Genomic DNA, 57671 nt, shown 5'->3' on the forward strand with positions numbered 1-57671 from the left:
GATTAGATCGCAGCATCAGCGACACCTACCGTTCAGTTATTGTTAATTATATTATACAACATTAACGCGGTGTCGTCTTAAAATAATTAAACATATGAAAGGCTGTCGAGACTTTCTCGACAGCCTGAAGCCCCGCAATGCGGGACTTTCCTTTAAGAGATGTCGATTATTCGGCCGAACGATGCTCCCTCATGTGAGGGAATAGCAGAACGTCGCGGATTGACGGGGAGTCGGTAAGCAGCATGACCAGACGGTCGATGCCGATGCCGAGACCGCCGGTAGGCGGCATGCCGTATTCCAGCGCGCGGATGAAGTCTTCGTCCATCTCATGCGCTTCGTCGTTGCCCTGCTCCTTCTCTTCCAGCTGCGCTTCGAAACGCTCGCGCTGGTCGATCGGGTCGTTCAGTTCGGTGAAGGCATTCGCGTGCTCGCGGGCTACGATGAACAGCTCGAAACGGTCCGTAAAGCGCGGGTCCGCCTCGCTCTTCTTCGCAAGAGGCGAGATCGCGACCGGATGGCCGGTAACGAACGTCGGCTGAATAAGCGTCGCTTCGCAGCGCTCTTCGAAGAAAGCGTTCAGGATGTGGCCGAACGTCATATGCGGTTCAACCGGAATTTTGTGCTCCTTCGCAAGAGCATGCGCTTCTTCGTCGCTCATCTGTACGCCGAAGTCAACGCCGGTTACTTCCTTCACCAGGTCAACCATGCTTACGCGGCGCCAAGGCGGCGTCAGATCGACTTCATGGCCTTGGTATTTGATTTTGGTCGTGCCAAGCACTTCCTTCGCGATATGGGCGATCATGTTCTCGGTCAGCGCCATAATATCTTTGTAGTCAGCGTAAGCTTCGTACAGCTCGATCATTGTAAATTCAGGATTGTGGCGGGTCGAGATGCCTTCGTTCCGATAAACGCGGCCGATCTCGTACACCTTCTCCAGTCCGCCTACAATCAGGCGCTTCAGATGAAGCTCGATGGCGATCCGCATGTACAGCTGCATGTCCAGCGCGTTATGGTGCGTAATGAACGGACGAGCCGCCGCTCCGCCCGCGATCGAATGCAGGGTAGGCGTTTCAACCTCCAAATACCCGAGAGAGTCTAGGTAGCGGCGCATCGATTGGATGATTTTCGAACGGGCGATGAACGTCTGCTGAACGTCCGGATTGACGATCAGATCCACGTAGCGCTGGCGGTAGCGCAGCTCGACATCCTTCAGGCCATGATGCTTGTCCGGCAGCGGTAGCAGCGATTTGGTGAGCACCTCGACGTCAAGCGCCTTTACGGACACCTCGCCTGTGTTCGTTTTGAACACAACGCCGTGTACGCCTACGATGTCTCCGATATCCAGCATATCGAACGCCGCAAATTTATTCTCCGCTACGGAGTCTTTGCGCACGTAGATTTGAATACGGCCGGTCAGGTCTTGAATGTGAGCAAAGCCGGCTTTGCCCATGCCGCGCTTCTGCATAATACGGCCGGCGATGCTTACCTCGATTGCCTGCGACTCCAGCTCTTCCTTGCTGCTGCCCTCGTAAGCTTCCAAAATCTCTTTCGCATTATGCGTTCTGTTAAACTTCTGTCCGAACGGGTCGACGCCTAAGCCCCGTAGCTCGTCCAGCTTGTTTCTGCGGATTTGCAGAAGCTCGCTCAGCTCCTGCTCGTTGTTTTGGTTCTCATGTTCCACGTATGTTCATCTCCTTGACACTTGGCGCAATCGTTCAAATAACGCTCAAAAAGCTTCCTGCAAGGAAGCTTTCGAAAACGTTATAGCGCACCTTATTTTTTGATATCGACAATTTTATATTGAATAATGCCCGCTGGTACGTTTACTTCCACGACCGTGCCTTTCTTCTTGCCTAGAATCGCTTTGCCAACGGGGCTTTCGTTCGAAATTTTGTTCTGCAGCGGATCCGATTCCGCCGTTCCGACGATCGCGTACTCCATCGTATCGCCGAACTCCAAATCTTCTACGGTTACGATCGAACCGATGCTGACCGTATCGATATCAATCTCGTCGTTGTTAATAATACGGGCGTTGCGGAGCATTTTCTCAAGCGTGATGATCCGGCCTTCGATAAAGGCTTGTTCGTTCTTCGCATCCTCATACTCGGAGTTCTCGCTAATATCGCCATATCCGATAGCGATCTTAATACGCTCGGCTACTTCACGACGCTTGACCGACTTGAGATTCTCCAGCTCTTCTTCAAGCTTCTTCAAACCGTCCTGAGTCAGAATGATTTGCTTATCGTTCATCTTTCCGATTCTCCTGTCGTGTGACTAATTTTTCATACCGTGTATGAATTCACTGATACTTAATATATTACGCATGATGCCTATCATTACCTGCTGACAGCTGAGGAATGGAGGCTTTCATATCCATTGTTAGATTATATTGCACGATTATATTGCAAGGTATCCTGAATGTCAATCAAAGCCATCTAAGCGTTTGAAAACGTTTCACTTTCTCCGCATAAAAGGACAGACGCCGGCAAGCGGTTATTGTCATCCCTTGTCGAATAACCGCCGACTCGCGTCTTTATTTTTTTAGTGCACAACTTCCTCCAGCTCGGATGAGCTGGCGGTTAGGCTCGCCGTTGGCGCTGCATCGGCCTCTTCCTCAAGCGAGCTGATATAATTCTCGAGAATCGCAACCATACGGTCTCGTCCCGTCTCTTCCATAATAACGTCCTTCACGCGCGCGCCGCCAGGCAAGCCCTTCAAGTACCAAGCCAGATGCTTGCGCATCTCGCGGACGGCAGCAGCCTCGCTTCTGAGCGCGATGAGGCGGTCTAAATGAAGGATCGCGACCGCCATCTTCTCGCGCGGCGTCGGATCGCCGAGAAGCTCTCCCGTTTCCAGATACTGAATCGTGCGGTACAGCATCCACGGATTACCGAGCGCTCCGCGGCCGATCATGACGCCGTCAACGCCCGTGGTGTCCAGCATTCGCTTAGCATCCTCCGGCGTCACGACGTCCCCGTTGCCGATTACCGGGATGGAAACGGCGTTTTTGACTTCTTTTATAATGTCCCAGTTCGCTTTGCCCGTATAAAGCTGCTCCCGCGTGCGGCCGTGCACGCTGACAGCGCTGCCGCCCGCCCGTTCAACCGCTTGCGCGTTCTCCACGGCATAAATATGCTCGGCGTCCCAGCCGATACGCATTTTGACGGTGACCGGCTTGTCGACGGCGTCCACGACGGCGGATACCATCTCGTATATTTTGTTAGGGTCCAGCAGCCATCTGGCGCCAGCATCGCACTTGGTCACCTTCGGCACCGGGCACCCCATATTGATATCGATAATGTCGGCGTTGGTTTGCTTGTCGACGACCTTCGCCGCTTCAACCAGCGACGCACGGTCGCCTCCGAAGATCTGCAGGCTGAGCGGCTTCTCCCTCTCATCCACGAACAGCATCTCCATCGTGCGCTTATTCCCGTGCAGTATCGCTTTGTCGCTTACCATCTCCGCGCATACAAGGCCAGTGCCGAACTCTTTTGCAATCAGTCGGAATGCCGGGTTGCACACGCCTGCCATCGGCGCCAGCACGACTCTGTTTTTCATCTTGATGTCACCGATTTTCAGCATGCCTCTCCTTAGTCCTCCTTGGTCATGAGCTCCTCATAGCTGATTCCCAGCGTCTTGGCGATATGGTTCAGCAGCTTGGGGTCATTCTTTCTCGTGCCTCGCTCCAGTGATCCTAGTACAGCAACCGATACGCCAAGCTCCTTGGCCAGCTCTAGCTGTGTGTAGCCTTTCAGCTTCCGAAAAGCTCTGACGCGCTGCGCCAATTGGTTGTTTTCCATAACGTGATGCCTTCCTTTCTTCCCTGAAGCGACGCATGCGCCGCCTCCTGTACCTCCCTATGCAGCGGATGCGTCTCCGCCAGCACGTCATGTAAAGGCACAAGCACGAACGCCCGCTCCATCATACGCGGATGCGGCAGCGTCAGCTCCTCGTGATCCATTCTGACATTATCGTATAGGAGAAGATCGAGGTCAATGGTTCTTGGTCCCCAACGTTCATGTCGAATTCTCCCGAGGCGCTTCTCTAGCCCCAGCTGCACGTGAAGCAGCTGAACCGGCGTAAGAAGGGTCTGAACGGCAATCACCATATTCAGAAAAGAAGGCTGGTCGGTATATCCGACCGGATCCGTCTCGTATATGCCCGAGACGCGGGTGACGCGGATATCGGGATGATCGTCCAGCAGGCGGATCGCTTCCTGCAGCAGCTCTTCCCGGTCGCCCATGTTGGAGCCTAACGCGATGTAGGCTTCCGTCTCGGGCTGATTATGCTCGTATGATTCGGCCATTAGCATCCCGCTTTCTCGAAAGCTCGATCGTCACGCCATCGAAGTGAATATCGAAGGGCGGATGCGGCTTCGTGACCCGAACGGTCACTTCAATGACACTAGTATAAGCTTCCAGCACACGCGATGCAATGTGGCCGGCCAGCGCTTCAATCAGCTTGAAGGGCTTGCCCTCGACGATCTTTTTGGCCAGGGTATGCAGCTCCGCATAATTGACGGTATAGGTCAAGTCATCGGTATCTGCGGCTTGCGCAAGGTCCAGTGTCAAATCGATATCGACGTAAAATTGCTGGCCCAGCTTATTCTCTTCAGGGAACACGCCATGATAGCCGTAAAATTTCATTCCCCGCACGTTCATTCGATCCATGGTGTTACTCCTTCCTTGGGCGGGCTTCGGAGTTCTGTACTCGCCCTCTTGTTCGCGTTATTGCGCATGCGTATAGATTTGCGTCTGTGCGGCTGATTCGCGGCGCTCCCCGCTCTATTGGCGTGCGCGATAGAGGATGGCGTCCGCCATGAGGGCGGTCCGCTTGATAGCGCGGACGTCGTGGACGCGGACGATCTGCGCGCCGCGCGCGATGCCGAGGGCGACGGTCGCCGCCGTGCCCTCCACGACATCATCAGCCGGCGAGCCCAGCGTCTGCTGGATGAAGCGTTTGCGCGAGGTGCCGAGCAGCACCGGGTAGCCGAGCGCGGTCAGTTCATCCAGACGATCGAGAAGCTCGAGATTGTCTTCGTAGGTTTTGGCGAAGCCGATGCCGGGATCCAGCCAGACCCGGTCGTCGGCGACGCCGGCGTTGTGAGCGATGGCGACGCTGCTTCGCAGGTCGGCGAGCACGTCCGGGACGAAGTCGTTGTAGTCCCGGGCGTGGCGATTATGGCTGATGATGACGGGACAGCCATATTCCGCCGCTGCGGCGGCCATGTCGGGGTCGTGCTTGAGACCCCAGATGTCGTTGATGATATGCGCGCCCGCTTCGAGCGCCTGGCGCGCTGTTGCCGCCTTGTAGGTGTCGATGGACAGCGGCACCTGCGGCAGCGCTTCGCGTATGGCCGTAATAACGGGCAGGACGCGGCTCAGCTCTTCGTCGACGCTCACCGCCGCAAAGCCCGGCCGCGTCGACTCGCCTCCGATGTCGAGGATGTCGGCCCCCGCTTCCACCATCTGCTTCGCATGCTCGAGCGCCTTCTCGACATGCAGATAACGCCCGCCGTCCGAGAACGAATCCGGCGTCGCGTTCAAAATCCCCATCACGAGCGTACGCTTTCCCAGCTCCAGCTTCACACCGCCGCCCAAGTCGTAGGACCGCTCCCAGAAGGTCACTTTTTCTTTCATAGAATGCCGTCTCTCCTTTCTCTCTGTAGCTTACCCGGTCATAAACGGATTTCATAAAAATATGTAAATGCAAGATAGCGTGAATGTAAGACGCGTTTCCGCTACTGATGTCTGCCGCCAAACGTTGCAGCTGCCCGCTCTACTGCCGACTAACGCAACTGTAACCGTAATATTGCTGCAATGATCGTCCCGACGCCAATGTAACGGTAACATAGCCCACACTTCGGTCGCGACCCGCCAAATAAGGACAAAAGTGCACGTAATGGAGCGCCGCTGTCCGCAGTATACGAAATAGCGACAAAAGTGCACTTATTTCAAGGCATATGTAGGATAGTGGGGGAAAACGACGAAAATAGGTGTATTCTTGGCTCTATTACTCCCCAAACGCCTCATTCCGCAGAAAATAAGTGTACTTTTGTCCTTATAGCAAGCGGCGAGCAGCTGATGGCAATGTGTGCGAATTGGAGGGCAACTGCGAACCGACTTTTCGGGCTTGAGCCGCCTTATGTACTCTGTACTCTAGTTACTCCTCTACTCCGGCTATTCCGAACTGTACACACTCTCGGCGCACTTTAGACGCTTCACCCGACACTTTGTTGCTTGGAACGCGAGACGTAGCACTAGTTACTCCTCTATCCTTCCTGGCTATTCCTAACTCAACACACTCTCGGCGCACTTTAGACACTTAACCCGGCACTTTGTTGCTTGGATCGTGAGACGTAGCACTAGTTACTCCTCTACTCCGGCTATTCCGAACCGTACACACTCTCGGCGCACTTTAGACATTCTGATCTGACTTTCTGATCTGACTTAACTGCCCGGGAAGACCAATTGACGAGACCCGAGGTACTCTTGAATGGAAATGCCGACTCTCCACTCTCTCGACGCACCCTGTTGCTATTTGCGGCTTGGAGCACCACGTGATTCTCGTTCCTCCACTACCTACTCTATTTCGACCTACTAAGGCTGCGTACTCCCCGTCCACACGAAGACGAAGAGGCCTTTGAACGAAGAGCTGCCACGCAGCCACTAGCTCGTCTACGCCGGCCTCTTAAACCCTTCGCCACCTTAGCATTCCCTGCCGACCCGGCAATTAACGGGCCGTATCCTCGCGATAGAGCGCCAGCAGGCGGCGAGCGATCGGACCGGCTTGGCCTCCGCTGACCTGTGACCGTTCGCCGGCGGGGTCCGATAGCGTCGTGATCGGGATCAGCTCCTGGATCGAGTTGGTCATCCAGACTTCTTCCGCCTGCAGCAGGTCTTCCCAGCGGTAATATCCTTCCTCTGCCGGCAGACCGGCGGTCAGAGACAGCTCCAGCACGCGCTGACGCGTTACGCCGGGCAGGATGCCGGTGTCGATGGATGGCGTACGCACGACGCCGTCCTGCACAAAAAACAGATTGCTGACAATGCCCTCCGTCAGAAATCCCTGTTCGGTCAGCATCAGCCCTTCCGCATTGGGCGCCGGAGCCGAAGCCTGCCCCGCCTGCCCCAACAGCTCCCGCTTTGCGATAATATTGTTCATATAATGCAGCGACTTGAAGCGGACGGCGCCCTCGGGCGTATTCCGCCTTGTGCGAAGCAGCCGCAGCTCTCTCCCGCGCATGAGGAGCTCATCATTCGCCGGAGGCAGCTCCTTCACGAGCAGGATCACATTCGGCTGCTCATAGTCCCCCGTCGGCAGCCCGAGCGCGCCTTCCCCGGCGCTGACGGTCAGACGCACGTATCCGTCCGCAAGGCCGTTCTCCCGCAGCAGCTCGCTTGTCCACGCGAAGACCTCATCCGCGCTCATCCCGAATCGGATGCCCAGCTCCGCGCAGCCTCCGCGCAAACGGTCGAGATGCCGCTCCAGCAGGTACGGGCGGCCGCCGTATGTGCGAAACGTCTCGAACAACCCCAAACCGTACAAAAAGCCGTGATCATATACCGAGATCACAGCTTCATGGGCTTGTACGGTTTTGCCGTTCCAGCCAACCTTCATCGTCATTGCAGGACGCCGGACCGGTGCTTCAGAAAGTTGCGAAGCATCGTATGGCCGTGATCCGTTATGATCGATTCAGGATGGAATTGAACGCCTTCGATCGCATATTCCTTGTGGCGAAGCCCCATAATTTCGCCTTCCGCCGTCTCTGCGCTTATCTCAAGGCAGTCCGGCAGCGTCTCGCGGCGCACGATGAGCGAGTGGTAGCGCGTCGCCGTAAACGGAGACTCCATCCCTTCGAAAATCGATTTGCCGTCATGCAGAATTGGCGATGTCTTGCCGTGCATCAGCTTCTCCGCGCGCACAACCTCGCCGCCGAAGGCCTGTCCGATCGATTGATGGCCGAGGCATACGCCGAGGATCGGCACCTTGCCTTTGAAATGGTCAATCAACGATAAGCTGATTCCCGCCTCGTTAGGCGAGCAAGGGCCCGGCGAGATCAAGATATGATCGGGCGCCAGCTCTTCGATCCCCTTCAGGTCAATCTCGTCATTCCGCTTCACAACGATCTCTTGGCCCAGCTCTCCCAAGTACTGCACCAGGTTGTACGTGAACGAATCATAATTGTCAATTACGAGTATCATGCTCCGCATCCCCTCTTCTATTCTAAATTTTCGGCCTGCCCTGCTTCCCGCCGGCCCTGTTCTAAACTATGCTGCCTAGCTGTCTCTCCCAGAATGCCGTTCGCTGTACTCGATTGCTTTCCATAACGCCTTCGCCTTGCTAAGCGATTCAACATACTCCCGCTCCGGATCGGAATCGATGACGATACCCGCACCCGCTTGGATATGAACCTCGCCTTCCTTCAAAACCATCGTTCTAATAATAATATTAAATTCCATATCGCCATTGTAGTCAATCCATCCCAACGATCCCGTATACGGCCCTCGGCGAACCGGCTCCAGCTCTTCGATGATCTCCATCGTGCGGATCTTGGGCGCCCCTGTAATCGTCCCGCCCGGGAACGTCGCCGCGATCACGTCATAGGCGTCCTTCCCCTCGGCGAGCTCTCCTTCTACTTGCGAGACGAGATGCATGACATGGGAATAGTATTCGATGACCATCAGCTCTTTCACCTTCACCGTTCCGTACGTCGAGATTCGGCCAAGGTCATTGCGTTCCAGGTCAACGAGCATAATATGCTCCGCGCGCTCCTTCTCGTTCGTCCGCAGCTCCTCCGCGAACCGCTGCTCCTCTTCCTCCGTGCGGCCTCTGCGCCGCGTACCCGCGATGGGTCGCGTGGCAAGCGTGCGGCCCCTCAGCTCTACGAGCAGCTCCGGCGACGCCGATACAAGCTGGAAGTCCGGACAGCGCAAGAAGCCCATGTACGGGGACGGATTGACGAGGCGCAGCCATTCGTACAGCTCCTCCGGCGATTTCTCCGTGCGGCGCGTCTGCCTCTGCGAGAGATTCACCTGAAAGACGTCCCCCTGCCCGATGTACCGCTGGATCGCCCGCACCGCATCCATATAGCTCTCTTTTGAAGTTGGAGACGTAATCCCGCCAAAAGCTTCAATATCGATATGGAGAGACTCTCTCTCCATCACGGCCAGACGCTCGGCCCTTGCTTTCTCCGCCCGCACACGAGCTTTGTCTTCCTCGAACCAGGTGAGCCAGTAATCGGCCATGCCTTCGGCGCGCTGCACCGCCCGGTCATAGACAGCCCTCAGCTCTTCCTCCGAGCAGCCGAACGCGACGGGACTATGGACCACGCAATAGACAACGCTTTTCTTATAGTCGATAATCCATATCTCGTTCATGCGAAGGAACAAATAGTCCGGCAGCGCCAGATCATCCGCCGCGATCTCCGGCAGCCTCTCGATGCTCCGCACAATGTCGTAGCTCCAATAGCCGACGCAGCCGCCCAGCCATTTCGGCGCGTCTTCGCCCTCCAGCCGCGGCCCGCAGCCGTCGCTCATCCAAGCGCGCACAACCTCGAGCGGCTTGCCCTTCCAAGCCTTACGCTCCGGCGTCTGCTCGTCCAGACCGCGGAACGCGACCGATTCCGCCTGGTTGCCTTTGCCGCGGATAACGCTGTCCGGATGAAGACCCAAGTAGGTGTACCGCCCGTCCTTGCCGCTCTCCAGCACGAACGCGTACGGCGAGGCGTCCTGCCATGCTTCCTCCCAGGACAAAATGCCGCTTGCTTCCTCCCGCAGCGAAAGCTCCATCACGACCGGAAGCGTCGTATATTTCTGCTCGGCCCGCCACCGAAGCCATTCATCCCAAGCGGTGACCATGGTCTAATATCCCCCGTTCTCGAAGCTTATTTCGCTCAGTATACAGAATCGCAGAGTAAAAGAAAAGCGTCCTCCATCCTTAAGAATGGAAGACGCTTCCTATCCGTTCGAAGCGGTAATTAGTTATCGAAGTTGAACAATGGCGTGCTCAGGTAACGTTCGCCGTTGCTTGGCACGATAGCGACTACGCGCTTGCCTTTGCCCAGTTCCTTCGCTACTTTCAGAGCCGCAAAAATAGCGGCGCCGGAAGAAATACCGCACAGAATGCCTTCTTCTTTCGCCGCGCGGCGCGCGTATTCGAAAGCATCTTCATTCTCGACGGTAATAACGCCGTCGTAGATTTCACGGTTCAGGATATCCGGGATAAAGTTAGCGCCGATACCTTGGATTTTATGAGGACCTGGGTTGCCGCCCGACAGCAGCGGGGAAGCAGCCGGCTCAACCGCATAGACTTTAACGTCCGGGAAGTTCTTTTTGAGCACTTCGCCTGCGCCGGAGATTGTCCCGCCAGTACCGATACCCGCAACGAAAGCATCCAGCTTGCCGTCCAGCGAGTTGATCGCCTCTACGATCTCCGGGCCAGTCGTTTCGCGGTGGATTTTCACGTTCGCTTGGTTTTTAAATTGCTGCGGCATGAAATAGGACGGGTTCTCCTTCACAAGCTCTTCCGCTTTGCGAACCGCGCCGTTCATTCCTTCAGAGCCCGGTGTCAGCACCAGCTCAGCGCCGTAAGCGCGAAGCAGGTTGCGGCGCTCGATGCTCATCGTCTCCGGCATTACCAGAATCGCTTTGTAGCCCTTTGCGGCAGCTACCATCGCAAGGCCGATACCCGTGTTGCCGCTTGTCGGCTCAACGATTGTCGTTTCGCCCGCTTTAATTTTGCCTTCTTGCTCTGCTACTTCGATCATGCTGATTGCAATACGATCTTTAACGCTGGCGCCTGGGTTTTGGTACTCCAGCTTTACATAAATCTCTGCGCTGTCTTCAGGCACAAGACGGTTCAAACGTACGAGGGGTGTATCTCCGATCAATTCTGTAACGCTCTGCACAATTTTCGCCATGGGAAGAAAGGCCTCCTTATTCCGACTAAAATAGTTGGTTTTGACTAATTCCATCTTATCAATGTCATGCTTCCGTTGTCAATAGCCTCTTTCCTTTTGATTGGAAAACGTTATCATACCCGTCCTTACTTCATAATGGCCGCTCCATAGCGAGTCAGGAGCTCGTCCTCCAGCTCCCGTATCGGCCTAGCCCTCTCAAGCGCCAGCTGCCTGCGTACCGCTTGGTACAGCTGATCGCCTGTCAGCCCGGAGGTCGACTTTTTGCCGGCCAGCTCGATCACCGCATACCCTTCCTCCAGCTCAATCGGACCGGCGATTTCGGCTACCGCCAACCCCGCCGCAGCGTTTAACACCGCTTCGTCGTAAAAGGGGTCGTCCGCTTCGATCAAGCCGAGATCGCCGCCATTCTCCGCGGAGTAAGCATCGATCGAATAATTCGAAGCCAGCTCGGCGAAATCTCCGCCGTCCTCCAGCATAGACAGGACCGACTCCGCCTGCTCGCGCGTTGAAGTCACGATCCACTTCAGATGGTATTGCTCCCTGGAGCCGAACTGCTCCGGATGCTCATCAATGTAACGTTCTATTTCATCGTCGGTCACGGGATAATCGCGAACCGTTATTTTCTCCATCAACAGCCGGTACTTGATTTCGTCCATTATTTGCGTTTCCGACATGCCCAGCTGTTCCTTCATGACTTTGAAGTATTCTTCCTCACTTCCATAGCCTTCAGCCGATCTTGCAAGCTCCAGCTCAATCTCATCCGGCGTCAGCGTGAGACCGGAAGCTTCCGCTTCCTTGTCAATCGCAATCCGCACCATCATGACTCGAAGCACTGCGTCTCCGTACTGCTCCAACAGCTCATCCGTCAACTCGTTCATCGTAATGGTCTTTCCGCCAACTGAGGCTACGACAGCTTGACTATTCGTCCCGCTTCCTTCCTGCACAGGAATATCCGGCGTGCCCGAATTTTCCTGGTCCCCGCTCTTTAGTCCCGGCAAAGGCCATACCTTCACCATCACCATGCCCGTGAGAGCAATCATGCAGACGGCTTGAAGGATGACAACGGCCTTCAAAACCTCATTTCTTTTCATCGGCCTACGACTGCCCTTCCATTATTGAATCGGCCGCGGCTTCGCCTGCTCCAGAATCTGCTCCAGCTGCTCTCTTCCAAAATGATAAGCCTCATTGCAGAAAGGACAGACGACTTCCGCTTGACCGTCTTCTTCAATAATGCTCCGCAGCTCGTGCTCGCCGAGACTGATAAGCGTCCGTTCTACCTTTTCTACCGAGCAATGGCATTTGAATACGAGCGGCATGGTGTCATGAATGATCAGATCATCGCCCCCGACAACCTCACGCAGCAGATCCTCCGGCGTCGCGCCTTGCGACATTAGCGTCGTGACCGGCGGCAATTTCGCTATCGCCTCTTCCAGCCGCGTAATTTCCGCGTCGGTCAAGCCCGGCATCAATTGGACGATGAACCCGCCGGCGTGCAGCACGCTGTTGTCATTCTCGACAAGAACGCCGACGCCTACCGCAGACGGGGTCTGCTCGGACACAGCGAAGTAGTAGGTGAAGTCCTCGCCCAGCTCGCCGGAAATGATCGGAACGCTGCCGCGGTACGGCTCTTTCAGTCCCAAGTCCTTCGTTACATAAATATTGCCGGATCTGCCGACTGCGCCCGCCACGTCCAGCTTGCCTTGCGCGTTGCTGCCGTGATGCGCTTGCGGATGATCCACATAGCCGCGAAGCTCGCCTTCGGCGTTCGCGTCGACGACGATTTGGCCGATCGGCCCGTCGCCCCTCACTTGAATGGTCAGCCGCTCCTTGCCCTTCAGCATCGCGCCCATCATCGCGCCGACGGACAGCGTCCGGCCCAGCGCCGCCGTTGCGGTCGGGAACGTATCATGCCTGCGGCGAAGCTCCTCCACGATGTTTGTTGTACGAACGGCAAACACGCGGATTTTACCATCCCATGCTGTTCCCCTGATCAGCACGTCCTTCAACAGCTCTTCCATTCTTAACCCTCCTGATTGCGTTCATAAATGAGCCGCAGGCCTTCGAGCGTCAGCAGCGGATCGACTTCCTCTATCGTTTCCGATTCGGCAGCGATTAACTCCGCCAGTCCTCCCGTTGCGATCACGCGTGGATTTACGCCGAACTCGGCTCTAATGCGATTTACAATACCGTCAACTTGCCCCGCATAGCCAAAAATAATCCCTGCCTGCATCGAAGTCACCGGATTGCGTCCTATGACGCTTTTCGGCTTCGCCAGCTCGATGCGCGGCAGCTTCGCCGCTCTTTGATACAGGGCTTCCGTCGAGATGCCGATGCCCGGCACGATCGCCCCGCCCAAATAATTGCCCCCGGCGTCAATATAATCGAAGGTTGTCGCCGTTCCGAAGTCGACGACAATAAGCGGCATGCCGTACTTCTCGATGCCCGCTACCGAGTTGACGATACGGTCTGCTCCCACTTCTCTTGGATTTTCGTAACGAATATTAAGCCCCGTCTTTACGCCGGGACCAACAACGATTGGGCTTTTGCGCACATACTTCAAGCATAGCTGCTCGAGCGTCCGCATCAGCGGCGGCACGACGGAGGAGATAATGACGCCCTCCACCTTCTCCATCTTCAGTCCCGCGTAGCTGAACAAATTATGTATATTCATGCCGTACTCGTCTACGGTTGCGGAACGATTGGTGCTGAGGCGCCAATGGTGGAGCAGCTCCTTGCCCTTATAGATGCCGAGCACAATATTCGTATTGCCTACGTCGATTACAAGGATCATCCGCGTCCAACCTCCTTCTTCTCGTTCAAGTCCAGACTGATGTCGAGCGCTTGGAACGAGTAAGTGAGGCCGCCTACGGAGATCACGTCTACACCGCAGGATGCGATGCCGTGAATGGTCGACAGCGTAACGCCGCCCGATGCTTCCACGATTACATGAGGCGATTTCGCCTTCACCATCGCAACGGCTTCCTTCATCATGTCATGCGGCATATTGTCCAGCATAATGATGTCCGCGCCGCATACAAGCGCTTCCTCCACCTGCGAGAGCGACTCCGTCTCCACCTCTATTTTCATCGTATGCGGGATCTGCTTCCGCGCTGACGTCACCGCTTCCGCAATGCCGCCCGCGCCTTTGATATGATTGTCCTTGATCATGACCGCATCATATAGACCGAACCGATGATTGGCTCCGCCGCCCACGCGAACCGCGTATTTCTCAAGCATCCGATGTCCCGGCGTCGTCTTGCGCGTGTCCACCAGCCGTACGGGCAGCCCTTGCAGCGCGTCGACAAAAGCCTTCGTCTTCGTCGCGATGCCGGACATCCGCTGCATCAGGTTCAGCGCCAAACGCTCGCCTGTCAAAATGCTGTGCGTACTGCCCTCTACTTCTATAATAACCGTTCCTTTGGTTACGGAGTCGCCATCCTCGGCAAAAGAACGGAATTCCAGCTCCGGATCCACCACGTGAAAAACAAGCTTGGCCACTGGAATGCCCGCAATAACGCCGTTTTCTTTGACATGAATGACAGCCTTCGAACGCGAGCCGCGCTTAATAGTCGTCTCGGTCGTAATGTCGCCGCTTCCGATATCCTCCGCCAGCCAGCCTTTGATCTGGGCGCGCAGCGCCTCGTCGTAACCGCCAGTCGTCCACTCAAACATCTTCAATCCGCTCCTCGGTTATTCCTTGTGTCCGGTGCAGCACCGTATGCTTCCTCCAATTCGCGTCGTCGCGCGCAGGGAAATCCTCCCGGTAATGCGCTCCCCGGCTTTCCTCGCGCTGCAGCGCCGCTTCCGTCGTCAGCATTGCGCAGGTCAGCAAATTCGCGAATTCATATTCTTCCCGCTCCGTCAGAATAGACTGAAAAATCGGCAGCTGCCGCTTCAGCTCCTCCAGCCCCTTCTTCAGTCCCGCTTCGCTTCGCTTCAGCCCCGCGTACCGGACCATGACCTTCTGCAGCTTCAGCCTCCGCTCCACAACTGCCTGAATCGGCGCGCTGCTTCTCTCCAGCTCAATCTCAATGTGAGGCGCGGCCTCGAGCTCCGGCAGCTCTTCGATCCGTTTCACGATTCGGCGGCCGAACACGATCGCCTCGGACAAGGAATTGCTCGCCAGACGGTTCGCGCCGTGCACGCCGGTCGAAGAGACTTCGCCGCAAGCGAACAGCCTTTTAATATTCGTCTCGCCGTTCAAGTCGGTTCTCACGCCGCCCATCATATAGTGCATCGCCGGCGCAACCGGAATCCAGTCCGTGGTCAGATCGAGACCGTATCGCAAGCAGGTTTCGTAGATCGTTGGAAAACGGTGCTTCACCATCTCCGGCGACTCATGCGTAATATCGATATAGACGAAGGTCGATTTCGTCTCCTCCATCTCGCTGACGATGGCGCGGGCGACGATGTCGCGCGGCGCAAGCTCCAGCTGCTCGTGGTAACGCTCCATGAAGCGCTCGCCTTTGATGTTGCGGAGAATCGCGCCTTCGCCGCGTACGGCTTCCGAGATGAGGAATCTCGGCGCTCCCGGATAACAAAGCGCTGTCGGATGGAACTGGATAAATTCCGAGTCCCTTATGAACGCGCCCGCGCGATATGCCATCGCGACGCCGTCGCCGGTCGCCACCTCCGGATTCGTCGTATAACGATAGAGCTGCCCAGCTCCGCCGGAGCAGAGAATCGTCGCTTTGCCGCGCACGAATAAGCGCTCTCCGTTCTGCTTCTGGACGATGGCGCCGCAGCATTCTCCGTCCTGCGTCACCAAATCGATGACAAAATGATCGTCCCACACCTCAATCTTCGGATTCGCCACCGCCGTTTCGGACAACGCGCGGACGATTTCAAAGCCGGTGGCATCTCCGTTCGCATGCAGGATGCGCCGCTGGCTGTGCGCGCCTTCCTTGGTGAGAGCGAATTCGCCGTTCTCCTGATCGAACTGCGTTCCCATCTTGATCAAGCTGCGCACGCCCTTCGGTCCTTCATGGACCAGCACGTCCACCGCTTCGCGATCGCAGAGTCCGGCCCCTGCAATTAATGTGTCCTGAAGATGATATTCGAAGGAGTCCTCATCGGAAATAACGGCCGCGATGCCGCCTTGCGCGTACCTGGTATTGCTGTCGAGCAGCGATTTTTTTGTAATCATAAGGACGGAATGCTTCTCACTTGCCCGTATAGCCGTAAAAAGACCGGCAATGCCGGCCCCTATAACGATTACATCTTTATCCAGAACGGGCAGCTTATCCAGCTCCACGTCGACCAAATATCTAGGAATCATGGCGGTCCTCCAATTTGTTCACTCACGTATCCCGCGGTAAAGGAGCAGCGCATGCTACTTCACCTGCAGCATGCGCTCCAATGACATACGGGCTTTGTCCGCGACTGCAGGCGGAACATAGATCTGAGGCTGCATCGTCTCTAGCGCTTTGACGAGCTTCTTCAAATTGTTCACCTTCATATTCGGACAAACCAAATATTTCGACGCGAAATGGAACGTCTTGTTCGGGCTGTCGAGTCTCAGCTGATAGCCTGTGCCATCCTCCGTACCGACGATAAACTCCTGGCAGTCGGATTCCTTGCAATATTTTATGATAGCCGTTGTGCTTCCTACAAAATCCCCCAGCTCCACAACCTCCGGACGGCATTCCGGATGGACGACGAACTGCGCGTTCGGATACTTCGCCTTCATCTCCTCGACGTCCTTGACCGTCAGCATGTCGTGCGTGTTGCAGTAGCCTTCCCAGATGATCATTTTCTTATCGGTATGCTGCTGCACGTAGTGGCCCAGGTTTTTGTCCGGCACCCAGATCACTTCGTCTCCCTCAACGGAGTTGACGACCTTCACCGCGTTCGCGGATGTACAGCAAATATCCGTCTCCGCTTTGATCTCGGCCGACGAGTTAATGTAGGTAACAACCTTCGCGTTCGGGTGCTGCGCCTTCAGCTTGCGAAGACCGTCCACGTTCACCATGTCCGCCATTGGGCAGCCCGCGCGTTCGTCGGGGATAATAACCGTTTTGTTCGGAGCCAAAATTTTGGCGCTCTCCCCCATAAAATGAACGCCGCAAAATACGATAACCTCCGCATCCGTCTGCGCCGCTTTTTGTGCGAGCAAGAAGGAGTCGCCGCGGAAATCCGCCACTTCCTGAATTTCGTCCCGCTGATAATAATGTGCAAGTATGATGGCATTACGCTCTTTCTTCAACTGCATTAGCCGTTCACGAAGCTCACGGTTCTGCTCCGCCTTGCGTTCCAGTGCCAGTGCCTCCACAATGATCCACTCCTCTTATGAGGGATAGGTTAAGTTGCAATAAGCCCCCGAACCCATTCCGTTATGCGGCATAAAGCGACTAGATTTGACTTTGTGAAATGATGCACAAAGTCGGCAAGTCGCTTACCTATAGTTTGAACCAAAAAGGGTTAATTCATTTGATTAAGATTTAATTTACACTTGGCAGTTAGGTCTGTCAATGGATGCTTGCGCTTTTTATGAGAAAATGGTAAATGTCATTTTCGCCATGAGCACGGAGAGACTGCCGTTCACAGCTGCCCAGCGAGCTCCGCCTCGCCCTGCAAGGGTATTTTATGCCGTTACAGCTACTCCAACCGCATCCTTCCGCCCTGCAATGGTGTTTTTCGCCATTACAGCCACCCAACCACCGCCATCCCACCCTGCAACGGTCTTTTCCACCGTTACAGCTACTTCAACCGCATCCTTCCGCCTTGCAATGGTGTTTTTCGCCGTTACAGCCGCCCAACCAGCTCCATCCCAACCTGCAACGGTGTTTTTCACCACTACAGCTACTTAATCCGCATCCTTCCGCCCTGCAATGGTATTTTTCACCGTTACAGCCGCTCAACCAGCTCCATCCCAACCTGCAGCGGTGTTTTCCACCATTACAGCTACCGAAACGGTTCATGCCGCCCTGCAGTGGTGTTTTCCACCGTTACGGCCGCCCAGCCAGCTCCATCCCAACCTGCAACGGTGTTTTTCGCCATTACAGCTACCTCAATCGCATCCTTCCGCCCTGCAATGGTGTTTTTCGCCATTACAGCTACCGAAACGGCTCAATACCGCCTTGCAATGGTGCTTTTCACCGTTACAGCCGCCCAACCACCGCCATCCAACCCCTCAATGGTGTTTTCCACCATTACAGCCGGTCCAACGCGCACCATCTAAGCAGCAAACAAAAAAAACCATCGCGCCCCACCCGCTTGCCGAAGAAGGCAACGGATAAAGCTGCGATGGTTGACTTGAACCGAGCATTAAATTAAACCGCTAACGCTTTGCCGGGTCGTACGGTTCCCCGAGTGCGGAAGGCGCGCGCGATTTGCCGACAGCCGCTACAAGAACGACTAGCGTCAGCACGTATGGCAGCATGTAGAAAAACTCCGTCGGAATCTCCCGCGCCCAATCGAAATTTTGCTGAGCGAAAGTACGGAGCGCTTGGGCGAAACCGAAGAAAAAGGCCGCGCCAGTGAGACCGTAAGGATTCCATTTGCCGAAGATCAGCGCTGCCAGCGCAATAAAGCCTTGGCCGGAAATGGTGTTATGCGCGAAGCTGCTGGTTGTCGTCAGCGTAATCGTCGCGCCGCCAAGACCGGCAAGCGCGCCGCTCAGCATGACGCCGATATAACGATACTTCGCTACGTTAATGCCCACTGTATCGGCGGAGCTAGGGTGCTCGCCTACCGAACGAAGACGCAAACCGAACGGCGTCTTAAACAATACAAACGCGCTTATGATCACGAGTGCGATTACGATATAAGTTGTCGGATAGGCGTGGAAGAAACCCTCTCCAATGACCGGAATATCGGAAAGGAACGGAATCGAAATTTTTGAGAAAACCTCTTGCAATTGAGGCGTTTGAGCCGATCCTTCATATAAGCCGCGGGTAAAATAGATCGCGCCGCCAAGCGCCAAAATGTTGATAACGACGCCTACGACCGTCTGATCCGACTTAAACGTGATCGTTGCCACCGCGTGAAGGAGGGACACCAGAACGCCGCACACTAACGCCGCGAGCAATCCCATCCATGGCGATAAGCCGCCAAGGCCCGCTTGCGCCGCATAATCGGCGCCGACCGCCGCCGCAAACGCTCCGGATACCATGAGACCCTCCAGACCGATGTTCACGACGCCCGATCTCTCCGAGAACATTCCGCCAAGCGCGGCAAAGATCAGCGCGGTCGAGAAGACCAGCGTGACATTTATAAGCTGACCCAATTCTTCCATTCTACGCCGCCTCCTTCCGCTTGTCGGCACGTTTGCTCATGAACGGCTTCAAAATAAACTTAACGATGCCATGTGCCGCTACGAAGAATATAACCGAACCGATAACGATCCGCACGATTTCCGATGGAACGCCAGCGCCGAAGCTCATGCCTCCCGAGCCGTAGCTGAGTCCGCCGAACAAAATAGCGCCCAGCAGTACGCCGATTGGCGTATTGCCTCCCAGCAGAGCAACCGCGATACCGTCAAAGCCGTAGCCCGGCGAAGCCGCCATAATCGTCTGGTTGCCGAATACGCCAAGCACCTCGAACACGCCGCCAAGTCCTGCGAACAGACCGCTGATGAACATCGACTTCACAACGGTTCTATTCACGTTCATCCCCGCATACAAAGCCGCGTCCGGATTGTGGCCGACCGCGCGAAGCTCATACCCTTGCTTCGTTCGCCACAGAATGATGTAGAAGAGTACGACGCAAATCAGCGCCAGCAGCGTTCCCCAATGCATTCTTGCGTTATCGGTCAGCTTAACGAGCCAATCGATGCTCATAAAAGCCGATTCGTGAACCGGCTTCGACTTTTGCTGACCCGGCTCCGACAAGAAGGAAGACACGATATAGTTAGCCAGATACAGGGCTGTCCAGTTCAGCATAATCGAGGAGATCACCTCGTTTACGCCCCGCGCCGCCTTTAAGTAGCCGGCCAAAGCTGCCCATAAACCGCCGAAAACGGCGCCTACGATAATGGCAAGCGGGCCATGGATATACCATGGCAGATCGAACACGACGCCGACGATCGTTGCGCCGGTCATGCCCATAACGAATTGGCCTTCGACACCAATATTGAAGAGCCCCGTCCGGAATGCAAAAGCCACCGCAAGTCCGGTGAAAATCAGCGGCGTTATGGCGCGAACCGTCTCCCCCATATGGTATGGACTGCCGATGACGCGTTCGAACAGCGATTGATAAGCGAGCAGAGGGTCATATCCCCCGGAAAGCATGGCGATCGCGCCGACAATCAGACCGAGCAGGATCGAGACAATCGGCACAAGCAGCGATGTGTTAAAGATTTTTTTGAAAGTTTCCATATCGGCTAGCCCTCTCCTCCCGCTTGTCGTTGTTCGGCATTGCCGGCCATTAACAGTCCAAGCTGTTCGTCGTCGCGATGCTCCGCGTCCACTTCGCCGACCAGCTTGCCTTCGTACATAACGGCAATACGGTCGGATAACGCATAAAGCTCATCCAGCTCGAAGGAGACAAGCAATACCGCTTTGCCTTCGTTTCGCGCGTCGACAAGGCGTTTGTGCACGAATTCGATCGCGCCGATGTCGAGACCGCGAGTCGGCTGTACCGCAATGATCAAATCGGGGTCTTTGTTAATTTCCCGCGCAATGATCGCCTTCTGCTGGTTACCGCCGGACAGCCCTCTTGCATGGGTATGAATACCGGAAGCGCGAACGTCGAATTCCTTGACCAGCCTGTTTGCCAGCTCATCCATCGCCTTATAATCGATAAAGCCGGATTTCCCGTACTCCGGTTTAAAATACGTGTTCAAAATCATATTTTCGCTAAGAGAAAAGTCCAGCACCAGTCCATGCTTATGACGGTCCTCCGGAATATGGCCGACCCCGGCGGTCGAAATATTCCGCGGCGACTCGTTCGTAATATCGCGGCCGTTCAAGGTCACTTTACCGCCTTGTACTTTACGCATGCCCGTAATGGCATAGATCAGCTCGCTCTGTCCGTTCCCGTCTACTCCGGCAATGCCGAAAATTTCACCAGCCCGCACATGAAAGCTAGTGCCGTCCAGCGCCATTTTGCTTTGCTCGCCTTTCATACGCAGGTTATCGACGGACAAAACGACCTCTCCCGCTTGCTGCTTCGTCTTCTCCACCTTAAAGTTAACATCCCGGCCGACCATCAGCTCAGCCAGCTGGCGCTCGTTCGTTTCGCTCGTTTTGACCGTGCGGATGACTTTGCCGCGGCGGATAACCGTAACCGAATTGGAGATCGCCATCACTTCTCTAAGCTTATGCGTAATGATAATAATCGATTTGCCCTCAGCCGCTAAGTTTCGAATAATCTCGATCAGTTCATCGATTTCTTGAACCGTTAGCACCGCTGTCGGCTCGTCAAATATTAGAATCTCTGCGCCGCGGTATAACGTTTTCAAAATTTCAACCCGCTGCTGCATGCCTACCGTTATATCTTGAATCCGCATTTGCGGATCTACTTTCAGTCCATAACGCTCCGAGATCTCTTTTACCTTCTGATTCGCGAGCTTATAATCAATAGTCATGCCTTTTTTAGGTTCATTGCCAAGCACAATGTTTTCCGCAACCGTGAACGGCTGCACGAGCTTAAAATGCTGATGCACCATGCCGATGCCCAGCTCAATCGCTTTTGACGCGCCGTCAATTACCGTCTGTTTGCCGTTAATCCAAATTTCGCCCTCGTCCGGCTGATACAGACCGAACAAAATATTCATGAGTGTAGATTTGCCAGCGCCGTTCTCGCCGAGCAGAGCATGAATCTCGCCCTTCTTCAGCTCGAAGTTGATGGAATCGTTGGCCACCAGCCCTGGAAAACGCTTCGTAATACCCTTTAGCTGTACGACCGCCCCGCTCTGATCCATGCCTTCATCATCTCCCGGGATCAACTTTGTTGGTTACTTGTCCGAACATGAAACAGGACAAGACCGGCTCATGCCGGTCTTGCCTCTGTGACCCTTGCTGCCTTGCTTTATCGTGATTCCAATCCAACCATCTTATTCAGTCGGTACTGTAATTTCACCGTTGATGATTTTTTGCTTATACTCATCAACCTTCGCCAGCACGTCAGCCGGAACGTTCTTCGTGGACGTCTCAGGCAGACCTACCGCATTGTCCTTCAGACCCAGCACGGTTACTGTACCGCCAGGGAACTGTCCAGCGATCAGATCTTTGGAAACCTTCGTTACAGCCGCGTCTACACCCTTCATCATCGAAGTCAATGTAACTTCGTCGCCGAACTCCAGGGATTGGTCTTTGTCAACGCCGATAACCCATACGTTCTCACCGTTTTTCTTACGCTCGATCGCTTCGTTGAACACGCCGTTGCCTGTGCCGCCGGAAGCGTGGAAGATGATGTCTACGCCGGCATTGTACATCGTAGCCGCAATGCTCTTGCCGAGGTCAGGCTTACCGAAATCGCCCGCGTAATTAATCGATACGGTAGCGTCTGGATTCACAGCCTTCACGCCTGCTTCGAAGCCCTTCTCGAACCTTGTAATAACCGGAATTTCCATACCGCCTACAAAGCCGATTTTATTGGATTTCGTCATAAGACCTGCAACAACGCCAACCAGGTAGGAGCCTTCGTGTTCAGCGAATGTTACGGAAGCAACGTTAGGCGCATCTACCACTGCGTCAATAACAGCCAGCTTGGAATCTGGGTTCTCCTTCGCAACCTTAGCCATTGCGTCTTCGAACAGCATGCCGATACCCCAAGTCAGGTTATAGCCTTCTTTAACGAAGCTGTTCAGGTTCGGCTCCATGTCGGCCTCGCCTTTACTTTCGAGGAACTTGGTTTCAGCGCCTGTCTCGTCCTTCAGACGGTCCAGCGCTTCCCATGCGCTTTGGTTAAACGATTTGTCGTTAACGCCGCCAACGTCGGTAACCATGCCGATTTTGAAGCCTTCGCCGCTTCCGTCGGATTTAACCTCTTCGCCGGCGCCTTGATTCGTGTTAGCAGAACCGCCGTTGTTGGTGTTCTTGTCTTGTCCGCAAGCGGACAGAACAAGCGTAACCGCAACGATCAGCATGAGCATAAAGCTAAAAGACTTTTTCATGCTTCTTTACTCCCCTTCTTCTAATGAATTATGGTGTAGCATCGAAAAGCGTGAACAGCCTTACTCCTACAGTATTGCTGTTCCTAGCTGCTATTATTTCATTATAGTTACAAAATAGTTACAAAAAAATTTCCGTCAATGAAATTATGTGAGTTTCCATTACATTAATATGCCAATGCTGTGTCACGTTTATGTGATAAAGAACTTGTCCAACAAACACACGAAACGTCCCGCCGCTCCAAACGGAGCAGCGGGACGGTGGAATTCATTACGTCTTGTCTGGATCTTCGGGTTCTTGACCTGCGTTATCCTTCGGAGCTGTCGCGTTGCGAGCATCCTCCTCGTCGCGAGGTTGAATCCGAACCTTCACATCGCCAATCTCATCGATAATCGGCTCAGCCGTTGATTCCGCTGAAGATGAGCCTTCGCCTTCCGGCGTGCCGCCTTCTCCGGTCAACGTGCCTCCCTCGATCAGGTTCTTGATCTGCTCGAGCTCCAGCGTCTCTTCTTTCAGAAGCGTCTGGGCGATCAGATGCATCTCCCTGCTCTTCTCCGTCAGGAGCTTCTTCGCTCTGTCGTAGCAAGCATTAATAATCGACTGCATTTCTTGGTCGATCTCGTACGCGATGGCGTCAGAGTAATTCGGCTCGTGGCCCAGGTCGCGGCCAAGGAAGACTTGGCCTTGCGAGTTGCCGAACTGCATCGGTCCGAGCCTGTCGCTCATCCCGTACTCCATAATCATGCTGCGCACGATGCCTGTCGCTTGCTTAAAGTCGCTGTAAGCGCCCGTGCCGATCTCGCCGATGTAAATTTCTTCGGCTACGCGTCCGGCAAGGAGACCTGTTACTTTATCCAACAGCTCTTGCTTCGTTACGAGCATCCGGTCTTCCTTCGGAAGCATGATCACGTATCCGCCTGCGCGGCCGCGAGGAATGATCGTTACTTTATGCACTTGGTCGGCATGCTCCAAGAAGTAGCCTGCGATCGTGTGTCCAGCCTCATGATACGCGACGATTTTCTTCTCGCGATCGCTGATCACGCGGCTCTTCTTCTCGGTGCCTACGATGACGCGGTCAATCGCGTCGTCGATGTCCACCATATTGATCTCTTTCTTGTTACGGCGGGCCGCAAGGAGCGCCGCTTCGTTGAGCAAGTTCTCGAGATCCGCGCCGCTGAAGCCTGTCGTGCGTCTTGCGATGACGTCCAGCTTCACTTCGGAAGTAAGCGGCTTGTTGCGCGCATGCACCTTCAGTACCGCTTCACGGCCCTTCACGTCCGGACGGTCAACCGTAATCTGACGGTCGAAGCGGCCAGGACGGAGGAGCGCCGGGTCGAGAATGTCCGCGCGGTTGGTTGCCGCGATAATAATAATGCCCTCGTTCGAGCCGAAGCCGTCCATCTCAACCAGCATCTGGTTGAGCGTCTGCTCGCGCTCGTCGTGACCGCCGCCAAGTCCGGCGCCGCGCTGGCGGCCGACCGCGTCGATCTCGTCGATAAAGATAATACAAGGCGCGTTCTTCTTCGCGTTCTCGAACAAGTCGCGCACGCGGGATGCGCCGACGCCGACGAACATCTCGACGAAGTCGGAGCCTGAGATGCTGAAGAACGGAACGCCGGCTTCGCCTGCTACTGCGCGGGCCAAGAGCGTTTTACCGGTACCCGGAGGACCGACTAGCAATACGCCCTTCGGAATACGCGCGCCGACAAGGTTGAACTTGCGAGGATCCTTCAGGAAGTCGACGACCTCCACGAGCTCCTGCTTCTCTTCGTCCGCCCCCGCAACGTCCTCGAAGGTAACCTTCTTCTTCTCTTCGTTGTAGAGACGAGCGCGGCTCTTGCCGAAGTTCATCACTTTGCCGCCGCCGCCCTGCGCCTGATTCATTAGGAAGAAGAACAGCACGATGAGCAGCACGAACGGAATAATCGACGTCAGGAATGTGACCCAGAAGCTCGGGGTGTCCATCGGCTTAACCGTATAGTCGAAGCCGTATTGCTTCTCCCAATCTTCCAGCTGCCCGCCGGCATTGATGCTGATGCGAGATGTGAACGTATCACTCTCTGCTCCTGCCGGCTTTTCTTTATATTTACCCGTAATGTAATACGTTTGATCATCATACTTCGCTGTGATTTCCGCTACATTCCCAGACTCGACGATCTCGCGAAACTGATCGTATCTAAGAGGCTTGGCGGAGTCCCCTTGTCCGCTAATATATTGGAAAACGCCAACGGTAACCAAAAAGATGATTAAATAAAAACCAGTATTTCGGATGATCCGATTCATCCCCTACCTCCTCTCAGACGCTTTAAACATTTTACCATAGCATGACTTTCCATCACAATAGAGGCTAAAGGAGGGTGGACATGTACGGCTCTGGCGTCATTACTTCTCGTAAACCTGCGGCTTCAAAATACCGATATAAGGAAGATTGCGGTATTTCTCCGCATAGTCCAAACCATAGCCGACGACGAACTCGTCGGGCAGAGTAAAGCCTTTATAATGCGGCTGCAGATCGACCGTGCGGCGAGCCGGCTTGTCGAACAGCGTAACGACTGTCACCGACTTCGTGCCGCGATGCTCCAGCACGTCAATCAAATAACTCAGGGTAAGACCGCTGTCGATAATATCCTCGACAATAAGTACATCTCGTCCTTCGACCGACACGTCCAAATCTTTGATGATCTTGACGACGCCGGAGGATTTGGTGGACGCTCCGTAGCTCGAAACCGCCATAAAATCGATCTCAAGCGGCACGGTAATGGCTTTTACCAAATCGGACATAAAAATAAACGCGCCTTTGAGGACGCAAATAACGAGCGGATTGCGCCCCTCGAAGTCGACGCTAAGCTGCGCGCCTAGCTCCTTCACCTTTGCACCAATCTGCTCTTCGCTGTATAAAACTTCTTTAATGTCGTTCTGCAAAGTAAAAATCCTCCCACGCTATACCTATGTTTATGTGTAAACCGTTGTTACTTATTCGTTATGCGCCGTTACGCGAAGCACTCTCCTGCTGCCCCCGCCGGTCAGCGCATGCGAGGAACGGCGCAGCCCCGGAATCCAGAGCAGCCTGCCTGCCGCGTCGCATAGCAGCGGATACGATTCCCGAATGGAGGGAGGTATCTTCTCGTCAACGAACATATCTTGCACTTTTTTCGAGCCATTTAATCCTAAAATTTGAATCCGGTCTCCCGGCAGCCGATTTCGCACATGCAAAGGGAATTGCAGCTCGTCGGCATCGAAATACGCTTCCATTCGCGAATTCGGCCTGCCGCGCGCGCCTTCATCCTCGAGCCATTCCAGCTCGAAGCGCCAGCCGCTCGGCTCAACAGCGATCCGCTTCGTTCCCGCTTCCACAACATAATCGTATCCGTGGCCGGATGATTGCTCCGCAAGAACCGGACTGGAAGCACCCTTCACCCAGCGCAGCACATCGTATTCGCGCACGAAGCGCACGCCGCCTCCGGCATCCATCCGCCAAGTGGCGGGAGCATCCTCGGAAGCCGCAAGCCGCATCGTCTCGATGCCGCTAAAGCCTAAGTTTTCCGTTTCCTCCGAAAGATAACTTAATATTAGTTTAATCAATCTCCTTTGTAAAGCGACGTGGAGGTCCCTCAGCTCCCGGCAGCCGATGGCGTATTCCCCGTCCTTCCGGATGACAAATCGGCCGAACAGCTCTGACGTTTGCCGTTCCATATAGTCGTCCTCCGCGCCCGCGACTTCGGCCAGTCTTTGCAAAGACTGTGAAAGCTGCGGGTTGTACTGCGACAAATAAGGAAGGACGTCGAGGCGTATCGTATTACGGAAGTAGTACCGCTCAAGGTTGCTGCTGTCCGTACAATAAGGTATCGCGTGTTCTTCGCAGTAGCGAAGAAGGTCCGATTTGTTCATACGAAGCAGGGGCCGAATAAGTTCCACATTTTTTTCGCGGCGGATGCTGCCCATACCCGAAAGCCCGGTTAGCCCTGATCCGCGCAGGAGCCTCATCAGCACCGTCTCCGCCTGATCGCCGGCATGATGCGCCAAAGCGATCTTCGCTGCCCCGTATCGCTCCGCTATTTCATGGAGGAAAGCATATCTTCGCTCCCGCGCCGCAGCCTGAAGATTCAATCGGTTCTCTTCTATATATGTAGGGAGATCGAGCGTAACGGTCTCGCACGGCACCTCGAGACTTGCGGCATAGGCCTTCACCGTCTCCAGCTCGCGGGCGGATTCCTCGCCGCGGAAGCCGTGGTTCACATGAGCCGCTGTCAGCTTCAGCGACTGCTCTTGCGACAGCGCGCGCAGCATATGCAGCAGCGCCATCGAATCCGGACCGCCGGATACGGCTATGACGATGGCGTCTCCTGGCCGCCATAGCCCCCGAGCCGCAGCTTCCTTCGCAAGCTCCACCTGGAGCGGATCTCTGCTCATTCGTGATGCCTCCTTCTTCTTTCCTCGCCATATCGCCATATCGCCCTATAGATAGACGCTATAGGAACAAGTCAAGCAGCAGCCAGCCCATCGACGCCGCAAGCAGCAGTCCGGACGTGGCGGCAAGTCCCTTCAGCCATCCCGGCATCCCGGGGCTATTCCTGGTCACGCGCCGATGCATGAGCGCACGCCATGCTTCCGCCCCCTCCGCCGCATCCGCGAACTCGCCCATAAGCGCTCTCTTCAACCAGCCGGACACGGGCTTCAGCCCCGGACAATTGTCGGCAATCTCCATGAGCTCGGACGTCGAGCGGTTCTGCGGCAGAAGCTCCTTCGTCAGCGCGTGCAGCCTTTTGGGCTCGTGAAGCTGAATGCATAGGACGGCAAAGGAGAACAGATCATAGCCGGGATCCGCGCTTCGCGATCCCCCGTTCCAGTAGCCCCGGTCATAAATCTCCGTGAACTGCCGAACGCTCTTGCCCTTAGCCGTTACCCCGCCGTAGTCGACGAGCTCGACGTGGCCGTAATCCGCCACCATAACGTTCTCCACCTTAAGGTCGCCGAACACCCAGCCTGCCTTGTGCAGCTTAGCCAGCTTGCCGAGCAGATTCAAAGCAACGAGCGGAAACCATTCCGGCCCTTGCTGCTTGAGATAACTCGCGAGCGTCGTGCCGCGCACATAGCGCATGATATAGAAGGGATATTCGCGGCCATCCGGCCCATACAAATCGTCCACATCATAAAGGAACGTCTCTAAGCTTCTCTGCTTGTCAAGCGACTTCAGCACATTAATCTCCGATTGCAGATCGACCGTGTCGGCTCCGATCTTCATGGCCAGCCAGTCCCGATCCCGCTGCACGAGATAGACCTTCCCGTTAGCGCCTTCGCCGAGCAGCCTTTCGATCCGGTATCGGCCCATTCTCCATTTCCCGACTACGACGCTGCCGCGGCGCAGTTCGAGCTTAAACGACGTAGTCACCCATCATCCCATCCGTTTCATTCCTTGCTCGCCGGCTGTAATCGCTCATATCGTTCTGGCCCTGGCGGTAATAATCGACAACCTGCATAATCGCAGGACCGGTCGGCGTCGTTCCGGCCATCTGCAGCTTCGGGAAGATGGACTGCACGCCGTTCAAATGGCTTGTCCACGCGAGGTCCATGACGCAATCATCCCCATGCCTCGAGCCGGGGAAATGGAATACCGAAATCTCGCTTTTGCCCTGTCTTGCCTGGAGGCTCAGCATCAGATCGCGGATCGCTTCCTCCACTGCGGCCAGCTTCGGCTTCATGCTGGCGCTGGCGTCGATAAGCAGCGCAACCTTGAGGCCGGACGTCTCGCCGAGCTCATCAATCACGCGCACGACCTCGCCCCGCTTCTCCGGCGGCAGCGCTTCGATCGAGCCATTGCCGAGCACTTGCTTCAGTTCCTTTTGCACCGCAAGCTGGATCGTCTGCACGACCGTCTTCCGCGTCATCATCTGCACCGTCTGCGACAGCTGCCGCATATTCACCATACGGCTGAGACCGCCGCCCGCGCGCGCAATTTCCTCAATCTCCGATGCCCCGAGCTCGCCTACATCGCCCTGGTCCAGCACGCCGACCACATTCACATTAATGCCTTCCGACTTGGCATGCGCCGCAGCCACTACCGGACTAAGCCCTACATTGGAGCAGCCGTCCGTAATCAGCAATATTTGCTTCATAATCGTTATCCCTCCGAGAAAGCTTGATGAAATGCCTTTCTATCAGCTTTTCCCTTTTGAAGAGAGATAAACGCTATATTCTAGTATTTCATCATTATAGCATAGCCCCGTGTGCCCCTCATCTAGCCTGGGAATGCCAAGATCCGCTGTTTCATCATTTTGAGTCCAATAAAAAAGGGATCTCCTTCATTCACCTTCGGACGAAGATAGATCCCTTTCTCTTAGATGAATACTAGAACTGCCGGCTCAAATAGTCCAACGAAGATTCCGAAATTCCTCCGAGCCGCCATATGGCCACCCGATGAACGCCTCTCTGCTTAGCCCCTTCGATCCATAGACGAAGCGTCTCCTGATCGGCGTACCATACCGTATGCTTATCCCCCTGTTCGTCCGTATAGGCGAAATACAACGCTCCGCTCTTCCTGTCGCGTTCCGGCTGCACACCCGCCGATTCCGCGAGCTTGGCGGCGGCAATTTCCGTCACAGCCGATGCGGCTCCTTCGGCGTTCCAGTCAAATCCGCCCGCGGCGAATGCCATTACAGGATCGCCAGGGATATGATCCATCTTGGCCGCCAGCTTTCCAATCATGGCCAAATCCGCTTTCGGCCCCGGACCGCTGTGCGTGCCGTACAAATTGTAGGCCATGATCACGTACTGGGGGCCTTCAGGAAGAAGATGCTGGGTGACCGGGGCGCCCGGCTCCACTAAGACGCGCAGCTTAAGCCCTTCCGCCGACAGGCTTTGATGCATTTCATTGTAAAGAGCGATGACATGCGGCCAATCCGCATCCGCAATGCGCTCGTAGTCGAGCTCCACCCCGTCGAATCCGTACTCCTTCGCCAAAGCCACGACTTCTTCGGCATGGTCTCTGCGGCTTTCGACCGTCGCGGCCAAATTGGAAACCAAGCCGGTATCCTTCTGCAGGGAGTTGCCGTTACCCAATAAGATATCATTCACAACGGTCAAATAACGTTCGCCGCCATTCTCCTCTAAAGCCGCTTCGTCTGCAGCATCAATGAGCCGATTGAAGCCTTCTCTTAACGTAATTTGGCGCTGCTCATCGTAATAAGCTCCGAACAGCTGCAGACTTTCAAGGGAAGCGGCTACGGCAGCCAAATCAGCCGCGCCGGCTTCCGCGTCCCAATCGACTATCCACGCGGACAACGCCGTCTCGGCTGAAGCCGCCGATTCCTGCTCAGCACCTCCCGCCATGCCGCGAAGCTCGTCGCCGTACCGCCACACCGCCGCGCCCAGAACCGCGACCGCCGCAAGCGCAAGCAGCATCCGGTTCCGCCATTTTCGTCTTTTCATTGCTTCGATCCTTTCCTGTTAAAACGTCTCAATCGCCCAATCCACCGCTCCATGATAAGCTTGAGCGATCGTTCGTCCTGCTTTTTGCAGGCCGGTAAGACGATTGCTGAACAGCTGCTTGCCTTCCCCATCCCGTTCGCTTGCAGCAGCCTCTCTAACTTCGATGCGGCGGAACACCGCGTCATAGATCGTGTCCCTTTGGTCGTATTCATTCCACCTGACCTCGCGCCAATCCGCTTCCGCCCCTAGGGCTATCGCTCCCGGACCGATCCGCTCGTCTATCGCAAACTCCTCCATTACCGCCTTGTCGTCCAACATAACGGACAGCTTGCCTTTATCCAGAACAGCATGAAGCTCCGCCCGGTTCCGTCCGTCTGCCGCCGCCTCGAATGGCAGCGACGCCAGTCTTTCCGGCTCATCGCCCGGAGCTTTCTGCTCAACGATAAACTCGCCTTTCCGCAGCACCATCCGCACATAGGAAGCGCCGTTCTCGTCATAGCGTAAATAAACGCTTTGCTCGCCGCTGAAATGACCGTTAGGTTCCAATTCGATTTCGAGGTTGTCCCAATGATCGCTGCCGCGAAGCGTCAACAGCCCTGACCCGCCGGGCGGCGAAGTAAGGGCGATCCGGTCCTCCTCGAATTCTGCCGCGCCGCGAGCCAGCTCCCACTTCGCCGCCCGCTCCTTGTCGCCGGTTTCGAACGGCAGCTGTTCCCCCGTATCATGCCTAAGCTGCATCAGAAGATGATTCGTTTCCCAGTACGCGGCCGGCTGCACTCTCGATAGATCAAAAGGACTGCTCTCCGCCGTATTCAGCGCGTCGCCCTCCCGGTTAAAGTGTAGCTGGAACATTTCCCGGATCTTCTTGTCATTTGCGGCTTCGACCAAAGGATTCATCCCGTTATATAACGTATTGGCATGCATGATCATATAAGTGCGGGGGACGTAGCCGAAGGCCTTGGTATATATGCTTTCCATCAACTCGTAATCGCCCGAGATACGCGCTTCCATCCCGCTGCGGTCCTCGACCGGAACACCGTTCGCGTCCCGGATAAAATCCATTAAATAATGCGTATAATATTGCGCCGTCCGCTGTTCCGGAAACTCGTTATGGTTGCGGACGCCGAGATAATCTCCCTTCTCGTCCACAATATTGATATAGGTTAGCCTGTAGCCGTTGCTGCCCAGCTCCCAGAAGCCTTTCCGCGTCATTTTCAGCAAATCCTTAGGCTGCAAAAATTTCCCTTCCTTGCTCCCCATCTTGTTCGCATAGGTCATCATTGTCGCTTTGAAGTTGTATGCTTCCAGCATGGGCTCCACGAACAAAGCGGAATCGTTGCGGCCATCCTCGAATGTCAGAAACAGCGCCTTCTCCGGAAGCGGTTTGCCCTCGTTATAAAAAGCGAGCACATCCTCCTGCGATATCGTCACATAGCCCCGATGATACAAGGCTCTAAGTTGCTCCTTCAGCTTGCTGCTGGCAATCAGTTCGCTCGTTCCTTTGCGTCCTACGCCAAAATAAGATACGGCAACAAAGCCGTCCCGGTTCGTCCACTCCGAGCGGTCCGGCTCTTCGTAGTCGTGGATGGCTAGTAACGCACTTGTCAGCAATACCGCCAAAATTGCCAATATGACGGTCTGCAAAACCGTCTTGACGATTTTGCGCCGGTCTTTACGCCGAACGTTCAACGCCTTGCTCCGTTGTCCCTTAAACACCGCTTTTCAACCCTTCACTCATTCATTCTGTCAGAACGGCAGCCCGAACCGTTTGCGCGCCTTGCGCTTCCTTGCCTCGTTGCGCTCTCTTGCCTCAATATCCTGCGGCGTCTCCCGGGTTCCCCATGTCGATTTCCAGAACGTTACCCAGGCAACGGGCATTTGCCACAGCAGCACCAGCTCGTAGAACAAGCAGAAGACGATGCCGAATACCCACAGCCGGCTCTTCCGGAAGAACAAGTGGGCGAAGCTCATTAATAAGGCCATTAACAGCAAGCCCATCAAAAACGTACCCGGGAATACGCCATGAGCAAGAGGGACGTAAATCAAGTTATAGAGAACGATAACGGGTGCCGCAATCGGCACGATTAAGCCGATATAAAAGAATAACGCCATAAACGGCTCCTTCTTCCATATGAAAGAACCGGCTATCAATGACTCGCGCAGCCATGAACGCTTCCACCGCATTTGCTGCTTGAGAAACACTTTCATCCTTGACGGAACGATGGTCGAGCAGACGGCGGTATCCTGATAGCCCGTCCGATGCGTGCGAAGAACGAAATTCGTCATCGCCCGGTCGTCTCCGAAGGTAGCCGGCCTGCCGAAAAACTTCTGGTTCAGCCAAGCATCCGCATGCTTCAGCACCAATTCCTTCCGATAGCACGACAAAGGACCGGATAAACAGGTTACGCTGTCGAAATAGGACTCCGCCGCTTTCATGATGCGGAACGCGATATAATAGCGGACCGTCTGCAGCTTCGTGATCCCGTTCGTAAATTTGTTCTCGACATCCGTACGTCCCGCGACACCGCCCATTTTCGGATCCTGGAACGGCTGAACGAGGTGCCGGATCGCCGTAGGCTCCAGAAAGCTGTCGGAGTCCACAAATACGACCAAATCATGCTTGGCGAGCCTCACTCCCTGTACAAGCGCTTCCCGTTTCCCCCCATTTTGAGGCATCACGACAAGACGAAGCCGCTCCTTCGTCGCAAACCGTTCCGCCTCATTATAAATACGGGCGATAACTTCCTCCATGCGGGCGACGGAACCGTCCGTCGAACGGTCGTCCACGACGATAACCTCCAGCTTATCGACCGGATAATCCTGATTGATGCAGCTTTGGATCGTCCGGTGAATCCATTCCTCTTCATTAAAACAAGGAATAATGACGGAAACGCCTGGCGTATATTCGGGATTAACCGGAACGTCGCGATGAAGCGCTCCGAATAAATACCGGGATAACAGAAAAGCCGCCGCGATCAGACTATACAGATACAGAACAAAGTTATATTTAAAATAAATAACGCTTTCCGCGCGCATCAGCACGACGATCAAAGAAGCCGCAAACAACATGCTGCTCGCCGTATAAACGGAATAGCCCCATCTTTTGCGTTTAAAATAGCTGGGCAGCGGACGCGTGAATTCGAACGCCGCCATCGTCCGGCCGTCTTCGCTTGTGAAGCTTCGGACAAGCTTGGCATCCAGCTTGACAAACGATTCAAACCCTTCCGGCATTGCGCCAGGGGGGATATCAAAGCTTAACCGGTAGACCTCCCCCGTGTTCCATTCGCCGCAGTCAGGCGGGATCTCCACCAGAATGCCTGTAGCGGATACATCCGAGGCCGTTACCGTCCACTTCGTTTTGCGGTTTCCGCGGGATGCGGGAGACAGCTCGACATCGAAGCTTGCGACATAGCGAATGCTGTATTCGCCGCTTCTGCGGTCGTCCTGAGAGCGGATATTCTCCGGATCGGGTACTTTAGAGAGCGTACGCCTGTCCGGCTTCGGTATCGCCATAATTTCTTTTTTCGATTCATTACGTTTTGCCTTGAACGGCCAAATACTGCCGATAATTCGCCTCATCACTATAAGCTCCAATAATCATATCCATGATTCCTGAACGTTTCTTTATCGAACACGCCTTTTATATCCATGACCGATTTGACCGCGCCTGGAATAAACATTTGGTCGAAATCGCTCGGTCCCAGCTTGGCGAAACAATGATGGGGGACCGTCACCGCAACTAACGACAGGTTCCGAAGCTCATGCGGTTCCGCCAGCGCAATGGCATATTCCTTGGCAACCTCTTCAGGGTCGGCCACGGGATCGCATACGACCGTTCGCACGCCATACTCGTCCAGCTCTTTAATCATATCGATGACTTTCGTATTGCGGATATCCGGACTATCCTCTTTGTAGGAAAGACCGAGAATACCTACAGCGGCGCTGGACAAATCCTGCTTATGGCGCATCAGCTTCTTCACGATCTGCTGCGCCACATATTTGCCCATTCCATCGTTAATATGCCGTCCGGCCAAAATAATTTTGGAATAATAGCCCGAATCCTCAGCCTTGTAAGTCAAATAATAAGGATCGATGCCGATGCAGTGGCCTCCAACAAGTCCCGGAGAAAACTTCAGAAAATTCCATTTTGTTCCTGCCGCGGCAAGCACCGATTTCGTTTCGATGTCCATCTGATGAAACAGCATCGAAAGCTCGTTCATAAAGGCGATATTAATATCGCGCTGCGCATTCTCAATCACTTTGGCGGCTTCCGCCACTTTGATGCTCTCGGCCCGGTATACGCCCGCTTCGATAATCAGCTCGTACACCTTCGCGATTATGTCCAGCGCCTCGTCGTCCATGCCCGATACGATCTTGACGATGTTCTCAAGACGGTGCGTCTTGTCGCCGGGATTGATGCGCTCTGGAGAATAACCGATCTTGAAATCCGTTCCGCATTTCAAGCCCGACTCTTGCTCGAGAATCGGCAAGCAAATTTCCTCCGTTACACCGGGATAAACGGTGGATTCATAAACGACAACGGCGCCTTTGCGGAGCCTCCGCCCGACCATCCGGCTCGCGCTGCGCACATGCTCAAGGTCCGGAACGTTGCCGCTGCCGATTGGGGTAGGCACGGCCACGATGAAAAAGGAAGCTTCGCCAAGCAAGCTTTCGTCATTCGTAAATTGAACCGAGCAATTGCGCAGACGCTCATGGCCCAGATCCCCCGTCAAATCGACGCCCTTCTTGTAGCTTTCGACTTTGCTTGCGCTGACGTCGAAACCGATGACTTCAGCTTTCTCCGACAGCGCCACGGCAACCGGAAGCCCGACATATCCTAATCCGATCACTGCAATTTTATCCTGACGGTTCACAATCCGATCAAATATATCCATTTTTCGTTCCTCCAGCTTCTTATGTCTGTCTGGGTTGTCCATTTACTTCATCAATTCCGACATGATCACGAAGGTATAGCCCTTAGCGCTCAATTTCTCAATAATCGTCGGCAAAGCCTCGACGGTGTGAATGTCATCCAGCATGTGCAGCAAAATGACACTGCCGCCTTTCGTTTGCTCCAGCACTCCCCGAGTCAGCGTATCGGCATCGTTACCGGCCTCCCAATCCAATACCGTTACGTCATACATCGCGATATCGCGGTAACCGGTGGCCGCTATAACGCGAGCCGTATTATCGTCAATAGCGCCGGTTGGCGGACGAAACAGCATCGCAGGCTGCTGCTGGATCGCTTCCGTAATCACTTGATGCGCTTTAACGACTTCCTCTTGCAGACTCTCCGGTGAAAGCGTTGTTGCGACAGGATGGCTGTAGGTGTGGTTCGCAATTTCATGTCCTTCCTCCAGAATGGCTCTCGCTAGACTCGGATTGTGCTCCGCTCCGTTCGCGCGCAGAAAGAACGTCGCTTTAATCTCGTATTGGTCCAAGATGTCCAATATTTTCGTTACCGTATAGTCGGTACCCCAATCGTCGAATGTCAGAGAAATCTCTTTGCCGGGAGTCAAATCCCTATAAAACAACTCGTAATCGGCATTCGCATCATCCAGATTTTTAACGGCGGCATCGTATCCTTCTATTTGCTCCAGCGGTTTTTTCTCCAGAGCAGCCTCCATCAGATTATCGATCCTGACCCATTCGTAGCCCACTTCGCTTACGGCGTCATTAAGAATCGGAAGCATCTCTATCGCCCGATTGTTTTTTTCCAAGTCTATCGAAATAATCGTTCCCCGTTTTATTTGAAGTCTAAGAAACTTTTGATCCTGCAGCTCTTTCTCCAGATGAACGTCGTTTAAAGTAACGCTTTGACCGATCACCGCTTTGAGGCCGCTGTGGGAGGCGGCAAGCATCAAATCATCCGGGACCTTATAAAAAGCGGAGCGAACATATTGAATTTCCGTTCCCAGCTTATCCTCCATGACGGAGGCTCCAAGATCGACTTCCTTGAAGATGTCCGAGTAGGACATCCCTCCAAGATTGCTTCGGCTCAACGTATTGCTTTCCACTTCGTGTCCCCGGTCGAGTATCTCCTTCGCAACGTCAGGCTCCTCCGCAACCCGAAGGCCCGGCAGAAAAAAGGTTGCCGTCATGTGCAGCCTCTCCAGCTCATCTAGCAGCAGCAGCATGCTTTCCCGGTCCGACATGCCATTAAAGGTCAGCGACAGCTTTCGCTCGGCGGTATAGACAGACGAAATAAACGAACTCGGTTCGCCCTCGTAACGTTCCGTATTCGTATAATCGGGGGCTGCTTCAGCAACGTTTTCCCATTGCTCCGTATTTTCCGCTGAGCTTCGCTTGCCGGAACAGCCGACAGCCGACAGAAGCATTGAGCCTATAAGAACCCAAATGGGCAATCGAAATAACAACTTTTTGTCCAACTTCATTCTCCCTGCCTTGAAAACGTCATAAAGATGATACTGCCGCGAACGCAGTACGTCATCTGATGCTTGAGCACTGCTTCCATTTCGACAGCATCCTGCATTTCTTACATGCGGCGAGCCGATTTTTGCTTCATCTTGTCGATAAGCCATTCTTGAACAATCATCAAAATACCATGTTGATCTCTACAAAAACTGAACATATAGGTATTTTTTAACAAAGAAGTTCAAAATCGTAGCGCAAGCTGGAGATCATCTAGGAACAATGGCCTTATGACCGCGGATTGATTTACAAGTTTTGGGGGTAATGAGATAGTGATAGCGGATACCCTAAAATGAACAGAGGAGTGAGCGTATGCCAAACAAAGTATTGATCGTCACCGGAGACGGAGCGGAAGTGCTGGAGGTCTATTATCCGTATTACCGCCTGCTGGAGGAGGGCTATGATGCCGTCATTGCTTCTCCGACCAAAAAGGTGCTGAACACCGTCGTCCATGATTTCGTGGAAGGCTGGGAGACGTATACGGAAAAGCCCGCTCATCAGCTGCCATCGCATATCGCCTTCGCCGATGTCAATCCCGCGGACTATATCGGACTTGTCATTCCGGGCGGCCGCGCTCCCGAATATATACGCACGAATGCGGAGCTTCCGCGAATCGTTCGGCATTTCCTCGAGGAAGACAAGCCGGTGGGCGCGATCTGCCACGGCGCGCAGGTATTCCTATCGCTGGAAGACACCAGCTACTTCGAAGGCCGTACCATGGCATGCTACAATGCTGTCCGGCCTGATATCGAACGGCTCGGCGCCATCTACGCGCCGGAGATGCTGCACACCGACCGCAAGCTCGTCAGCGGCCACGCCTGGCCGGATCTGCCCGGCTTCATGCGCGAGTTCCTGAAGCTCGTGCGTCAGGAAGAGGCGAGCCGCGCGGCGGACGGAACGCTGGCTGTATAAGCCTTTAGCATAGGAAAGGGGACTATTCAGGGCAGCAAATGCCCTCGAATAGTCCCCTTCGTTATTACGGCTGGACCGTCAGCCAGATCATCTTCGCAATTTCAGCGCGTGTAACCTCCGCTTGCGGATCGAAGCGGTTGCTGCCTTTGCCGCCGACAAGGCCAAGCTCGTAAGCATCCTCAATTGCACCGCGCGCCCAATCGGACGCCTCGGCGATATCGGAGAAAGACTTATCGGAAGCGGCAGTCCTGCCATTGTCACCGCTCAAATAATCGTACAGTCTCATCAGAATGACGGCCGCTTCTTCCCTGGAGATCGTCTTCTCCGGACGGAAGCTGTCGTCCTCATAGCCGGACACAAGACCAAGCTCATACGCCTTCTGAACGTAGGCCGCATAATACTGATCCGCCTCTACGTCCGTGAACGCGGAGGATTCCGCCTTCAGCTCAAGGAAGCCAAGCGCCTTCACGGCAATGACGGCGAAGTCGGCGCGGGTAACGCTGCGGTCCGGAACAAATCTCGCCGCGTCGATTCCCGTTACCGCATGCTTGGCCGCAAGCTTCTCGACGAAAGCGGAAGCCCAATGGCCGGCCATATCGGTGAACGACTTGCGGTATTCCATAACCGCGAAGCTGGAGAAATGATTCGTCTCGAACGTAACCGTCTCGCCTTCGAACACGCCGCCCATATAGCGGGCGTTCTTGCCGTCCAGATAATAGACGCCAGCGTAATCTGGGTCCAGACGATCCCTTTCTTCGTACGTCAGCGTTACAGTAACGCGAACCATGCCGCCGAATTGATGAATCGAATCCGCCGTTCCGTCGCCTTTGGCGACTAGCAGCTCAAGGCTATATCCGATGCCCGTCGACTGCAGCGCAGCATCGCTATTCTCTGCCGCTGTCAGCTCCGATTCCTTCAGTTCCGTTCCGAGCGCCAGCGTAACCTTCGTTCCGCTGCCTGCCGCTTCGGCAGGAATCGCGTCCGCGGGGTACTCAATCGTTACCGCCGGCGTTACAATCTTCATGCCTTTCCCGTTCTTAAGAAGCGCAGACCACGCTTCTCCCGGCAGCTGCAGCTCAATCTTGTCCGCCGAACCCGGTTTACCATTCAGTTTGAACTCGATAAACGCTTTAGCCCCGGCGTTTTGAATGGCCGCTTCCACTGCGCCCGCGCTTGCTTCATAACGCGAGCCATCCTTCGGCTCTAGGCTGACAACGCCATTATCTGCAGCCGGCGCTTGGCCGCCTGTCTGCGGAGGCGGGGTAAAGCCGCCGCTCTCCCGAGGACCGGTATAGAAACGCCATACGTCTGAGCGCCCGACGCCTTCATGCTCGTCCTCCGCAATCGCGTACCACCCGTAACTCGAGCTGCCCGCAAGCCCGGACCATACCGCCGAAGCGGTTGCTCCGCTCTCCACGGATTGCGTTTCGCCAATCTGCTTGTCCGTGTAGATCTGTACTCCGAAGTAGTCGGTCGCCACTCGCTTCGTCTCGGCATCCAAGTCCAGGTCGAGCGAGAACTCGTCCTTGCTCGGATATTCAGCCGGGTCGTAATAGTTGTAGTCGTTCAGCGTCGGCGAATAGGTTTTAATATGCAGCTTGTCATTCGCCATATCGAATTGCATCAGCCTGATGTAGCCGAGGCCGCCGTCTTCAGCGCCTTGGTAGTCGGCCAGCATCTGGTAAACCTTACGATCCGCGACGCCGTCGCCGTCATCGTCGATTTCGTCGGTCTTCAGCTCCGCATCGTGATAGTGGCCCGATAGTGTTGCGAACACGTTTTTGTTCGGCAGCACGACCTGCTCGTATACTTTGTCCGCGATCGGGGCGCGGTTGCCGGATACCAGCAAATATTCATGGAGCGCGATAATCGCTTTACGATTCGGATGCTCCTTCACGACTTGGTTCATCCACTCGATCTCTTCGTCCGCCAGTCCCCAGCCCATGTAGACGATAATAAAATCGTTGCCGCCCGCCGACACCAGGTCGTAGTGGCCCATGTTGTTTTTGTAGGATCCGCCGAACGTAGGCTGGTTCACGAACCGCTCCTCGCCGAACCACTTCCAGTAGTTGTCGTAAGATCCTTGCTGATGATCGACGTCATGGTTGCCGGCGAGCACACCGTACGGAATGCCGGCCTCGTCCAGCACCTTCATGTTCGCATCGGCTTCGATCCATTGGTACTCCTTGTCGGATTCGTCGACGATATCGCCGGTATGAATGACGTATTTGATTTTATGCGAGTCGAGATTGTTTTTAATCCAATTCACATTGTCGCGGAAATATTTGTGCCATTCCGCCGTTTCCGAATAGTACTGCGTATCCGACATCCAAACGAAGGAGAAGTCGTACGGGTCGTTCGATACCGCTACCTCGTCCTGTACCATCAGATTAATGGTATGGTTTTCTTTCCGGTAATCGCCCGCCGCCACTTCCGCGCCAAGCTCAAAATCCTCGCTGCCTGCCACAATCGTATCAAGCCGATCCCATTTCGATGCGGCCGGACTCCAGGCGTACAAGCTTACCTGGCGGCCTTCAAGCGACTTGCCCTGCCATTTGATCGCGACACGGTCCGTATTTTTTACGGACGGATCCAGCGTAATTTCAAACCGCTGATACGGGAACTGCTCGACGGCGTCGTCGGTCAAATATTGTCCGTCGTCCGAACGAATCGCGTCCAAATCGGATGCCGTAAATGCCGTCTCTCCGCCCGGCGCTTCCTGCTTCGGAGGCTCCGTATCGGATGCGCCGCGATAGGCCTTAAATCCAGACGACGAACTGGCGTCGAAGCTGAAGCCGCGGAAGAACGACACGCGCATCGGATCGTTCAGCGGATCCTGCGCTTTCACTTTCAGCGTCGCGCTGTCTCCAATGCGGGAAGCGCCGTCCGCAGGCGATACAAGCTCAGGCTTCGCCGGGTTCTCGTCCGGCACTTGGAACGTCACCGTCGAAGTCGCGGCATTGCCTACTTTATCGGTTGCCTTAACGACCAGCGTATGGCTGCCTGCCGACAGCTTCGCCGAAGACGTCTCGAGCGGCAGCGCGATCGCCTCGCCGTCCAGCGTCGCTTCAACCGTACCGATGCCCGCAACCGCATCGGACACCGCCGCGTCAATCGTGAACGGACCGCGGTAGGTTTCACCCTCTTCGACTGCCGGCGCTATAACCGGAGCGGTATTGTCCACCTTTACGTTCCGCGTCAGAGTACCGTACGTATCATGAGTAACCGAAATTTCATGCTGGCCGTCTTCCGCGTTCCGGGTATCCCATGCATAGGCTTTGGAAGCCAGCATGGCCGGTGTCAGCGTAAAGGTAAAGTCGATGAATTCGTTACGTCCCGCGCTGTCGCCCATTTTGAGCGACGTCAACGGACTCGCGTACTTCGGATCGTACAGCTCCGTGCCATCCGCGAGCACCAACCGGACATTCCGAATTTCGAAATCGTCCTTATTCTCCTCCGGCCGGTCATCGAACGGACCGGATTTCGATCCGGCATAGACCGAGATGACATTGCCGCCCTCCAGCAGACGGTCCGCCGGAATGGGAATGGACAGCGTCGACCAGCTGTCGATCGGATCGAGGAACGTGTGCAAAATTTCTCCGTCCGCCACAACCGCATTTTTGAAGTAATAGTTCACGCCCTGCGTCTCGAAGGCAAAATAAGCGCCGCTCTCCACAGCGGAATAAGCGCCTTCGGCGACTTCGGTGCCGTCAATGGACAAGCTCAGCTCGTTCCAAGGCACGTCCTTCCCTGTGCCGCGCAAAATTTTGGTGCCGGCAAGCACTTCATTTTCCGCGATATTGAGCCGAAGATCCGTCTGCTCTTGGCCTCCCGTAATCGCAATGCGCTTCGGCTCTGTCTCCACAACGTTCGTCCCGTCGGAGACCTCAAAATAGTATTCGATATACTGCCGCCCGATGAGCTGCGGACTGAAAATCGTCTGACGATAGAGGGAATCGTTGTAGCTCTCCGTCAAATACCTTTTGGTATACTCGGCATCCCGATCATCCTTGTAATACAGCAGAACCGTCTTCACCTGACGGTCATCCGCCGCATCCGCCACAATATCGAAATTGCCGGATTGATCCGTCTGCGTCACCGGCGTAAGATCCGTTATCTCCGGATTTGTCGTATCCGCCGTTACCGTCACCGGTACAGCCGGAACTTGTCCCGCCGCAACCGAACCAGGCGTAGCCGCCTCGAGTCCAGCGCTGTATTTGATCATAGTCGATGTGCCGTCCGCCGGATACTTATAAAAAATACCTTTGTCCGCCTTCGTCTCTTCGTCATTGTCGTAATAAGCCGCCGATATCTCGATGCCGCTGTTCGTCGCGATCACCATACCGCGCTTCCCGCCGTTGGCCATGCCGTCGCTGAACATGCGGAACAGGTTGGTGTCTTCAACAAGCGCGGTTTTGTAATTCGCGTTGAATTGCTCCGCGGTAGCCGACTGGTTCAGGGAGTTGATCACCCAAAATACGACCGTTCCCTTGGACGGTACGATGATATCCTCGCGCGAAGTCGGCCAAATGACGTCTGCCGACGGTCCGGAGTCCGTGTACCGGTAGCGGATCCGGTAGTCCTTCAAGTTCAAAGGCTGATCCGTATTGTTGTACACCTCGACAAATTCATAGCCGTCCGCCGAGCCGATATTCGTTGAATCCGGCACGATCTCCGTTATAAGGAGCGGCGGCGCGGCCTGCGGGTCAAAGCTCAGATCGATGGCCGCGGTTTGCGGTTCGGACGTCACGGCGTCCCACGCATCCATTGCCTCTATATAATAGTAGATCTCCTCTTCGACAAGCGCCGCTCTTGGGATCAGGCCTTTGTAGCGATCGCTTCCTTCTTCTTTCACCAGGGTCGCAGATGCATAGACCGTTTGCGATTTGGTACGGTAATACACCTTGGCTTCCGGGAAAGCTGTTCCGTCCGCATCGGTAATAACGGCCGACACTTCGATGCCCGTTTCCGTCTCCGAATGCGTAATCGCCCCAATAACCGGCGGAGCATTCTCTCCCGGTTCCGGCGACGCGACCGGCGTATCCGGCACTTGGCCCGCTTCTGTGGCGCCAGGCGTTGCAGGGAGCGTACCCGGATTGTCCAGCATGCGCATGGCAATGCTGCCGTCAGTTGGGTACGCGTAGAAAATCCCTTTGTCCGCTACGGTCTGCGCGTCATTCTGGTACGATGCGATTACGATTTCGTTACCCAGCCGGTCTTTAATGACAAGGTCGCGCGGCGAACCGTTCGCCATGCCGCCGGTTTCTTGCAAGCGGAATAGGTTCACGCCTTGCGTCAATGACGTTCCAAAGTTTGCGTTAAATGTATTGGCCGTCTCCGATTTGTTGGCCGCGTTCGTCACCCACAGCACGATGGAGCCGCCAACCGGGATCAGAATGCTGCCTGTCTCTTCGGTCAGCCAATCCACGTCCCCGGACGGACCTTGATCCGGGTAGCGGTAAGAAAGCTTATAATGAGAGAAATCGAGCGCCTTATCCGTATTGTTGTACACCTCAATAAACTCATAAGCATCACTTCCCCCCACGTTTGCCGTATCCGGCACAAGCTCCGTTATGAGGAGAGGCGGAACCTGCGCGCCTGCTGCTGCTCCTTCATCGGCATGGCCCGTCTGCGGCAAAGCCCCGAACAATAACGAGGCTGCCGTGACTGCAGACAGCCATCGCTTCCACTGCTTGCGTTGTATACCACTCACTTCTTATTCACGCTCCCTATTGAAGTAACTATTATGACTTCAACAGGATAAGTGATAGAGTTCAGCCGAGTGTTAAGGGGAGTTTGAGATATTGTAAAGCTTTTGTATAAATCTGGATGGCTATTCCGGCTTCAGCACCTCGAATTGCTCCAGCGTCTGCGTAAATCTTGCGCCATGACCCTCGGCCGCCTCTAGGAAGTAACGGCTGGTCAAAATAAAGCTGCCCTGCTGCTCGTTGCTGGTCACGTAAACGGTGATCACTTTGCTCAAACGGTCGCTGCCGTCAATCGCATGGATGCTGTAGCCGTTCACAGGCGACGTCACTTGCTCGATCTCGCGGACTTCGGCATATTCCTTGGCAAGCTGCTCTGCTATCTCCTGCGCGAGCTCCTCCGGTTTTTTGCTTAGGTTCTGTTCAATCGTCAGCGAGACCTGCGGATACGGCTCCGGCAGGGGATCAATCGTCGTAATGACGTCTTTGCCATCTTCCTGTACCAGCTTGTAGCGTTCCTTATCGTAATAAATCGCGTAGCGGCTTGCTTCATCGACATGCACCTGACCTTGCGTCTGTTCCTTCTGGCCTTCCACTTCAATCTCGATTTCCTTCTCCGGCGCGAACCAGTTCTGAATGCTCTTCATCATCGCCGTGCCCGGCGGCAGTGTAAGAAATACGGCGACGGCAATCGCAGCTGCGGCGACGCCTGTCCATATTTTTATTGCTTTCATTCGTGATGTCCTCCCCTTGTTGTTCATTCTAGGTTTCTCCCAAGCCTGTGTCCCTATTGTGTCTTGTGTCCGAGGCGAGCCTTCCAGCTGCAATTCAATTTGCGACCAAATCTCGTCCTTCAGCTTGTCATCATATCGGCTCTCTTCGCGCAGACGGTTTTTAAGCTTTTGTTCCATACGGCTCCCCTCCTAAGCTGTTTTTCATTTTTTCGCGTCCGGTGTGGAGACGTGACTTCAGCGTGTTCACGTTCAGCTCCAGCATATCGGCGATTTCTTTCTCGCTGTAGTCGTGCAAATATTTTAAAATGAGCGGTATTCGGTACATGTCGTTTAAGGATTGCAGCGCGTCATAAATGTCGACGGCATCATCAGGCAGATTGGGCTCGACGCCGATCTTCTCGAGCTGTTCCCCGAACGGGATCACCTTCTTCTCCCGCTCCATCACCCGGTAGCACTCCCTCAGCAGGATGCAGTAGAACCACGGCTTGAACGGCTTGCCGCTATCGTATTGCCAGATGTTCCGATAGACCCGGAGGAACGTTTCCTGCACCGCGTCCTTCGCCCATTCCGCTTGTTTCGTCACAAGAATGGCCGTGCGCATGGCGTAATCGAAATAGTCGTCGTACAGCTGGCGGAACGCTTCCCGGTCTCCTTGCACGATCCGGCTGATCGTCTCTCGCTCCACTTTCATCACCTCTTTTTGCTGTTCTATAGGTATTACCCGGCGAAATGGCGAAAAGTTTGCTCGGTTTTTAAAATAGGTATTGCTATTTTTTTCATTACATGAGTACGGTATGACCCTTTTCGAACAAAAAAAGAACTGCCTTGCGGCTTTTCAGCCTGGGGCAGTCCCTTGTTAGAGCAGTTTTAGTTCTTCTTTAATCTCGTCGATCTTCTTTAATAGCTCGTCTACAAGCATTTTGTTTTTCGGATCATCATAATACCAACGGTTTAACTTCGCGTGGTAACGTATATCTATTTTTATTATTTTTTTCTTAATAAGTGTTTCTTCCTCGGTATATGGCTTATCGAAAAAAACATTCTTTGCATCAATTTCTTCGTCATTATATAAAGACCGCTGCGGAATAACGTCTTCCATTATGCTTAATATATGTAAGGCTTCTTCTTTAAACATGTCTATCCATGCCTCCGCTTTGTTCGGCCCGGTCGGGTTCTATTGTATCCGTTGGATGAATATTCTGTCTGTTCAATACGAACAATTACTCAGGCTTAAACCAATGTTTAGGCGCTACAATTCTCCATTCGTTCTGCTCTTTTACAAGCACTATTTCCTCTTTGTTTTCTCCTCCAACAGCCATATCGACTGTAACGAGCATGGTCGCCTTCTCATCTGTTTGCTCAGTTACTTCAACATTTATTATTTTGGGCTTTGAAAGTGGATGTAGAGTGCCTTTTAACCCATCTACCATCTCCTGTTTGCTAAATCACTTCGATTCATCCGCTTGTTTTATGACAACCTAATCAGTAACGGTAAAATCCGTATAGTTTTATAGTGCGATACCGTATATTAATCGATTGGATATGTCTCGGCCTCGTCTCCTCCGTCTTGTCCGCACTTCTTAGCTAGTCCCGGCGGTACGAAGCTCGGCGGTACGACATAGTCGCATTTTTTCAATTGTCGTTCCCATTACCATCATTATCGTTGCCGTTGTAAGTCCACGATCATGGAAATACGATTATAATCCCCGTTATACGTGTAACGCGTGAGTCGCCTGTTTCATTCGTATGTTGAATGAGACGGTTCACGCCGTTCGTCACTTGCATAGAACATAATACAGTGTGCATCATGAAATGGTGGTCTCATTTTACTTTTTCAAACCGCTCGCTCTATCTTAAAATAACCTCAGTAGCGCTATTGTTTCTGCCACCTAGTTAATCGCCATGCCTGGCGCACTAAAAATAACCCAGCCAACTGACTGGGTCATTCGATAATTTTAAAAAAACCAAGTAATTCTAGCGAATAACAGGTTCAAAGCACTCCCATACTACATATCCTTGTTCATCAACCTCATAAGAAAACACCACCGTGGCTTGTGATCTAGGGACTACTTGCTTCTGATCATTATAGTGGTACCGGACCATCCGAACCCCGCCATGCATGCAATTCTTCTCTGTAAATATTTCAATGGCAGGATCGACTTCCGCTTCAGCGATGTACTTGCCTTCATTTTCAAGAAAATGAGCGACCTCATCGACACCAGCTTGCTGCCTAAATAACCATTGAAGCTCCCGGTTATTCGGCAGATCATAATCCCAGATGTTCGGATAAAGCTGAATGAATAGCGCCTCATTGGATAGCTCCTCTGTCTTCCAACCATCTTTAAATCGAAGCAGTGCTTCACGAGGGATATATTGGTAGTACTTCTTGCCGAACCACATCATCCAATGCGATCCGAACCAGATGTCCTCATAATAATGGGCATGTCCGGGCAAACATTCCGAGTCTATGATTAATTCGTTTTTGATATTTGGACTCGGAATAACACGTATATTCTCGAGAGATCGATTCCTCCGTTTATAAATCATAGGATCGATGTTATTCTGCCAAAAATAATCCTCCTGAGCATAAATTGATGCCACAACACCTATCCCATTCTCAAATAGGGAAGAAATCTTACGTGTAAATTCTTCTTGGACATCTTCAAATATTTTGCTCGATAAATGCCCGGATATAGATGAGGCAAAGATTCCTTTTTTAAAGACCAACGTATGATCTAGATCTTTAGTACTTAAAGAGAACTTAAATTGTTCCCTTCTTAATTCCTTTCCAAGATTCTCAATGAGAAATCTTTTGTTGAAAGGAATATATTTTCTACTCGTAATTAAAGATCCGTACATTTCGGAGGGTTCGAAAAAAAGTAGTTCCTCAATCCATGATAATACGTTAGATTCATTCATTTCTGATGATGGAATTCTAATCGAGAAACATACCTGATTTTTGCCCATTATTAATACTCCCTTATCCTAATAATAATTCCATCCGCCTCTTCTAACAAAGCCTCAATATTAATTTCATCAGAATAACCTTCTGGAACCACAATATCCAAAATTCTATTCTTATACTTAACAAATTCTCTATCAATATATATTTGGGTAGATTGCAATTCATCCAAATGGTCCAGGAGTTTTCTAGTTACAATATCGCTACTTTTGTATGATCGTGGATCAATTGATTTTACGCTAACTACTTGCCCATCTTTTTGAAAATCAATTGTTTCGAAATATCCGCCTCGTTCCTTTCCAATATGAAACCAGTCATCATATACATCTTCAGCAAGATACTCCTCGATAAACTCACCTCTTTGAGTTGAAGTCAAGGTTCCCCATACATAGGGGGAAGTACTTGAACGAACGCCTTGTTCTACAACTTCCTCTGCAATCATTTTAAAAAAATTTAATCTCGTTATCTTCTTCTTAACATTTGTCGCTCGTTTTTTAACTCCTTCCCAATAATCTTGGGATTCCAATTGTATAACTGTAGGACTTTCAAAAGGCGAATGCTCAAATTCAAAGTGACCGGATGGATCAGTATATCTCAAAGGATTGTTCTTTACATACTTATAAAGATTCAACGAGAGAGGATCAACTATTTCTCCTTTATACGTATCCTCACTAACAAACCGTCCAATCTCCGGTTGGTAGTACCTCGCACGCGCATAAGTAAGCCCGCTAGTATAATCATATCCCAGACCAGTGTAACCATAAAGATTATCCGGACCCGGCCAGTTCGGATCAAACTTCTTGTCGTCTAAGACGACACCAAACTCGTCGTAGTGGTAACGGGACGAGACACGGCCGTCTTGTTCGATCAGGCCAAGCGTGCTGCCTAATGCGTCTGTCAGGTACCACAGCGTCTTCGGCGCTCCCGCGTTTGTGCCGCTTACACCCGTTGTTGGTTCCCAACCATTGTTGGCATCATAGGCCGGCAGATACGTGTAGGAGACGCGTTCGCCGCCTGCTCCATAGACGAAGGTTTCCTTCCATTCCGATGCGTTATCGCCTGTAATTTGAATGGCTTCCGGTAAAGCCATGCTCACATCATTCGTGAAGTAATACTCCTGATGCTTCTTCTTGTATTGATGCTCCCATCCATCGCGAGGGCCAGACGGATGTTCGATTGGATATGTCTCGGTCTCGTCTCCCCAGTCTTGTCCGCATTTCTTAGCTAGACCCGGCGGCACGAAGCCCGGTGGCACGACATGATCACACTTATTACCATTACCGTTTCCATTACCGTTATTGCCGTTCCCATTACCATTGTTATTGCCATTTCCATTACCGTTTCCGTTGCCATTATTGCCTTTACCGTTATTTCCATTATTGCCATTGCCTTTCGGACCATGTGCCAAATCCACGATCATGGAAATACGGTTATCATCGCCGTCATACGTGTAACGCGTAATGTCGCCCGCTTCGTTTATATGTTGAATAAGGCGGTTTGCGCTGTTCCAAGCGTAAGATTCGAGCAGCTGTGGAACGCTTGGTTCGGACATTGCGGAAAGCTCTTCATCCTGTACCGCTGACAATCCTGTTTCTGTATAAACAGAGTCGGTTACAGCAGCATTCTCAGGGTTCGCAGCCTCTGGATCAGGCAGCAAATCTTCGATGGCCATAACGGGATCTGCCGCGTCGGTGACGCCCAATACTTTCAGCAGGTTACCCCTTGGATCATACGTGTAGTCCTTATAGTTCAAACCATTCTGCCAACGAGTCAACTGATCGAGCGCGTTATAGGTGTATTGCTCCACATCCGACAAGTCGCCCCATGATGTCGCCTTCGTCAGACGATTACCGACTTTGTCATAGCTATAGTTGGTCGTGATGGTAGATCCAGAGTCCCCGGCATTATATTTGCTTACAGTAATAAGCTGATTCAAAGCATCGTATGTGTACTCAGAAACAACTCTGCCGCCTTCCGCATCATCCTCATCATCTTCGCCTTCGATTCTTTCCATTCTTGTACGGTTGCCAAGAGGATCGTAAGCGTAGATAAGCTGTTCAACCGACTTACCCTGCTGATTGCGATGCGTTAGTTCTAACAACTGGCCCAGCTCGTTATAAACGTAGGTACTCATTGCTCCTGTCGGCAACGTCTTCGTGGTCAACATGCCGCGAGCATCATACTCATACGACGTACGGCGCCCCGCGCTGTCGATTACGCCTACAATACGATCCAGTAAATCCACTTCATAATTTACGACACTGCCATCTGGATATGTCATGCTTTCCCGCTGGCCGTTCTCCGTCCAGGAATAACGAATGGTCTGACCGCGTCCATCCGTTACGCTTGTTAACCTCGACAACAAATCGTACGTATAGGAAGTCGTTCCTGTTGAGTCGACCATAGATGTGCGACGGCCCAGTTTATCGTATGTGTAAGACACCGAAGCTCCGTCCTGATAATTGATGCCGACGAGACGGCTCGCGAGGTCATACTCGTAACCAGTTGTTGTTTGATCAGGATTTGTTACGCTCGTCACATTACCCATGCCATCATACAGCAAGGAAGTCACCTGACCAAGCGGGTCCATCTCCAATTTCAATCGGCTGAGCAAATCATATTCATAAACCGTCGTTCGGCCTTCCGCATCCGTTTTCGAGCGCAAGTTGCCCATAGCGTCATAGGTATAGGTTGTCGCGTCGCCGTTCGCATTTATAACCGAAACGAGACGTCCAAGCGCATCATATGCTTAATAATCACCTTACTTCTTCTCTGCCGAAATGATTAAAAACATCGGTCTCCGGACTTCATCCTTCATGCCGGGAATCGCGTTCATCATTTCCTCTGTCGGCATCGGTTCCTTGACCGCTTTGACGGATAATCCCGATTGAATGACGTCGTTGATATACGTTGAAAAGGTGCGGTGGTATTTGATGACGTTATCCGTCAAAAATGAAGTTTGACGCACACTCTCCGATTGATAATGGTCCACCGGCCAATGCAGGCGGTTCCCCTGATCATCATAATGCCAGTCTTGTTCGTGCCGGGCGGTGAAGATCGGATGCTCAACGGAGAAAATGAAGGCTCCACCGGGCTTTAGGCACGCATAGACCTTTTGGCAAATCGCCTCAAACGACTCGATATAATGGAAAGCTAGTGAGCTAATGACCACATCAAATGATGCGTCTGGAAAATCGATGTCTTCAATCGCAGCCTTCATGTATGTAATAGACGGGTCATCGGTCATTTCGCGAGCTTTTTGCAGCATGTTTTCGGATAAATCCACGCCGACGACAGAACTTGCTTGCTGCTCCCGAGCGTACCGGCAATGCCAGCCGAAGCCGCAGCCTAAATCCAGTACGCGTTTATTTCGCAAGTCAGGCAATAATGCCCTTAACACATGCCATTCTCCGGCTGCTTCGAGCCCCTCGACCGACCTTGGCATTTGTTCATAGGCAGAAAAAAATTCGTTATCGTCATATTTGTTTTGTTTCATTGTATTTTTAGCTCCCTTACTCATGGAATCTATCGGGAAAACCATAAGAATCATTGCAAAACTATAATATCCTAAATAATAAAAGGTAACTCAAGCTAACCCCTGCCATCAATAGTAACTTCATGCTGTCGGGAAATTTTTTTAACCTTGAGATAGCGGCTATCATGACAATGCAGGCTATAAACAGCAAACTGTCTCCTAGCCTCCCGAATGAGGCTAAAACAATACAAAGAAACACGGTAGTGACCAGCAAGTAAAATCCCTTCTTATAGACACCGCGCATGATGGCACACTCCCAGAATAAAATTTGCTGGCCACATCGTCTTATATCCCTTAAACGCCCTTATCATTTTATCATGCCAGCTTTCTTAAAATGTACCGCTGCCTACCATAATTTACAACCAACTCTACAACAAAAATACCCCAACCGCATAACGGCTGGGATATCTTTGTCTCACACACTATTTACATTCCCCGCTCTCTCCACCCTAGGCGCATAGAACTGCGGAAGCGGCACCGCCGCCCAGTCGATATCCGATGCGAGATAAAAGCTCGGATAACAAGGCTGGTTGTAAACGACGTTCTGCCATGCGACGCCTACGCGGTACTGCGCGTCATGCATGAGCGTATACAGCTTGCGGTCGGTAACCTCCGTGCTTACGTAGATGCGGATAGCGGAGCTGTCCGCCGTCCGCACGAGGAGCTCCTCCCGCCAATCGCCGAAAATATCCGCAACGAGGCAAGGGTTGCCCTTCGTGCCGTTATTGGAGCAGCAGCCATCGGCCGTAAGCAGCCTGCCGCGCTTCCAATCGTCGATGACGACCGGCTGATCGAATGAACCGCTAATAATTTGGGTGGTCATGTTGGCCGCCCATCTAATGTTCATGTTGGTGCCGGGAACTCTCCGGTCAATCTGCTCGCCCTTCGCCGTCATTAAACCGAACGTCTGCTGGCTGTGAATGTCCTCGCTCGACCATGTCTGCAAGCCGCGATAAGCCGGGTCCACCTGGCCGATCATGCCGCGTCCCACATCGCCGGTAGCGGGAGCGCCGCAGAGCACCTCCCCCGTCCGGGCATCCCGAAGCGTATAGCCGTAAGGCACTCCCGCACCGCCTTCGTGCACCATAAAGATCTCCAGCCCCGGACGGTCCGGATCGATATCCGCGACATGCAGCGCATCGCCGTGGCCAAGCTTTACCGTCTTGCCCGTGGCTCTGCTGCCTTCGGGCATGACCCCCGTCGAGCTGTACAGAATCGTCCCGTCATGGTCGATCGTCGCCGCGCCGTAAATGATTTCATGACAGCCGTCGCCATCGACATCCGCTATGCTTAAGGAATGCGCCCCCTGCCTCGCAAGCGTTCCGAACGCTTCGTTTCGTCCATCCTGCAGATGGAGCGTATCCTTGAACGGGTTATTCATTGTCACCCAACCGCTGTCCACAAACCACTGCTCCTGCAGATGACCGCCGTCCCAATAGTAAGCGGCGACCGTCGACCTGGTGTAGTAGCCCCGGGCGAAGACGGCGAATGGTTTCCTTCCGTCCAAGTACGCCACACCTGCAAGGAAACGATCGACCCGATTGCCTGGCTCGAGCCGGTTCCACGAATAATCGCCCCACATCAATCCGCCGTCATGCCGGCCGGGCTTGTAGCGGATCGTCTCCAGCTCCTTCCCCGTCTCGCCCTGGAACACGGTCAAATATTCAGGGCCCGACAGCACAAAACCTTCTACCGCCCGTAAATTGTTGCGGCTGCTTCGGCTCGGCGCATAGACGTCCATGAAATAATCCGCGAGCTGCTCCGCATCCCCTCGAGATAACGGGTAACGGTACCGCTTCTCGATCCCGAAGCACGCCTCCAGCGTATCCGGCCAATGTCCGGCCGCGACCTCCTCGTGCTTATGCCAGCCCAGAAACAGCTCAACAATATGCTCGTAATAATCCGAGCTGCTCATCCGGTAGTCATCCTGATGCGAATACCCTTCAGCCGCGTCTTCCGGCAGCATCGTAATGTACGTTTCCGACACCGCCCTCCCTTGATCGTCATACCGGATGACCTTCGTGCCTGGTGCCGTCTTCATCATCAGCTCCGCCTTGCCGTCGCCGTCGAAATCGTAAACCAGAAACTGTGTATAGTGAGCGCCGGCCCGAATGTTTACGCCAAGGTCAATCCGGTAGAGCAGCGTCCCGTTGAGCCTGTAACAATCGATGTAGGCAGGTCCGGTGTAGCCGGAATGAGAGTTGTCCTTGGCATTCGACGGATTCCACTTGACGAAAAATTCATATTGCCCGTCGCCATCGACATCCCCCACGCTCATGTCGTTAGCGGAGTAGCTGTAGGCTTCTCCCTTCGGCGTAATCCCATCCGCCGGCTTTCGCAGCGGAATTTCGCAATACCCGTCCTTCCAAGGGGTTACAGTGGCGCTCCGGTCCGTCTCCAATCCGTTCACAGCGGCACAAACGTAATACTCCGAGGACGCCGTCCCGCTTCTGTCCAAATAATTCGTGCTGTCCGTCACGGCCGCTATCCTGCCGCCATCCCGATAGACATGGAATTCGGTGCCGATTAGACCCCGGTCGGAATAGCCGGCCGCTTCGTTTCCAAGCAGTCTCCAGCTAAGGAACACGCCCTCGGACGTCGTAACCGCAACCAATCCCCGATCCAAATATTCCAGCTGTATCAACGTACTCTCCCTCCCCTCCCGTAGTCAATAAGCTCTTCATCATACGGACACCCTCGGTTCAATCGATTCCGGCAAGTATTCTCCGATCAACGCCAAGCAGACGATCGCATTGATCGACCATTGCGAGACGGTATTCGTCGAGATCCAAGGAATCTCGCGAATTTCCCGGACATACTCCTGACGAGGCACCTCCTGCGTCTCCAAAGGAATGTCCACGCTCCAGTTATAGGGACTCCGCAGCAGGAAATCCCACGCCTGCTTGGCAAGCTCCCCATCGTTTAGCCGGTTCGCAGCAAACGCCATCTTGGCGGTAGACAGCATCGGGATGTTCCAGTCTTTGCCCTGCAGCGCGCCGTTCGTCCGGCGGATCTTCTCCTCCTTCGGCAGATTGTAGAACTCCCCGTACTCCGTCAGCATCGCGTCCCATTCCGGATCCTGCAGCAAATCCGCCATTTCCGCCCACACCTGCGCGCCGCCCATACAGATCATTAGGTGATGCCCGTAATTTTCATGGCTCATAAAGAACAGCTCGCCTGTCTTCGGCTCGTACCCGAAGACGGGACCGGTGAGCAGCCGGTGCGGCATTTGCTTCAAGCATGCAAGGCCTCTGAGCATTTTATCCCGATAGGACGTATCCTCATAACGCTCCCATTGCACAAGCCAATTCGAGCAGAAGGCCGCCCAATCCGGTCCGCTGCGCGTATGCGTCGGGAACTCGTCTTTTGCAAAATACGCCCGCATCGGATCCAGCCGAAGCGTCGCATAGTCGGCATCCTTGACCTCGTCCATAATGTCGCCGATCCGTTCATCAGCCGTTAAGTAATAATAAAATTTATGAAGCCCCGCCATGCCGATCCGCGCTTCCTTGCAGCCGCAGCCCCAGTGCAGCACGTTGTGTCTGGAGCCGAGACCGGCATATTCGCCGATATGGTAGACATCCACCTCGCTTGTATGACGAGTCATCGCCTCTGCAAGCCGAAAAATATCGGCCCGGCCGGAACGAAGGAACATATACCAGAGCCAAATGTTCGGAGCCAGCTCGGTATTCTGCCAAGCGCACCCGCCGATATCGTAACGCCAGGTGTGGCGCACCGGATCGTAGCTGTGCATCACATCTCCGTAATCCCAGAAGCCATACCAGCGGCGCTGCTCGATCTCGTCTTGATAGAACCCGATCAAACGCTCCAGCGTATCCTCGATTTGCGACTTTACGGGCGTAGACCGGTCAGGGAGGCTCCAGAGGCCGAGCGCCCTCGTCTCGTGATAGCGGGCAGGCTCGCAGACAAGCAGCGGCGGCGACTCCTTCTCCCGCACCATGGCATCGAGCGTGTCATGATTCGGTGTGCTCACGCAGCACCATAGCGTTAATTCGCTCGTGTTCCCGACGCCATACGGCGTGCTGCGGAGCTCATCCGCGCCTTCATAGCAGGAAAGGACATGGGTCTCGGTATCATAATGACGAAGATCCATAGCCGGAGCGTCCGGTGACCAGAACCAAGCGGTTAATACGGCTTCGTCCCCCGCTAAGCCGGCCGCTTCAAGGGCGGACGGGCACTTCTCCCAGAAGCGGCGAGCCCCTACCGCTAGACCGCCCCCTTCTCCTCCGGCGTACAGCAATCCGCCGGATCTCCTTCCGGATGCAGGACGAATCCAGCTGCAGCCTTCTTTCGTTCGTTTCAGGATCGTATAAGAATCGGAAGAGCTCTGGACCAGCTTGAAATCCCCCCATTCCGGGGAATCGTCCAGAAGCGCCTGCAGTCCGGCGTCCTGCTCCTCGTCAAGGGAAATCGACGCGCCCGCGGTTTGCCGCTCATAGAGCTCCCGCTGTCTCTCGGGCAAACGAAAGGTCATCAGCCCTTTGGGCGATTCGCCGAACCACCCCGTATCGCCCGCAATCCGGACATGACGGTTGAATAGCGGGCCTTCCATTGGAACCGAGAACCGGATGCCGAGCCCTTTCAAAAAGTCCTGATGAGGGTTCCCATCATAGAGAAAGGTATGCACGATACGAATCGACGCCTGCTCCGCATGGAAAACAAACCGCACCGTAAACGGCAGCCACTTTCGCCCGCCCCCGGGCGCTTGATGACGCCCCTGAACTTTAACCACCGCGCGGATCGGGCCGTTTTGTTCCACCGTTGTTTTCTCAATGACGCCTTGAAGCGTCTCTTCCACAATTGTTTTCTTGCCCGAAGTGGCATGATGCTCCTCGCGCATGCCGACCAGCTTGCCGTCCGAGCATACGGCACTTCCGCCAATAAGAATCTCACGGATAACGGATGTGCCCGATCGCCCCAATCGGCAGACGATAGCACCGGTATCGACTTCAATATAGTCGGCGGCTTCCTTTACGGTTAGCCCTGCTGTAGAGGGAACACCGTGCCCCTTCTCCAGCGTATACCCGTCCTCCAAATCCGCCTGAAAAGATGCCGCATGAGCCGTCCACTTCACGCTGCCATCCGGCCAATAGGCCATCGGCCAGCTTTGCACCGGCACGCTTTCCCCATTACTCCCGCGCAGCTTAAGCGGCTCGTTCCGGTCCAGCTCTCCCTGCTTCCACGGCACGCCCCATGTGACGCCCGCAGGCAGGGTTGGCCGCTCTTCCAGCCAAGACAATGCCGCATTCCCGTTCGCGCTCATCTCATCATCCCCCGTTCATGCTCTTTCGTTGATACACCTCGAAATCGGAATACTCCGCAATTAACGGCGCCATCTGCCGAAACCCGATTTTCCCGCCGTCCAGCACCGGGCCATATGTCGCCCCATCGTCAACAAAATGAAAGAGAAGAAGATCATCGATATAAAACCGGATATGCGGACCGCTCTTTACGACTTGCATCCGGTAAGGGGGATCGCAATCGGCGATGGACGGAATCGGATCCGCGCCCTGGGCGGTAAGGTGGAAGCCATAGCTTTTGCGTAAATTGCAGGTTTGGAATCTGCGCTCGGAGGCGTAGCTTTTGCGGAAATAGGAAAGATGATAAGCGTTGATGTCTCCATGATGATACTGCTCATAGATTCCCGTTCTCGGTTGAAGCGCCGGATCGAATAAGTCTTCCCCGCCTCTGCCCGCCGCCGAGAAAAACAAAATGCAAAGCCCAGGCTGACGTATCGGCCAAAATTTCCACCGGATAACGATGTCGTCCGGGAACGTCTCGTGGCACCAGTACACGATATTTGCGGCCTGCCCTTCCTGCGGATCCCTCCTGCTCTCCAGCCGCATCCGTCCTAGGGGGAAGCTGACCGCCCCGTCTCCTTCCATGACAAACGCCTTCACATCCTCCTCATGAGCCAGTGGATTCCGATATAGCAGTTCCCCGAGCTCCACATGTTCATGAACGGCCAAATCTCATCACTCCTTCCCTTCTACCGGTATTCGCCCCCGGGATACAAGGTCGAGCTGTACAGCCGCTTCGGCTGCCGGAGCGGAATCCCGGATCGGCTTGCCGACAGCTCCATTGGTCCGCTCGAGTAGATGCGAACGGCGGACTGATCATAAATAAGCACCTGCTCCCTGCCCGAACCGACTAGATCCGCATGCGCGACATACCCGTCTACTGGAAAAGTGACCACGGCATGCATATTCCCATCATACAGAGTTGGATGGACGCCGCCACCGCGCCTGTAGGCCAATATATAGTCCAGCCCGCCGTCATCCCAATTCGAGAGCGTCTCGATTATGGTCAGCCAGCCGTTCGTCTTCCGGTCCTCTTTCCACACTTCCTGCCCTTGCGCGTCCAATAAGAACATGCCGTCCTTGCCGCTTTCGGAAAACGCCCCTCCGGTATCCCCGCGCCGAATCCGGTCGAGCCCGGCAATTTGCAATCCCGGCAGGTCGTCCCGGAACTTGCCCAGCGCGACATGCTGGGATTCGATGGAGTCCTCATAGCGCCACAGCTCATTGCCCCGCACGTCATACATGACAGTCACACTGCCGCCGATGACGATTTCCTGTTCCCCGTCCGCATTCACGTCGCCTACCCAGATACAATCCGCATGATCGTCCAAATCGCTGGCCGACCATAGCTTCCTTCCGTCATGGTCGAGCAGAGCATAACCCGCCATCACCTCGTCTCGGCCGTCGCCGTCGAAATCGTATACCCAAGGATAGTGGCCCGGATTCCCTTGATGCGTCCACAACAGCCGGAAATCGCGGTCCATTGCCCATAGCGTCCTGTACCGGTCCTTCACAATCATGTCCGTCGCATATGGCCCGCCGCTAAGATTCGCAATGATAATGCAGTCATGCGCATACTCGGACGGCAAGTCGAAGGAATACCTTTCCTTACCGGTTCGGCCGTCCAGCACCATGAAGCGCTTCTCCATGACGCATAACACTTCGCAG

45 protein-coding genes and 1 pseudogene (1 of these 46 running past the window's edge) are annotated in these 57671 nt (G+C 54.0%); 1 reads left to right on the plus strand and 45 read right to left on the minus strand.

The features are described 5' to 3' along the window. Positions 1 to 166: 166 nt before the first annotated feature. From lysS to D3P08_RS23150, 32 genes are all read right to left on the minus strand, one after another. Positions 167 to 1681 (minus strand): lysine--tRNA ligase, encoded by a 1515-nt coding sequence (lysS, locus tag D3P08_RS22995; protein ID WP_119602476.1) that lies wholly within the window; start codon positions 1679 to 1681, stop codon positions 167 to 169. 92 nt (positions 1682 to 1773) lie between these two features. Beyond that, on the minus strand, positions 1774 to 2250 hold the full coding sequence (greA, locus tag D3P08_RS23000; protein ID WP_119602477.1) for a transcription elongation factor GreA: 477 nt from the start codon (positions 2248 to 2250) through the stop codon (positions 1774 to 1776). 291 nt (positions 2251 to 2541) lie between these two features. Continuing rightward, positions 2542 to 3582, minus strand: coding sequence for a tRNA dihydrouridine synthase DusB (gene dusB / locus D3P08_RS23005; protein ID WP_119602478.1), 1041 nt, complete (start codon positions 3580 to 3582; stop codon positions 2542 to 2544). An 8-nt stretch (positions 3583 to 3590) separates the two neighbouring features. Further along, positions 3591 to 3800, minus strand: a complete 210-nt coding sequence (locus D3P08_RS23010) for a helix-turn-helix domain-containing protein (RefSeq protein ID WP_119602479.1) — start codon at positions 3798 to 3800, stop codon at positions 3591 to 3593. After that, positions 3752 to 4306, minus strand: coding sequence for a 2-amino-4-hydroxy-6-hydroxymethyldihydropteridine diphosphokinase (gene folK, locus D3P08_RS23015; protein ID WP_119602480.1), 555 nt, complete (start codon positions 4304 to 4306; stop codon positions 3752 to 3754). The genes D3P08_RS23010 and folK overlap by 49 nt, the downstream gene beginning before the upstream one ends. Beyond that, a complete protein-coding gene (gene folB, locus D3P08_RS23020; RefSeq protein ID WP_119602481.1) occupies positions 4284 to 4670 on the minus strand; it encodes a dihydroneopterin aldolase in 387 nt (128 codons plus the stop codon). Before folB ends, folK begins: the two co-directional genes overlap by 23 nt. Positions 4671 to 4784: 114 nt before the next feature. Further along, the gene (gene folP, locus D3P08_RS23025) at positions 4785 to 5639 is read right to left on the minus strand and encodes a dihydropteroate synthase (RefSeq protein WP_119602482.1); all 855 of its coding nucleotides are present in this window, start codon (positions 5637 to 5639) and stop codon (positions 4785 to 4787) included. A gap of 1093 nt (positions 5640 to 6732) precedes the next feature. Beyond that, positions 6733 to 7626: an aminodeoxychorismate lyase gene (gene pabC, locus D3P08_RS23030; protein ID WP_338068741.1), complete on the minus strand. Its 894-nt coding sequence runs from the start codon at positions 7624 to 7626 to the stop codon at positions 6733 to 6735. Next, positions 7623 to 8204, minus strand: coding sequence for an aminodeoxychorismate/anthranilate synthase component II (gene pabA, locus D3P08_RS23035; RefSeq protein ID WP_119602483.1), 582 nt, complete (start codon positions 8202 to 8204; stop codon positions 7623 to 7625). Before pabA ends, pabC begins: the two co-directional genes overlap by 4 nt. 75 nt (positions 8205 to 8279) lie before the next feature. Beyond that, positions 8280 to 9860: an anthranilate synthase component I family protein gene (locus D3P08_RS23040; RefSeq protein ID WP_119602484.1), complete on the minus strand. Its 1581-nt coding sequence runs from the start codon at positions 9858 to 9860 to the stop codon at positions 8280 to 8282. Positions 9861 to 9979: 119 nt separating this feature from the next. Continuing rightward, positions 9980 to 10921, minus strand: coding sequence for a cysteine synthase A (gene cysK, locus D3P08_RS23045; RefSeq protein ID WP_119602485.1), 942 nt, complete (start codon positions 10919 to 10921; stop codon positions 9980 to 9982). Between the two features lie 125 nt (positions 10922 to 11046). Then, entirely contained in the window at positions 11047 to 12012 is a 966-nt protein-coding gene (locus D3P08_RS23050) for a peptidylprolyl isomerase (RefSeq protein ID WP_119602486.1), read from the minus strand. 21 nt (positions 12013 to 12033) lie between these two features. Then, complete coding sequence (gene hslO, locus D3P08_RS23055) at positions 12034 to 12939, minus strand: Hsp33 family molecular chaperone HslO (RefSeq protein WP_119602487.1); 906 nt, start codon at positions 12937 to 12939, stop codon at positions 12034 to 12036. A 2-nt stretch (positions 12940 to 12941) separates the two neighbouring features. Further along, a complete protein-coding gene (locus D3P08_RS23060; protein ID WP_119602488.1) occupies positions 12942 to 13712 on the minus strand; it encodes a type III pantothenate kinase in 771 nt (256 codons plus the stop codon). Beyond that, positions 13709 to 14593, minus strand: coding sequence for a carboxylating nicotinate-nucleotide diphosphorylase (gene nadC, locus D3P08_RS23065; protein ID WP_119602489.1), 885 nt, complete (start codon positions 14591 to 14593; stop codon positions 13709 to 13711). The genes D3P08_RS23060 and nadC overlap by 4 nt, the downstream gene beginning before the upstream one ends. After that, entirely contained in the window at positions 14586 to 16199 is a 1614-nt protein-coding gene (nadB, locus tag D3P08_RS23070; RefSeq protein ID WP_119602490.1) for an L-aspartate oxidase, read from the minus strand. Before nadB ends, nadC begins: the two co-directional genes overlap by 8 nt. A 54-nt stretch (positions 16200 to 16253) precedes the next feature. Further along, positions 16254 to 17192: a quinolinate synthase NadA gene (gene nadA, locus D3P08_RS23075; RefSeq protein WP_119602491.1), complete on the minus strand. Its 939-nt coding sequence runs from the start codon at positions 17190 to 17192 to the stop codon at positions 16254 to 16256. Between the two features lie 312 nt (positions 17193 to 17504). Further along, positions 17505 to 17714, minus strand: a complete 210-nt coding sequence (locus tag D3P08_RS23080; protein ID WP_147381842.1) for a hypothetical protein — start codon at positions 17712 to 17714, stop codon at positions 17505 to 17507. A gap of 486 nt (positions 17715 to 18200) precedes the next feature. Continuing rightward, the gene (locus tag D3P08_RS23085; protein WP_119602493.1) at positions 18201 to 19157 is read right to left on the minus strand and encodes an ABC transporter permease; all 957 of its coding nucleotides are present in this window, start codon (positions 19155 to 19157) and stop codon (positions 18201 to 18203) included. Position 19158: 1 nt separating this feature from the next. Next, entirely contained in the window at positions 19159 to 20238 is a 1080-nt protein-coding gene (locus D3P08_RS23090) for an ABC transporter permease (protein ID WP_119602494.1), read from the minus strand. A 5-nt stretch (positions 20239 to 20243) separates the two neighbouring features. Continuing rightward, positions 20244 to 21785, minus strand: a complete 1542-nt coding sequence (locus D3P08_RS23095) for an ABC transporter ATP-binding protein (RefSeq protein ID WP_119602495.1) — start codon at positions 21783 to 21785, stop codon at positions 20244 to 20246. Positions 21786 to 21917: 132 nt separating this feature from the next. After that, a complete protein-coding gene (locus D3P08_RS23100) occupies positions 21918 to 22979 on the minus strand; it encodes a BMP family lipoprotein (RefSeq protein WP_119602496.1) in 1062 nt (353 codons plus the stop codon). A gap of 268 nt (positions 22980 to 23247) precedes the next feature. Further along, complete coding sequence (gene ftsH, locus D3P08_RS23105; protein WP_119602497.1) at positions 23248 to 25260, minus strand: ATP-dependent zinc metalloprotease FtsH; 2013 nt, start codon at positions 25258 to 25260, stop codon at positions 23248 to 23250. 99 nt (positions 25261 to 25359) lie between these two features. Further along, complete coding sequence (gene hpt, locus D3P08_RS23110; protein ID WP_119602498.1) at positions 25360 to 25899, minus strand: hypoxanthine phosphoribosyltransferase; 540 nt, start codon at positions 25897 to 25899, stop codon at positions 25360 to 25362. A gap of 51 nt (positions 25900 to 25950) precedes the next feature. Further along, the gene (gene tilS / locus D3P08_RS23115; protein ID WP_119602499.1) at positions 25951 to 27387 is read right to left on the minus strand and encodes a tRNA lysidine(34) synthetase TilS; all 1437 of its coding nucleotides are present in this window, start codon (positions 27385 to 27387) and stop codon (positions 25951 to 25953) included. A gap of 58 nt (positions 27388 to 27445) precedes the next feature. Then, positions 27446 to 28366, minus strand: coding sequence for a serine/threonine protein kinase (locus D3P08_RS23120; RefSeq protein ID WP_119602500.1), 921 nt, complete (start codon positions 28364 to 28366; stop codon positions 27446 to 27448). After that, positions 28350 to 29090, minus strand: coding sequence for a vWA domain-containing protein (locus D3P08_RS23125; RefSeq protein ID WP_119602501.1), 741 nt, complete (start codon positions 29088 to 29090; stop codon positions 28350 to 28352). The genes D3P08_RS23120 and D3P08_RS23125 overlap by 17 nt, the downstream gene beginning before the upstream one ends. Positions 29091 to 29322: 232 nt before the next feature. Continuing rightward, complete coding sequence (locus D3P08_RS23130) at positions 29323 to 30402, minus strand: glycosyl hydrolase family 18 protein (RefSeq protein ID WP_119602502.1); 1080 nt, start codon at positions 30400 to 30402, stop codon at positions 29323 to 29325. Positions 30403 to 30420: 18 nt separating this feature from the next. Then, positions 30421 to 32091 carry a polysaccharide deacetylase family protein gene (locus D3P08_RS23135; RefSeq protein WP_240647717.1) on the minus strand — a complete coding sequence of 557 codons (1671 nt, stop codon included), beginning with the start codon at positions 32089 to 32091 and terminating at the stop codon, positions 30421 to 30423. A gap of 57 nt (positions 32092 to 32148) precedes the next feature. Continuing rightward, positions 32149 to 33981: a glycosyltransferase family 2 protein gene (locus D3P08_RS23140; RefSeq protein WP_119602504.1), complete on the minus strand. Its 1833-nt coding sequence runs from the start codon at positions 33979 to 33981 to the stop codon at positions 32149 to 32151. 2 nt (positions 33982 to 33983) lie between these two features. Then, positions 33984 to 35297, minus strand: coding sequence for a nucleotide sugar dehydrogenase (locus tag D3P08_RS23145; protein WP_119602505.1), 1314 nt, complete (start codon positions 35295 to 35297; stop codon positions 33984 to 33986). Positions 35298 to 35339: 42 nt separating this feature from the next. Then, positions 35340 to 36791 (minus strand): polysaccharide deacetylase family protein, encoded by a 1452-nt coding sequence (locus D3P08_RS23150; RefSeq protein ID WP_240647718.1) that lies wholly within the window; start codon positions 36789 to 36791, stop codon positions 35340 to 35342. Between the two features lie 355 nt (positions 36792 to 37146). On the opposite strand from D3P08_RS23150, the gene D3P08_RS23155 reads away from it, so the two are divergent. Next, positions 37147 to 37746 carry a DJ-1/PfpI family protein gene (locus tag D3P08_RS23155; RefSeq protein WP_119602507.1) on the plus strand — a complete coding sequence of 200 codons (600 nt, stop codon included), beginning with the start codon at positions 37147 to 37149 and terminating at the stop codon, positions 37744 to 37746. A 64-nt stretch (positions 37747 to 37810) separates the two neighbouring features. Here the strand turns inward: D3P08_RS23155 and D3P08_RS23160 are convergent, their stop codons facing one another. The 13 genes and pseudogenes from D3P08_RS23160 to D3P08_RS23220 all read right to left on the minus strand — a co-directional run. After that, positions 37811 to 43459, minus strand: a complete 5649-nt coding sequence (locus D3P08_RS23160; protein ID WP_119602508.1) for an S-layer homology domain-containing protein — start codon at positions 43457 to 43459, stop codon at positions 37811 to 37813. Between the two features lie 120 nt (positions 43460 to 43579). Continuing rightward, positions 43580 to 44362: a hypothetical protein gene (locus D3P08_RS23165; protein WP_119602509.1), complete on the minus strand. Its 783-nt coding sequence runs from the start codon at positions 44360 to 44362 to the stop codon at positions 43580 to 43582. Beyond that, entirely contained in the window at positions 44346 to 44870 is a 525-nt protein-coding gene (locus tag D3P08_RS23170) for an RNA polymerase sigma factor (protein WP_240647719.1), read from the minus strand. The genes D3P08_RS23165 and D3P08_RS23170 overlap by 17 nt, the downstream gene beginning before the upstream one ends. Before the next feature lie 171 nt (positions 44871 to 45041). After that, positions 45042 to 45320: a hypothetical protein gene (locus D3P08_RS23175; RefSeq protein WP_119602511.1), complete on the minus strand. Its 279-nt coding sequence runs from the start codon at positions 45318 to 45320 to the stop codon at positions 45042 to 45044. An 85-nt stretch (positions 45321 to 45405) separates the two neighbouring features. After that, positions 45406 to 45615 carry a DUF4878 domain-containing protein gene (locus tag D3P08_RS23180; protein ID WP_119602512.1) on the minus strand — a complete coding sequence of 70 codons (210 nt, stop codon included), beginning with the start codon at positions 45613 to 45615 and terminating at the stop codon, positions 45406 to 45408. A gap of 544 nt (positions 45616 to 46159) precedes the next feature. After that, entirely contained in the window at positions 46160 to 47152 is a 993-nt protein-coding gene (locus D3P08_RS23185) for a hypothetical protein (RefSeq protein WP_119602513.1), read from the minus strand. A 2-nt stretch (positions 47153 to 47154) separates the two neighbouring features. Further along, a complete protein-coding gene (locus tag D3P08_RS23190) occupies positions 47155 to 49551 on the minus strand; it encodes an RHS repeat-associated core domain-containing protein (protein WP_338068742.1) in 2397 nt (798 codons plus the stop codon). Further along, positions 49546 to 49884 (minus strand): annotated as a pseudogene (locus D3P08_RS28140) (hypothetical protein); the annotation flags it as partial. The pseudogene D3P08_RS28140 and the gene D3P08_RS23190, both read right to left, overlap by 6 nt. A 24-nt stretch (positions 49885 to 49908) precedes the next feature. After that, the gene (locus tag D3P08_RS23195; RefSeq protein ID WP_119602515.1) at positions 49909 to 50643 is read right to left on the minus strand and encodes a class I SAM-dependent methyltransferase; all 735 of its coding nucleotides are present in this window, start codon (positions 50641 to 50643) and stop codon (positions 49909 to 49911) included. Between the two features lie 454 nt (positions 50644 to 51097). Beyond that, on the minus strand, positions 51098 to 53326 hold the full coding sequence (locus D3P08_RS23205; protein WP_119602517.1) for a rhamnogalacturonan lyase: 2229 nt from the start codon (positions 53324 to 53326) through the stop codon (positions 51098 to 51100). Positions 53327 to 53365: 39 nt separating this feature from the next. Then, positions 53366 to 55966, minus strand: coding sequence for an exo-rhamnogalacturonan lyase family protein (locus D3P08_RS23210; RefSeq protein WP_119602518.1), 2601 nt, complete (start codon positions 55964 to 55966; stop codon positions 53366 to 53368). A gap of 4 nt (positions 55967 to 55970) precedes the next feature. Continuing rightward, positions 55971 to 56672 (minus strand): DUF1961 family protein, encoded by a 702-nt coding sequence (locus tag D3P08_RS23215; protein ID WP_119602519.1) that lies wholly within the window; start codon positions 56670 to 56672, stop codon positions 55971 to 55973. Between the two features lie 20 nt (positions 56673 to 56692). Then, a protein-coding gene (locus tag D3P08_RS23220) for a hypothetical protein (protein ID WP_476703859.1) crosses the window boundary here: on the minus strand, positions 56693 to 57671 show its 3' portion. It continues 293 nt past the right edge of the window; the window shows 979 of its 1272 coding nt (coding positions 294-1272); its start codon lies beyond the right edge, outside the window — the gene reads right to left on this strand; the stop codon is at positions 56693 to 56695.

The sequence above is a fragment of the Paenibacillus nanensis genome, from assembly GCF_003583765.1.
Lineage (GTDB): Bacteria > Bacillota > Bacilli > Paenibacillales > Paenibacillaceae > Pristimantibacillus > Pristimantibacillus nanensis.

What these genes read in the sequence shown, in the direction of transcription:
- D3P08_RS23155 (WP_119602507.1), top strand. Translation starts at nt 37,147, where the DNA reads ATGCCAAACAAAGTATTGATCGTCACCGGAGACGGAGCGGAAGTGCTG.
- D3P08_RS23185 (WP_119602513.1), bottom strand. Translation starts at nt 47,152, where the DNA reads ATGGGCAAAAATCAGGTATGTTTCTCGATTAGAATTCCATCATCAGAA.
- D3P08_RS23195 (WP_119602515.1), bottom strand. Translation starts at nt 50,643, where the DNA reads ATGAAACAAAACAAATATGACGATAACGAATTTTTTTCTGCCTATGAA.
- pabC (WP_338068741.1), bottom strand. Translation starts at nt 7,626, where the DNA reads ATGACGATGAAGGTTGGCTGGAACGGCAAAACCGTACAAGCCCATGAA.
- hslO (WP_119602487.1), bottom strand. Translation starts at nt 12,939, where the DNA reads ATGGAAGAGCTGTTGAAGGACGTGCTGATCAGGGGAACAGCATGGGAT.
- tilS (WP_119602499.1), bottom strand. Translation starts at nt 27,387, where the DNA reads ATGAGCAGAGATCCGCTCCAGGTGGAGCTTGCGAAGGAAGCTGCGGCT.
- folB (WP_119602481.1), bottom strand. Translation starts at nt 4,670, where the DNA reads ATGGATCGAATGAACGTGCGGGGAATGAAATTTTACGGCTATCATGGC.
- dusB (WP_119602478.1), bottom strand. Translation starts at nt 3,582, where the DNA reads ATGCTGAAAATCGGTGACATCAAGATGAAAAACAGAGTCGTGCTGGCG.
- D3P08_RS23010 (WP_119602479.1), bottom strand. Translation starts at nt 3,800, where the DNA reads ATGGAAAACAACCAATTGGCGCAGCGCGTCAGAGCTTTTCGGAAGCTG.
- D3P08_RS23175 (WP_119602511.1), bottom strand. Translation starts at nt 45,320, where the DNA reads ATGTTTAAAGAAGAAGCCTTACATATATTAAGCATAATGGAAGACGTT.
- D3P08_RS23130 (WP_119602502.1), bottom strand. Translation starts at nt 30,402, where the DNA reads ATGAAAAGACGAAAATGGCGGAACCGGATGCTGCTTGCGCTTGCGGCG.
- D3P08_RS23125 (WP_119602501.1), bottom strand. Translation starts at nt 29,090, where the DNA reads ATGAAGCAAATATTGCTGATTACGGACGGCTGCTCCAATGTAGGGCTT.
- D3P08_RS23145 (WP_119602505.1), bottom strand. Translation starts at nt 35,297, where the DNA reads ATGGATATATTTGATCGGATTGTGAACCGTCAGGATAAAATTGCAGTG.
- D3P08_RS23180 (WP_119602512.1), bottom strand. Translation starts at nt 45,615, where the DNA reads ATGGTAGATGGGTTAAAAGGCACTCTACATCCACTTTCAAAGCCCAAA.
- D3P08_RS23190 (WP_338068742.1), bottom strand. Translation starts at nt 49,551, where the DNA reads ATGGTCGACTCAACAGGAACGACTTCCTATACGTACGATTTGTTGTCG.
- pabA (WP_119602483.1), bottom strand. Translation starts at nt 8,204, where the DNA reads ATGATACTCGTAATTGACAATTATGATTCGTTCACGTACAACCTGGTG.
- D3P08_RS23095 (WP_119602495.1), bottom strand. Translation starts at nt 21,785, where the DNA reads ATGGATCAGAGCGGGGCGGTCGTACAGCTAAAGGGTATTACGAAGCGT.
- D3P08_RS23090 (WP_119602494.1), bottom strand. Translation starts at nt 20,238, where the DNA reads ATGGAAACTTTCAAAAAAATCTTTAACACATCGCTGCTTGTGCCGATT.
- D3P08_RS23165 (WP_119602509.1), bottom strand. Translation starts at nt 44,362, where the DNA reads ATGGAACAAAAGCTTAAAAACCGTCTGCGCGAAGAGAGCCGATATGAT.
- greA (WP_119602477.1), bottom strand. Translation starts at nt 2,250, where the DNA reads ATGAACGATAAGCAAATCATTCTGACTCAGGACGGTTTGAAGAAGCTT.
- D3P08_RS23060 (WP_119602488.1), bottom strand. Translation starts at nt 13,712, where the DNA reads ATGATCCTTGTAATCGACGTAGGCAATACGAATATTGTGCTCGGCATC.
- folK (WP_119602480.1), bottom strand. Translation starts at nt 4,306, where the DNA reads ATGGCCGAATCATACGAGCATAATCAGCCCGAGACGGAAGCCTACATC.
- folP (WP_119602482.1), bottom strand. Translation starts at nt 5,639, where the DNA reads ATGAAAGAAAAAGTGACCTTCTGGGAGCGGTCCTACGACTTGGGCGGC.
- D3P08_RS23040 (WP_119602484.1), bottom strand. Translation starts at nt 9,860, where the DNA reads ATGGTCACCGCTTGGGATGAATGGCTTCGGTGGCGGGCCGAGCAGAAA.
- nadB (WP_119602490.1), bottom strand. Translation starts at nt 16,199, where the DNA reads ATGATTCCTAGATATTTGGTCGACGTGGAGCTGGATAAGCTGCCCGTT.
- ftsH (WP_119602497.1), bottom strand. Translation starts at nt 25,260, where the DNA reads ATGAATCGGATCATCCGAAATACTGGTTTTTATTTAATCATCTTTTTG.
- cysK (WP_119602485.1), bottom strand. Translation starts at nt 10,921, where the DNA reads ATGGCGAAAATTGTGCAGAGCGTTACAGAATTGATCGGAGATACACCC.
- D3P08_RS23210 (WP_119602518.1), bottom strand. Translation starts at nt 55,966, where the DNA reads ATGAGCGCGAACGGGAATGCGGCATTGTCTTGGCTGGAAGAGCGGCCA.
- D3P08_RS23140 (WP_119602504.1), bottom strand. Translation starts at nt 33,981, where the DNA reads ATGAGGCGAATTATCGGCAGTATTTGGCCGTTCAAGGCAAAACGTAAT.
- D3P08_RS23085 (WP_119602493.1), bottom strand. Translation starts at nt 19,157, where the DNA reads ATGGAAGAATTGGGTCAGCTTATAAATGTCACGCTGGTCTTCTCGACC.
- D3P08_RS23050 (WP_119602486.1), bottom strand. Translation starts at nt 12,012, where the DNA reads ATGAAAAGAAATGAGGTTTTGAAGGCCGTTGTCATCCTTCAAGCCGTC.
- nadC (WP_119602489.1), bottom strand. Translation starts at nt 14,593, where the DNA reads ATGTTTGAGTGGACGACTGGCGGTTACGACGAGGCGCTGCGCGCCCAG.
- D3P08_RS23100 (WP_119602496.1), bottom strand. Translation starts at nt 22,979, where the DNA reads ATGAAAAAGTCTTTTAGCTTTATGCTCATGCTGATCGTTGCGGTTACG.